Origin of the sequence: Desulfoluna sp. (genome assembly GCF_030145185.1) — a bacterium.
Lineage (GTDB): Bacteria > Desulfobacterota > Desulfobacteria > Desulfobacterales > Desulfolunaceae > Desulfoluna.
In genome coordinates this window covers 1-57,671 of record NZ_JAQYWB010000012.1, presented here as the reverse complement: position 1 = coordinate 57,671, position 57,671 = coordinate 1, and the positions used below count along the sequence as shown (strand labels likewise).

The 57,671-nt window shown below is 54.9% G+C and carries 48 protein-coding genes and 4 tRNA genes (1 of these 52 running past the window's edge); 38 read left to right on the top strand and 14 right to left on the bottom strand.

Annotated features, from left to right (window positions below; translation table 11 throughout):
* The 4 genes from Q1Q75_RS05570 to Q1Q75_RS05555 form a co-directional block, all read left to right on the top strand.
* Window positions 1-409: the 3' end of a DUF1329 domain-containing protein gene (locus Q1Q75_RS05570; RefSeq protein WP_300668185.1), read on the top strand. It extends 908 nt beyond the left edge of the window; 409 of the gene's 1,317 nt are visible here — the last part of the coding sequence; its start codon lies beyond the left edge, outside the window; it ends in the stop codon at window positions 407-409.
* A 98-nt stretch (window positions 410-507) separates the two neighbouring features.
* Window positions 508-750 (top strand): hypothetical protein, encoded by a 243-nt coding sequence (locus Q1Q75_RS05565; protein WP_300668184.1) that lies wholly within the window; start codon window positions 508-510, stop codon window positions 748-750.
* Window positions 747-944, top strand: coding sequence for a hypothetical protein (locus Q1Q75_RS05560; RefSeq protein WP_300668183.1), 198 nt, complete (start codon window positions 747-749; stop codon window positions 942-944). The genes Q1Q75_RS05565 and Q1Q75_RS05560 overlap by 4 nt, the downstream gene beginning before the upstream one ends.
* 107 nt (window positions 945-1,051) lie before the next feature.
* A complete protein-coding gene (locus Q1Q75_RS05555; protein WP_300668182.1) occupies window positions 1,052-1,252 on the top strand; it encodes a hypothetical protein in 201 nt (66 codons plus the stop codon).
* Between the two features lie 233 nt (window positions 1,253-1,485).
* On the opposite strand, the gene Q1Q75_RS05550 is transcribed toward Q1Q75_RS05555, so the two are convergent.
* Window positions 1,486-2,253 (bottom strand): HD domain-containing protein, encoded by a 768-nt coding sequence (locus Q1Q75_RS05550; RefSeq protein ID WP_300668181.1) that lies wholly within the window; start codon window positions 2,251-2,253, stop codon window positions 1,486-1,488.
* A 542-nt stretch (window positions 2,254-2,795) separates the two neighbouring features.
* Between Q1Q75_RS05550 and Q1Q75_RS05545 the strand changes: the two genes are divergently transcribed.
* Window positions 2,796-2,872 (top strand) — tRNA-Met (locus tag Q1Q75_RS05545).
* Window positions 2,873-3,271: 399 nt separating this feature from the next.
* On the opposite strand, the gene Q1Q75_RS05540 is transcribed toward Q1Q75_RS05545, so the two are convergent.
* The gene (locus Q1Q75_RS05540) at window positions 3,272-3,436 is read right to left on the bottom strand and encodes a hypothetical protein (RefSeq protein WP_300668179.1); all 165 of its coding nucleotides are present in this window, start codon (window positions 3,434-3,436) and stop codon (window positions 3,272-3,274) included.
* 17 nt (window positions 3,437-3,453) lie between these two features.
* Complete coding sequence (locus tag Q1Q75_RS05535; RefSeq protein WP_300668178.1) at window positions 3,454-3,633, bottom strand: hypothetical protein; 180 nt, start codon at window positions 3,631-3,633, stop codon at window positions 3,454-3,456.
* A 384-nt stretch (window positions 3,634-4,017) separates the two neighbouring features.
* On the opposite strand from Q1Q75_RS05535, the gene Q1Q75_RS05530 reads away from it, so the two are divergent.
* The 5 genes from Q1Q75_RS05530 (at window position 4,018) to ychF (ending at window position 8,571) form a co-directional block, all read left to right on the top strand.
* Window positions 4,018-4,359, top strand: a complete 342-nt coding sequence (locus tag Q1Q75_RS05530) for a rhodanese-like domain-containing protein (RefSeq protein WP_300668177.1) — start codon at window positions 4,018-4,020, stop codon at window positions 4,357-4,359.
* Between the two features lie 916 nt (window positions 4,360-5,275).
* Window positions 5,276-5,352, top strand: a tRNA-Met gene (locus Q1Q75_RS05525).
* A gap of 813 nt (window positions 5,353-6,165) precedes the next feature.
* Window positions 6,166-6,242, top strand: a tRNA-Met gene (locus Q1Q75_RS05520).
* A gap of 242 nt (window positions 6,243-6,484) precedes the next feature.
* Window positions 6,485-7,378, top strand: coding sequence for a glutamate--tRNA ligase family protein (locus Q1Q75_RS05515; protein WP_300668176.1), 894 nt, complete (start codon window positions 6,485-6,487; stop codon window positions 7,376-7,378).
* Between the two features lie 83 nt (window positions 7,379-7,461).
* Complete coding sequence (gene ychF, locus Q1Q75_RS05510) at window positions 7,462-8,571, top strand: redox-regulated ATPase YchF (protein ID WP_300668175.1); 1,110 nt, start codon at window positions 7,462-7,464, stop codon at window positions 8,569-8,571.
* A 99-nt stretch (window positions 8,572-8,670) separates the two neighbouring features.
* Here ychF and Q1Q75_RS05505 read toward each other — a convergent pair whose 3' ends face one another.
* A complete protein-coding gene (locus Q1Q75_RS05505; protein ID WP_300668174.1) occupies window positions 8,671-9,174 on the bottom strand; it encodes an SWIM zinc finger family protein in 504 nt (167 codons plus the stop codon).
* Between the two features lie 520 nt (window positions 9,175-9,694).
* On the opposite strand from Q1Q75_RS05505, the gene Q1Q75_RS05500 reads away from it, so the two are divergent.
* The 6 genes from Q1Q75_RS05500 to Q1Q75_RS05475 all read left to right on the top strand — a co-directional run bounded on the left by Q1Q75_RS05500 (window position 9,695) and on the right by Q1Q75_RS05475 (window position 19,617).
* Window positions 9,695-11,257, top strand: coding sequence for a hypothetical protein (locus Q1Q75_RS05500; protein ID WP_300668173.1), 1,563 nt, complete (start codon window positions 9,695-9,697; stop codon window positions 11,255-11,257).
* Window positions 11,258-11,592: 335 nt separating this feature from the next.
* Window positions 11,593-12,357 carry a hypothetical protein gene (locus tag Q1Q75_RS05495; protein ID WP_300668172.1) on the top strand — a complete coding sequence of 255 codons (765 nt, stop codon included), beginning with the start codon at window positions 11,593-11,595 and terminating at the stop codon, window positions 12,355-12,357.
* Between the two features lie 3 nt (window positions 12,358-12,360).
* Entirely contained in the window at window positions 12,361-16,740 is a 4,380-nt protein-coding gene (locus Q1Q75_RS05490; RefSeq protein ID WP_300668171.1) for a hypothetical protein, read from the top strand.
* Window positions 16,741-17,255: 515 nt separating this feature from the next.
* Window positions 17,256-18,389, top strand: coding sequence for a hypothetical protein (locus Q1Q75_RS05485; RefSeq protein ID WP_300668170.1), 1,134 nt, complete (start codon window positions 17,256-17,258; stop codon window positions 18,387-18,389).
* Window positions 18,390-18,709: 320 nt separating this feature from the next.
* A complete protein-coding gene (locus Q1Q75_RS05480; RefSeq protein ID WP_300668169.1) occupies window positions 18,710-18,886 on the top strand; it encodes a hypothetical protein in 177 nt (58 codons plus the stop codon).
* Window positions 18,887-19,080: 194 nt separating this feature from the next.
* Window positions 19,081-19,617, top strand: a complete 537-nt coding sequence (locus Q1Q75_RS05475) for a transposase (RefSeq protein WP_300668168.1) — start codon at window positions 19,081-19,083, stop codon at window positions 19,615-19,617.
* 386 nt (window positions 19,618-20,003) lie between these two features.
* On the opposite strand, the gene Q1Q75_RS05470 is transcribed toward Q1Q75_RS05475, so the two are convergent.
* The gene (locus tag Q1Q75_RS05470; RefSeq protein WP_300668167.1) at window positions 20,004-20,288 is read right to left on the bottom strand and encodes an antitoxin, Phd family protein; all 285 of its coding nucleotides are present in this window, start codon (window positions 20,286-20,288) and stop codon (window positions 20,004-20,006) included.
* 81 nt (window positions 20,289-20,369) lie between these two features.
* Between Q1Q75_RS05470 and Q1Q75_RS05465 the strand changes: the two genes are divergently transcribed.
* On the top strand, window positions 20,370-20,621 hold the full coding sequence (locus tag Q1Q75_RS05465) for a hypothetical protein (protein WP_300668166.1): 252 nt from the start codon (window positions 20,370-20,372) through the stop codon (window positions 20,619-20,621).
* Window positions 20,622-20,667: 46 nt separating this feature from the next.
* On the opposite strand, the gene Q1Q75_RS05460 is transcribed toward Q1Q75_RS05465, so the two are convergent.
* Together Q1Q75_RS05460 and recQ are read right to left on the bottom strand one after the other, a co-directional pair.
* Window positions 20,668-22,221 (bottom strand): ATP-binding protein, encoded by a 1,554-nt coding sequence (locus Q1Q75_RS05460; RefSeq protein ID WP_300668165.1) that lies wholly within the window; start codon window positions 22,219-22,221, stop codon window positions 20,668-20,670.
* Between the two features lie 426 nt (window positions 22,222-22,647).
* A complete protein-coding gene (gene recQ / locus Q1Q75_RS05455; protein ID WP_300668164.1) occupies window positions 22,648-24,483 on the bottom strand; it encodes a DNA helicase RecQ in 1,836 nt (611 codons plus the stop codon).
* A 290-nt stretch (window positions 24,484-24,773) separates the two neighbouring features.
* Here recQ and Q1Q75_RS05450 point away from each other — a divergent pair, with 290 nt between their 5' ends.
* On the top strand, window positions 24,774-25,766 hold the full coding sequence (locus Q1Q75_RS05450) for a hypothetical protein (RefSeq protein WP_300668163.1): 993 nt from the start codon (window positions 24,774-24,776) through the stop codon (window positions 25,764-25,766).
* Window positions 25,767-25,839: 73 nt separating this feature from the next.
* Here the strand turns inward: Q1Q75_RS05450 and Q1Q75_RS05445 are convergent.
* The 4 genes from Q1Q75_RS05445 to Q1Q75_RS05430 all read right to left on the bottom strand — a co-directional run bounded on the left by Q1Q75_RS05445 (window position 25,840) and on the right by Q1Q75_RS05430 (window position 28,328).
* Window positions 25,840-25,916, bottom strand: a tRNA-Met gene (locus tag Q1Q75_RS05445).
* A gap of 65 nt (window positions 25,917-25,981) precedes the next feature.
* Window positions 25,982-26,296 carry a DUF167 family protein gene (locus Q1Q75_RS05440; protein ID WP_300668162.1) on the bottom strand — a complete coding sequence of 105 codons (315 nt, stop codon included), beginning with the start codon at window positions 26,294-26,296 and terminating at the stop codon, window positions 25,982-25,984.
* A 2-nt stretch (window positions 26,297-26,298) separates the two neighbouring features.
* Complete coding sequence (gene thrH / locus Q1Q75_RS05435; protein WP_300668227.1) at window positions 26,299-26,916, bottom strand: bifunctional phosphoserine phosphatase/homoserine phosphotransferase ThrH; 618 nt, start codon at window positions 26,914-26,916, stop codon at window positions 26,299-26,301.
* Between the two features lie 107 nt (window positions 26,917-27,023).
* Window positions 27,024-28,328 (bottom strand): homoserine dehydrogenase, encoded by a 1,305-nt coding sequence (locus Q1Q75_RS05430; protein ID WP_300668161.1) that lies wholly within the window; start codon window positions 28,326-28,328, stop codon window positions 27,024-27,026.
* A 554-nt stretch (window positions 28,329-28,882) separates the two neighbouring features.
* Here Q1Q75_RS05430 and purM point away from each other — a divergent pair.
* The 3 genes from purM to Q1Q75_RS05415 all read left to right on the top strand — a co-directional run bounded on the left by purM (window position 28,883) and on the right by Q1Q75_RS05415 (window position 32,704).
* The gene (gene purM, locus Q1Q75_RS05425) at window positions 28,883-29,926 is read left to right on the top strand and encodes a phosphoribosylformylglycinamidine cyclo-ligase (RefSeq protein WP_300668160.1); all 1,044 of its coding nucleotides are present in this window, start codon (window positions 28,883-28,885) and stop codon (window positions 29,924-29,926) included.
* Between the two features lie 104 nt (window positions 29,927-30,030).
* Window positions 30,031-31,050 (top strand): tRNA (adenosine(37)-N6)-threonylcarbamoyltransferase complex transferase subunit TsaD, encoded by a 1,020-nt coding sequence (gene tsaD / locus Q1Q75_RS05420; RefSeq protein WP_300668159.1) that lies wholly within the window; start codon window positions 30,031-30,033, stop codon window positions 31,048-31,050.
* Window positions 31,051-31,369: 319 nt separating this feature from the next.
* Complete coding sequence (locus Q1Q75_RS05415) at window positions 31,370-32,704, top strand: sodium-dependent transporter (RefSeq protein ID WP_300668158.1); 1,335 nt, start codon at window positions 31,370-31,372, stop codon at window positions 32,702-32,704.
* A gap of 497 nt (window positions 32,705-33,201) precedes the next feature.
* On the opposite strand, the gene Q1Q75_RS05410 is transcribed toward Q1Q75_RS05415, so the two are convergent.
* Window positions 33,202-33,900, bottom strand: a complete 699-nt coding sequence (locus Q1Q75_RS05410) for a TetR/AcrR family transcriptional regulator (protein ID WP_300668157.1) — start codon at window positions 33,898-33,900, stop codon at window positions 33,202-33,204.
* A 246-nt stretch (window positions 33,901-34,146) separates the two neighbouring features.
* Here Q1Q75_RS05410 and Q1Q75_RS05405 point away from each other — a divergent pair, with 246 nt between their 5' ends.
* The 5 genes from Q1Q75_RS05405 (at window position 34,147) to Q1Q75_RS05385 (ending at window position 39,025) form a co-directional block, all read left to right on the top strand.
* Complete coding sequence (locus tag Q1Q75_RS05405; protein WP_300668156.1) at window positions 34,147-34,914, top strand: SCP2 sterol-binding domain-containing protein; 768 nt, start codon at window positions 34,147-34,149, stop codon at window positions 34,912-34,914.
* A gap of 28 nt (window positions 34,915-34,942) precedes the next feature.
* Complete coding sequence (locus Q1Q75_RS05400; RefSeq protein ID WP_300668155.1) at window positions 34,943-36,202, top strand: aminotransferase class III-fold pyridoxal phosphate-dependent enzyme; 1,260 nt, start codon at window positions 34,943-34,945, stop codon at window positions 36,200-36,202.
* A 174-nt stretch (window positions 36,203-36,376) separates the two neighbouring features.
* Window positions 36,377-37,219 (top strand): transketolase, encoded by an 843-nt coding sequence (locus Q1Q75_RS05395; RefSeq protein WP_300668154.1) that lies wholly within the window; start codon window positions 36,377-36,379, stop codon window positions 37,217-37,219.
* An 11-nt stretch (window positions 37,220-37,230) separates the two neighbouring features.
* Entirely contained in the window at window positions 37,231-38,247 is a 1,017-nt protein-coding gene (locus Q1Q75_RS05390) for a transketolase C-terminal domain-containing protein (RefSeq protein WP_300668153.1), read from the top strand.
* A 1-nt stretch (window position 38,248) separates the two neighbouring features.
* The gene (locus Q1Q75_RS05385; protein ID WP_300668152.1) at window positions 38,249-39,025 is read left to right on the top strand and encodes a hypothetical protein; all 777 of its coding nucleotides are present in this window, start codon (window positions 38,249-38,251) and stop codon (window positions 39,023-39,025) included.
* A gap of 661 nt (window positions 39,026-39,686) precedes the next feature.
* On the opposite strand, the gene Q1Q75_RS05380 is transcribed toward Q1Q75_RS05385, so the two are convergent.
* Window positions 39,687-40,721: a YeiH family protein gene (locus Q1Q75_RS05380; RefSeq protein WP_300668151.1), complete on the bottom strand. Its 1,035-nt coding sequence runs from the start codon at window positions 40,719-40,721 to the stop codon at window positions 39,687-39,689.
* A gap of 462 nt (window positions 40,722-41,183) precedes the next feature.
* On the opposite strand from Q1Q75_RS05380, the gene Q1Q75_RS05375 reads away from it, so the two are divergent.
* The 12 genes from Q1Q75_RS05375 to Q1Q75_RS05320 all read left to right on the top strand — a co-directional run bounded on the left by Q1Q75_RS05375 (window position 41,184) and on the right by Q1Q75_RS05320 (window position 56,385).
* Window positions 41,184-42,152, top strand: coding sequence for a LysR family transcriptional regulator (locus tag Q1Q75_RS05375; protein WP_300668150.1), 969 nt, complete (start codon window positions 41,184-41,186; stop codon window positions 42,150-42,152).
* A 404-nt stretch (window positions 42,153-42,556) separates the two neighbouring features.
* Entirely contained in the window at window positions 42,557-44,221 is a 1,665-nt protein-coding gene (locus Q1Q75_RS05370; protein ID WP_300668149.1) for an acetolactate synthase large subunit, read from the top strand.
* Between the two features lie 363 nt (window positions 44,222-44,584).
* Complete coding sequence (locus tag Q1Q75_RS05365) at window positions 44,585-45,967, top strand: aldehyde dehydrogenase family protein (RefSeq protein WP_300668147.1); 1,383 nt, start codon at window positions 44,585-44,587, stop codon at window positions 45,965-45,967.
* A gap of 338 nt (window positions 45,968-46,305) precedes the next feature.
* A complete protein-coding gene (locus Q1Q75_RS05360) occupies window positions 46,306-46,797 on the top strand; it encodes a cytochrome P460 family protein (protein ID WP_300668145.1) in 492 nt (163 codons plus the stop codon).
* 357 nt (window positions 46,798-47,154) lie between these two features.
* A complete protein-coding gene (locus tag Q1Q75_RS05355) occupies window positions 47,155-47,811 on the top strand; it encodes a hypothetical protein (RefSeq protein WP_300668144.1) in 657 nt (218 codons plus the stop codon).
* Between the two features lie 384 nt (window positions 47,812-48,195).
* Entirely contained in the window at window positions 48,196-49,170 is a 975-nt protein-coding gene (locus tag Q1Q75_RS05350; RefSeq protein ID WP_300668143.1) for a MoxR family ATPase, read from the top strand.
* Window position 49,171: 1 nt separating this feature from the next.
* Window positions 49,172-50,050, top strand: coding sequence for a DUF58 domain-containing protein (locus tag Q1Q75_RS05345; RefSeq protein WP_300668142.1), 879 nt, complete (start codon window positions 49,172-49,174; stop codon window positions 50,048-50,050).
* Window positions 50,047-50,706, top strand: coding sequence for a hypothetical protein (locus Q1Q75_RS05340; protein ID WP_300668141.1), 660 nt, complete (start codon window positions 50,047-50,049; stop codon window positions 50,704-50,706). The genes Q1Q75_RS05345 and Q1Q75_RS05340 overlap by 4 nt, the downstream gene beginning before the upstream one ends.
* Window positions 50,707-51,059: 353 nt before the next feature.
* Window positions 51,060-52,055 (top strand): VWA domain-containing protein, encoded by a 996-nt coding sequence (locus tag Q1Q75_RS05335; RefSeq protein WP_300668139.1) that lies wholly within the window; start codon window positions 51,060-51,062, stop codon window positions 52,053-52,055.
* Window positions 52,052-53,911, top strand: a complete 1,860-nt coding sequence (locus tag Q1Q75_RS05330) for a VWA domain-containing protein (protein ID WP_300668138.1) — start codon at window positions 52,052-52,054, stop codon at window positions 53,909-53,911. The genes Q1Q75_RS05335 and Q1Q75_RS05330 overlap by 4 nt, the downstream gene beginning before the upstream one ends.
* The gene (locus Q1Q75_RS05325) at window positions 53,912-55,651 is read left to right on the top strand and encodes a BatD family protein (protein ID WP_300668137.1); all 1,740 of its coding nucleotides are present in this window, start codon (window positions 53,912-53,914) and stop codon (window positions 55,649-55,651) included.
* Complete coding sequence (locus tag Q1Q75_RS05320) at window positions 55,648-56,385, top strand: hypothetical protein (protein ID WP_300668135.1); 738 nt, start codon at window positions 55,648-55,650, stop codon at window positions 56,383-56,385. Before Q1Q75_RS05325 ends, Q1Q75_RS05320 begins: the two co-directional genes overlap by 4 nt.
* Window positions 56,386-56,545: 160 nt before the next feature.
* Here the strand turns inward: Q1Q75_RS05320 and Q1Q75_RS05315 are convergent, their stop codons facing one another.
* Window positions 56,546-57,388 (bottom strand): MBL fold metallo-hydrolase, encoded by an 843-nt coding sequence (locus Q1Q75_RS05315; protein WP_300668133.1) that lies wholly within the window; start codon window positions 57,386-57,388, stop codon window positions 56,546-56,548.
* Window positions 57,389-57,671 lie beyond the last annotated feature (283 nt).

Genomic DNA, 57,671 nt, shown 5'->3' with positions numbered 1-57,671 from the left:
CGAGGGGTGGGCCGGTGCTCCCTGGGCCATGACCAATATCGTTTGGGTCAAACGCAAGGTCTATGAAATTGAGTATACGCCGCGTGATGATTCGGATTATCTTTTTGGCTCTGGCGTCGGATGGGTGGATGCCGAAACATTTAATCCCGTTTATAAATACACGACCCAGGCCAGTGACGGAAAGTTCAGCACGGAGACGGTCTTTGTCTCTCAGGGGTACCAGACTATCGACCATACGATTCGTTTGATGACCGTGCCCATGTTTTTGACGGTTAACCCTCAGCGGGACAGAGCCACGACCTACTCGCGATCCGCGCGTAAAGGGGAATTCCATAAAATGTTACTCTCCGACAAACAGGTCAAGAAACAAGAGTTCAGCAAGAGTGGATTTGTACGTTATTGCCGGTAGATGGCCGAGGCCCGGTTTTAAGGCTGGGCCTTTACGGCAGGAGGCCGCGCGACTGATGGTGGCGTGGCCTCAAAGCACTCAATAAAAAGGAGAGGATCGTGTCGACCCTGAACCGTGTTCTGTTTATTTTAGCTGGCGTGTCTTGGCTTTTCGACGTCTTGATCATGGTCAGTCGCAAGCCCAATCCGTTGTTTGGATGGCCATTGCCCAACCCGACAAGTTATCTGTTTTTGGCTGCCGCCGTTCTCCTGCTGGCGTTTTGTCAGCGTGAGTTGTTTTGGTCGTCCAAAGTGGGGTCGGATGCCAAGCCAGATGCCACTGTGGCGAGGAGGAAGAGATGATACGCGTCGCCAAATGGTTGCTTTTATTTGTTGCTCTGATCCTGATTGTTGACAACAGTCTGGTGCTTCTGGATGTGGGAACGCCCATCGCCTGGATGATTCTGGCCAGTATTGGCATGATGTTTTTTTTGGGCATTGGGCTGATACTTTTGGGTATCGGTGCCAAGCTGCCGGACGGTTGCCGTGAACCCTGACAGCCTTTGGATAAACAGTGCCTATGGGCAGAAACTGCCGCTGATTAAGGACGATGACGTCTGGCTCATGTTTATCCTCCGGTTGCCAGTTAACGAAGGATTTTTCGATGATGTTAAATGTATCCCGATTTTTTTTGATTGCGGCCTCCATCGGGCTTATTCTGACCGAGGTGCCGATTATGGCCAAGGTTCTTTTACCCCTGCCATGGGAGATGTACGGCCTTCCGATCATCATGCTGGTCATGGGCTTGGGGCTGGCTGGTTTTGTGTTGACGAGCCCCCTTTTTACAAGACGGCGCAAGCCCTGAGCATAAGGCGGGGCGTATAACGCCAAGAGCCCGGGATGCGTGTCCCGCTGAAGTGGTCCATATCCACTGGGGCTGTGATTCGTCGTGGGCTGCGGTCCCCAACAGCGTCCGTCCATTTGCACACGGGCGCTTTGGGAGTACCGTTATTCTCAGTAAAATGGGTTTTTGTTTTTTATTCAAACCGGCACTCGTGAAACGAGTTCATTGAACGAAGAACGCTTTCGTTTTCTCTTTTACCGCATTCTCTCGTGCATATAATCGGCGATGTTTTCGTAGATTTCATCGATTCGTGGGTCCATCGGCAGGGCTTTTTTGATCATGTCAAGGTAGCCTCTGGTTTCGAGACGGCGAAGGGCCGGGACAAAATTGAGGTCGAAGACCCAGCCTATCTGCAGGAGCTTGAAGTCGTTTAAATTCTGCATGTGCTCTTTGAGCACCACGGTTCGATTCATGAGGCTGGCGTGGATTTTATCGGAGATGCCTGGGGTATCAGGGAGGCCGAGTTCAATGGTGGGGTTTCGTTTTGTGGCCATTTCGGCGTAATACGAGGTGACCACATACCAGATATCCAGCTTGTCGGCATCGCGCAGGAGACGGGTATGAAAAAGGCACTCCTCAGACTCTTCTTCCGGCAGGAAGGCCCGGTTGTGATAGAGGACCACCCGTTCGATGAGATCTTTGTCGGCAGGGGCTATCCGGTCCAGGCAGCCCTTTTTTTTCAGGGTCGCGTGGCCAAGCCGGGCGTGGTCCACGGACCGGTCGTCTGCAAAGGTCTGGAATCTCCGGTACTGCTCAAAGCGGCCGATATCGTGGAGCAGGGCCGCGATTTCTGAGAGGTCGCGTTGTTTCGCGTCCAGGTTCAGCGCATCTGCCAGAAAAAGCGATTCCTGGCAGACCCGGTGGGTATGCTCCTGTTTCAGGCGGATGTTTCGGTCGTTGTCTTCCACGCCGGTGAGAAAGGAGGCGGTGTATTCGTCAAACCATTGCTTGAGATGATCCATGATCGCGTGATCCATAAGTAGGGGTGAGGTTAATTTTCTCACCTCGTGGCATAACAGCATTGGCGGGGGATTGAAAGGGTTGAAAGGATAGAAAAGCGTTCTTTGTTCTTCGTGCTTTGTGCGTTGTTGTGGGGGCGCTCCGCTTCGTCATTGAAAAAGCCGTACGGGAGTGCGGCGATTCAGAGGGTGGGACACATTGACATGAAATAGAGCGGGTAAAGGGAAACGATTCAGCCCCATTGGCCTCACTCGACCCGGGCGTGCGAAAACAACTCGCCATGCGACATCCCGTAGGGTCCGCTTGCGCACCATTTGTTTGGAAAACCGAGATCGTTCTCTATTCATATACGGTGTAAGGGCCCTCCACTCTCATCGGCTTCGATGATCGGTGCGGCGCTTCAGCTGTGCGCAAGAACACCCTTTTCTTGCCCTTTGCCCGGCAGTCCAGCCGGGGTTAAATTTTTTAAATAGAAATTAAGGCATATTTTTTGCTAATCGGGATTGACATCCATCCGGGGGGCGTGTAGTGTGCCCTTCATTGATGCGGGATGGAGCAGTCTGGTAGCTCGTCGGGCTCATAACCCGAAGGTCAGTGGTTCAAATCCACTTCCCGCTACCAATTAAAAATTACAAAGGCTCGGAAGATATTTCTTCCGGGCCTTTTTTGTTTTTTAAAAAACGTGCTTCGTGCCTGGTTCTTCGTGCTTCGTTCGAGGGGGCGCTGCGCTTCGCCATAATAAAAAAGCCGCACCGGAGTGCGGCGCTCCAGAATCGCCGTCCAGAACAAAATTTGATTCCCACCTTATTTCTTTCATTCCTTCGCTAGGGGCAGTCCGAAGCTGTTCAGTCCTAACCCGGATATTTCATGAGAAAACAACCAGAACTAAGGAGTAACATATAATTACAGTTCTTTACGGTAATATTTTCAGCCGTTTCAAAAATGTAAAATGTAATCCACGGTATTCTGTTTGATTTTCTCACCCCTCGGGCGAGCCGGGTGCACTCATCTGCCGCGTTATCAAAGCTTTGAGGTAAACCACTGCATCTTCAGCTCTGATGCCTTGCCTATGAGCGCACCCAACTCGTGAAATATCCGGGCTATGAGAAGGGGTTTAGGTATGAGAGCATGTTCCCAGATCTGCTCGAGGTAGAAGCGGGCGTGGACTCCCAGGGCCTCTTTCATGGCGGCCCCCGTCGGTTTCATGTGGGTATAAAGGTGAGGGTCGGCTGGCTCTGTCCGGCGTTGGTAGAGGGCTTGGGCGCGTCTGGGGTGTCATGGCTTTGATCCGGGGTGGCGTACCGGCCAAACCGGGGATCAAAGAGGTGTCCGGTGCGACTGTTTATCGTGATGCCGATAGATAGGCGGATTTCTCGGGTCAAATAACATCCGCATTTGGGTCTACGTAAATCTGAAATATGTATTTAAGACCCGTTTGTTAAACTTTTCAAAAGTTTAGCTCCCGGCAGGGCCGCCGGAGGCATAAGCTGAACAGGTACTGACATTTTTGCTTTTTATAGATATATTTTAACAGAAAACGACATAGATCATTCGTTGATAAAATATGAATGAATCGGTATGAGATTCTGAGAGAGTTTTTTTGCATGTCGGTGTTTTTGAATTTGAACATGTCGTGTGTGGCATTGTCTGCCATGATGCGACGGGATTTTCGCATGGACGCTCATGTTCTCCTTATTTGTGCGGTTCGCATCGGTGAGGGGGCTGATACTGATTTTGTAAATGTTAGAAAACCGAAAGGACAAACGATGAAATGGTTGAAGTTTTTTTCGCCGGTGAAATCCATCACGTCGCTCAGGGCCAAGGAGATGATGGGTGCCGAGGCAGGATGGATTCTCCTGGACGTGAGGGAACCCTCTGAATATGCCCAGGGGCATATCAAGGGCTCTGTTCATATACCCTTGCTTCAAACCGGTAAACGGTCCGGTGAATTGGGCAAGGGAAAAACCGTTCTGGTTTATTGCCGATGTGGCAACCGAAGCAAGCTGGCATCGCGCATCCTGGCGGCAAAGGGGTTTATTGATGTGTACAATGTTGAGGGGGGCATCGTGGGGTGGGAGGGGGAGGGGGAGGGGGAGGCTAAAGGCTAAAGGCAAGAGGCGATAGGCGATAGGCGATAGGCGATAGGCTAAAGGGTAAAGGCTAAAGGGGAATGGCAAGAGGCAAAAGGTTAAAAATTGTTCTTCGTGCTTGGTTCTTGGTTCTTCGTTCGAGGAGTCGCTACGCTTCATCATGACAAAAAAAGCCGCACTGGAGTGCGGCGCTTCAGAATTGCGGTATTGGACAAAAATCAAAAAACGAAGGGATGACCACGAACCACACGAAAAAGGGATAGGAGCCAAAAACCCACCCCTTGTCATCACGCTTCATCCGCTTTTTCCCCTCTGCGTTTATCTGCGGCGAATGAAGGGACACCCTTACATTTCGGGTTAGGTGCTTTGGCCTCTTTGGTCCCCCTTTTTTTTGCAGTTGTTCTCTGTTCGTGCCTTTCGTGGTTCATGTTTTTAGGCTTTTCATCTCTCGAACCAGGCACGAAGACCAAAGAACCACGAACGCCTTTGTTTCCCTTTCACGTGGCATGCGGTTCCACGCAATCCTTGAAGCCATGCGCCCCCCTCCCTTAATATCCGTCATACCGTCGGCAACGCATCGCCCCGGGTTTGCTTGCGTATCATTGGCTTGATAAACCAACGCTTGTGGTTATTTCTGGGCGATGCGGGGGAGAGCCGTGCATGGGTTTGCCTGGCCGATACGGTTAACCCGCGGTGCGCAAGCACACCCTACCCTCACGCCCCCCCACACTGTCGGTTACCCGTTACGCGTCACCCCTGCAAAGAGTGCTTGCGCACCTTTTTTGATTTAACAGAAGCTGAATCGTTACCACGGTTTTTTCTTTTCCAGCGGCAACGCCGCTCCACTCCCCACTCACTATTCACTAATAGCCACGAACGCTTTTGTTTTTCCATTGACATCCCTCAGCCCTCCATGTAGTGTGCCCTTCGTTGATGCGGGATGGAGCAGTCTGGTAGCTCGTCGGGCTCATAACCCGAAGGTCAGTGGTTCAAATCCACTTCCCGCTACCAATTAAAAAATACAAAGGCCCAGAAGAGAAATCTTCCGGGCCTTTTTTTGTTTATTAAAAACGTTCTTCGTGCTTGGTTCTTCGTTTCAGGCTTTTCATCCCTTGATTCAAGAACCACGAACGCCTTTGTTTTCCTTTCACGTGGCATGCGGTTCCACGCAATCCTTGAAGCCATGCGGCACCCTCCCTTAATATCCACCATAGCGTCGGCAACGCATCGCCCCGGGTTTGCTTGCGCATCATTGGCTTGATAAACCAACGTTTGTGGTTATTTCTGGGCGATGCAGGGGAGAACCGTGCATGGGTTTTCCTGACCGATACGGTTAACCCGCGGTGCGCAAGCACACCCTACCCGCACGTCCCCCACACCGTCGGTTACCCGTTACGCGTCACCCCCGTAGAGAGTGCTTGCATACCCTTGGCTTGAAAAACCAACACCGGTGGTTATTTCTGGGCGATGCGGGGGAGAGCTGTGCATGGGTTTTCCTGGCCGGTACGGTTAATCCGCGGTGCGCAAGCACACCCTACCCTCACGCCCACGCACCGTCGGTTGCCCGTTACGCGTCACCCCTGTAGAATATGCTTCGCACCATTTTTTCACACCTGTGGCCATCAAACCTCTTTTGATTTCACAGGAGCTGAATCGTTACCATGGTTTTTTCTTTTCCAGCGGCAACGCCGCCCCACTCACTACCCACTAATAGCCATGAGCGGAGCGAATTCCTTGAACCAAGCACGAAGAACAAAGAACCAAGAACGCTTTTGTTTTTCCATTGACATCCATCCGCCCCCCATGTAGTGTGCCCTTCGTTGATGCGGGATGGAGCAGTCTGGTAGCTCGTCGGGCTCATAACCCGAAGGTCAGTGGTTCAAATCCACTTCCCGCTACCAATCAAAAAATACAAAGGCCCAGAAGAGAAATCTTCCGGGCCTTTTTTATTGAGTGCCCGATCGTCTCGCCGGTTCTAATTTTCCAGCCCTGTTCTCTTCACGGTTCATTATTTGCCCTTCACGATCCATCCCCATTCAATCCTGCATTGGACATAGAATAAAAACAGTGATATGAAGGTGCGTTTTAATGAACTTCACTTTGACAGGTGGAATACGAAGGTCTTTTTTTGGATAGGGATGTCATGCCTTTGGATCGGACGGGAATACCTGAAAAACCGGTGTCGCGCATTGCGCCAACGCCCAGCGGTTACCTGCACATGGGTAACGCGGTGAATTTTCTCGTGACCTGGGCCCTGGTTCGAAGCCGGGGAGGCGCTTTGCACCTTCGAATCGATGACATGGACGGGATCCGTTTTCGAGATGAGGTCTTAGTCGATATTTTCGAATCTCTGGAGTGGTTGGGGTTGGACTGGGATACCGGACCCACGGGGCCGGATGCCTTTCACCGCCATTTTTCCCTCCAGAAAAGACGTGGTTTCTACCGCCGTGAGCTCGATCGCTTGAGGCAGAAGACGGGAAAACTTTTTGCCTGTGCGTGCTCCCGAAGTGAGATCAAAAAGAGGGCACCCGACGGGCTCTACCCCGGGACCTGTCGTAACCGTCATCATGCGCTGATTCCCGGGGAAACAGCCATGCGGGTTCAGGTGCCAGATGGCACGGTGATTCGTGTGGACGGCCATGCCGTGAATCTGTCGCAATCTTTTGGCGACTTTCTGGTCTGGCGCAAAGACGATCAACCGGCATACCAGTTTGCCAGCCTCCTGGAAGACGAAGCGATGCAGGTCAATTTCATCGTTCGGGGTGAGGACCTTTTGCCCTCGACGGCCGCCCAACTCTACCTGGCCGATCTTTTTGGGATGGAGACCTTCGGGCGTTGCACCTTTGTTCATCACGGTCTGGTCCTGGGTGAGGCTGGCGAAAAACTGTCGAAGTCCCGGGGGGCTTATGCCCTGAAGGATATGCGCGAGGCCGGGGTTGCTCCGGCCAAGGTCTGGAAAAGAGCCGCCCTGTTTCTGGGGTTGGACCCGGAGTCCGTGGATTCGCCCCAGGACCTGATCTGCAGAACATCCCTCTGAAGAGAGTGGTGAGGTATTGAATCGATGAGAAAGCCTGGTTGGTTGGGCTTTCTTTTTTTATTTTATAAGGAGTTTTGTGACCCATGCAATTGAACTGCGGTATTGTTGGCCTGCCCAACGTCGGTAAATCCACTCTTTTTTCTGCCCTGACCTCTGCACCTGCCGAGGCGGCCAACTACCCCTTTTGCACCATCGAGCCCAACGTGGGGATTGTGGCGGTGCCCGATGCGCGCATGAATCGCATTACGGAGTTGATCCCCCCCCAGAAGGTGATTCCGGCGGTGGTGGAGTTTGTCGACATCGCGGGGCTTGTGCGGGGCGCTTCCAAAGGGGAGGGGCTCGGTAACCAGTTTCTCGGGCACATCCGTCAGGTGGGGGCCATTATTCATGTGGTGCGATGCTTTGACGACGACGATGTGGTCCATGTGGAAGGCAGGGTGGACCCCCTCAGCGATATGGAGACCATCAGCATCGAATTGGCCCTTGCGGATCTGGAGTCGGTTCAAAAACGCCTGACCGGTCTGCCCAAGCTCCTCAAGTCCCAGGATAAGGTAATCTCCGGCAATGCCAAGGCGGTGGAGCCCCTGTTGACAAGGCTGGTGGCGGCCTTGGAGGAGGGTGAGCCCGCGCGGAGTCTTGGCTTCGATGAACGCGAAGAAGACCTCATCTCCGACCTTCACCTGATCACCCTGAAAAAGCAGCTTTACTGCTGCAACGTGGGCGAAGACGATTTTGGCGGGGAGAACGATTACGTCGCCCAGGTGCGAGAGTTTGCCAAAAAAGATGCTTCCGGTGTGGTGGTGATCTGCGGCAAGTTTGAATCCGAGATTTCCGAGATGGATGATGAGGAGGAGAAAAAGGCCTTTCTGGAGGACGCCGGCCTTGAGGAGTCAGGCCTTGACCGCCTTATCCGTGAAGGTTACACCATGCTGGGACTTCAGACCTATTTCACCGCAGGCGAGAAAGAGGTCCGAGCCTGGACCTTTCCCAAGGGGGCCAAGGCACCCCAGGCAGCAGGCGTGATTCACTCCGATTTTGAGCGTGGTTTTATTCGTGCGGAAGTCTATCACTGCGAAGAATTGTTCGAGTACAAGACCGAGGCCGCCCTCAAAGAGAAGGGCAAGCTGCGAGTGGAGGGCAAGGAGTACGAGGTGAAGGACGGAGAGGTCCTCCATTTCCGTTTCAACGTTTAAGTCATGCGCCTATCGCTGCTTCCGGCGTCTTTGCCGGAGGCAGCGCTTTTCCGTTTTATCCCTTCGGCTCTATTCGAGTCATTTCCCTTCTGCCTGCCTCTAAATCACTTCACTGTCAAATGATTCCTGGGAACGAAAGGCAAGCTCTTCGTCCACGTCCGGGAACTCGTCGGCCAGGTCAAGGATCAGGTCGAGGAGCTGGTCTCGAGACAGCTGCTGGAGATAGTCTTCGGCTCCCGACACCTCAAGGTTCATGTCATTGAGCAGGTTCAGTCGCTCGTCGTTCTCGGTGGCAATGGGGAGCTTTATTTTTTTTGAGTTCAGGCTGATATACTCGAACGCAGCGGCTGCGGCGTGCTCACAGGCTCCCCCTTTGGGGCATGAGCAGACCGAAGTGAGGGTTTGATCCTCAAAAAAGATCATGACGGCGTGACGCGGAGATCCTTCCACCCAGGCCAGGAGATCCCCATCTTCGGTGAGGGAAAGATCGATGACGTTTCCCTGGCGATGGATCTTTTTTCCTGCTTTGGCGGCGGGGTCTTCGATCCAGGCGTCAATATCATCCAAGGTGAGGTTGCGAAAAGGATTGGGGTGATGGGACATAAGGTGGAGCCCTCCAAAAAAGATCAATCAATGACGATGAACGCCCAAGGTGCTTCGCCTCAGGGGTGTTTGAGTCGTCTATGAAGCCAAATAAAATGTTCATATCCCAGGCCCGGAGAACAAAGCGTTCTTGACCGAGGGAGGGCGGTATGAAACGTCTGGGAAAGAATACTATGGCTGTTTGATTCCGGCAACAACCGTGTTTCGAGATCCATTAAAAAGAGGTTTTTCCCCTGTGGATCATTTTTGTGGGCCGGGGGCATGTGCGCACGATGCCGTCCCGATCTGCCCCTGATCTTAAGATTCCTCTAAAAAAAACAGCCCCCTTAAAAAAGTCCCGATAAGGGTCCTTTTTGTGTTATTTTTGATGGCCTCGCAAGGCGTTTGATGAATGGCAGCGGAGAGATGGCGGGGTGCCGTCTGTTTTTACTGATTCTCATGGCTTTTTGTGCGGCGTGTTGAACGATATTTTATGTGTTAAAAAAAATCTTTAATGGATCCATGGACCTTGGAGTGACACATGACAACAGAGGTGTTGTTTGAACATATGGATAAAACCCTGACACCGGAACCGGTTCCCGAGTCTTCCCGGATGCCGGAAGGCTTTCGGAGCCAGGCGACCGATGTGACGCGGGTGGTCCATTCCGGGTTGATCATGCGGCCCATTTATGAATTGGAGATGCGGCGGTTTCGATCCGACGAGGATAAAAACCGGGCCTGGGATGTCCTTGATCTTATGTGGATTGCCTTTGCGATTCTGGATTCCGTCTCGGAACTCTCCGAATACCATGTGGGTGCCAGCCGTACAGAGGTCCTTGAAAAGGTGTTTCCTGCCGTGGAAACACAGGGGAAAGCCAGCGGGATTGATCCTTCGGAAGCCGATCTTTATGAGGTGCTGAATAAGATTTTTGATCACCTGATCAATCGAAGCAACCGCTATCTCCCTTTCGAGTACCCTTATTTCGACGGCGCAAAGCAGCAGTTTGAAACCCGGAAATTCTGGTTGGTCAAGGCCGTGTATACCGGGCAGGGCAAGACCACCCTTTTTACCTTGACCGACGAGGGATATGCCGCTTATTTCGGCCTCCACGAAACCAGCGCCCTGGATGCCACGGCCATCGGCAACCTGAGGATCAAGATGTTCATTGAGCGGGGCAACGTGGACGACGCCATCGCCGTTGCCGAGCAGAATCAGAAGCAGTGCCTGAGAAAATCCCACGACATTCGCAACACGCGAAGGTCCATCCAGAGAAATATCCAGGCGGTGGATTTTGAACGGCTCAACGACATGGCCGACGAAGGGACCCACCAGGCCCTTCAGATTCAACAGGAGAGCCACCGGCTTCAGCATCTTGTTTCGGAGAATCTTCAAGAGACCGAAGATGAGGATCTGGAGGCCAAGCTTCTGCACCTGGGTGCCCAGCTGAAGACCTTGAACGGACGCCAGATGGAGCTCGTGGGAGAGCTGCAACGCCTCCCCGATGATTACCATGCCAACAGCCATAAGCTGTTTCGGCGCTCTTCCCTGGGTGTGATTCCACCGCCTGAAGAGATCCTGAAGCGAGTCTGTGGTATGGGCGAAGAGGACGCCGCGCAGCTCGGCCGTGAGTTTATCTCCCGTTTTGATCCGCCTGTCCGGCCTCTGCTTTTTGATCCGGCCTCCATTATCGATGCCATCGAGCGGGCCCTGGATCGACAAAACCCCGAAGGGGGAAAGGGTCAGGCTGTTCAAGAGATCGATGGGGTTCCCATCGAGACCTATCAGTCGGAGCTCACGGACGAACTCATGGCCTGCGCTTTTGAGCGTCTTGGCACCTCCGTGCACAAAGATGGGGTGGTACAGCTGTCCGAGTTGTTTACGGAGGCAGCGAAAGGGGCTGAGGAGGCGACGCTTCTCCCCGTGGCCATCGCCATGGGCGTGTTCCAGTGCCTGGTGGATCCGCGTATTGCAGAGCGGTTTGGTGTCCAGGTGCTTCTGGTCGATCCCGGCCAGAGTTTCACCATGGACCTGCCCGGTGGAAGGCGCTACAGGGGACACAACCTGACCCTGGTTCCCTACCGGAAGGTGGGGACAGCGAGGTGAGCGAGGTGAGCCACCTCGAAAGCAGGGTCGCGAATGCTCCGACCCTCGTTCCTCAGGTCGATCCCATTCGCTGACGGGCTGCGCCCGTGGTGAACGATACCGGGACCTTGATCCGTTTCGGCTCGTATTTTTCTGGCTTTTTTAAGGTCGCGGTTTAAACGACGACCCAGGCCGATATCAATAAAATGCGAGTGCCATTTGGCCCGAGGTACGAGGGATAAATGGCACTTGCTACCTGCTTTCAAGGTGGCTCACCTTGCCGCCGGAGGCACGCTTTTGGCCCTAACTGGCGTTTTAAATAAAATTCAGCTCAATGTTTTAAAGAGGGCGATGATATGGACATGGACGATATTTATCAGGTGAATCGGCTTATTTATCTGGGTGTGGCGCACAGCAATGGGCGAAAGAGCCTTGTGAGCCAGCACCAGCGTGAAGCCACGGAGTTGATCCAGAGGTTTCAGGCTGAAGAGTCCTTTCAATTGATGGTGATCGAGGGGCTTAAGGCCATGGATCTTCACCTTTTAGAAGTAGAGGAGAGCGGGTTGCGGCTTGCCGCCCGTCATTCAGGGAGCCTGTTTGCCCCGACCCTGACCGAGTACGGCAAGCTTCTGGCTCGTAACGAGCTGAAAGCGGCTGAGCTGCTTTGCGTGCATTGCGCCATAGCCACCGCTTTTTTTCCCACCGAGGCTGATCTGGACGCACCCGTAGAGGATCTGGGGGTGGTGATGGTGGAGGATGTGGTGGAGATTTTACGCCGGTTTGTCTGCGTTGAGAAGGATCTGCCCGCCGATGATGACATTGTGCATCCCCAGGTACGGACCGCCGCCCAGCGGTTTCGTGAATTGCCCGAGGCCAACCCGGACAGCAAGAGGGTGGGCGGGGGACACAGCTGGGTGGAGATGATCATTCGGGTCTTGGATCATATCGTGGAGACTGGGTATCTGTTGAAATTTGAAGAACACGAAGGGGAGTGGGAGTACCGTCCCACCCCCACCTATCAGACCGCCATGAAGCTGGCCACGGTGTACGCCTTTCATGCGTTTCGAGATGTGGTGTCAAGCTACAGCGATGAGCCCGTCGCAGAAGAGGGGGAGGCGTAAACGATGTATCGACTCAGTAGATTTTTTATCAGTGATGTGGTCGCCGGTGAGAACATTATCCAAAACGGCTATTTTCCCATCTGCAAAGAGGGCGAACGGGCCGATCATGGGGTGCTTTTTGCTCCCAACGGCTCCTGCAAAACCACGCTCCTCTCTTTTCTGCTAAGTGTCTTCAGCCCGGCCAAGCGACGATTTGTCCAGCATCTTCAGTCCGGCGGAGACAAAACCCTTGAGCAGTATTTGATTCCGGGACGGCCCGCCGTGGTGATGCTGGAGCTGGTAACGACCCTGGAACCCACCCTGTTCGAGGCCGAGCCTGAAGATCGGGTGGTGGTGGGGCAGCTGATGATGCGGGACAAGCATGACGCCGGGAAGGTGGAACGCTTGTTTTTTAGAGCCCATGACCATGCATTCTTCGACACCCTGCGAAAGCGGTGGGAGGGGCTGGTCAATGGCGACGAATCGCGCAAGGCGGTGCGGGATTTTATCGCCCCCCATGTGGACAGCACCTCCTCCCAGGTAGAGTGGGAGGGGCTTTTGACGCTTATGGGGTTAGACCCCTGGCTCATGGACCGTCAGGTCGATTTCGCCCGGACCGAAGGGGGGATTAAAGACGCCTTTAAGTTCAAGACCGAAGAGGAGTTTATGAGCTTCTTTCTGGGCTGCGTCACGGACATGGACGAGGCCGTGGGCCTTCGATCGGCCGTGGAGCAATCCATGGAGAAGATGGCGAGTCGGCCTGAAAAAAAAGCGCAGCTCAAGAGCCTCTGGTCCTTAAAGGAGCGCATCGCCTCCTTTGATACCATGGGGGGAAAGTGGCGCAGCGCACGGGACAAGGTCAAGGAGGTCCAGCGTCATCTGGGTGAGGCCCACCATCTGCTTCTGCTTTCCGGCAGGGCCAACAGGAAAAAAGTGGCCGAAGCCGAGGCCGCCCTGGAGGCGACGCACAACGACAAGGCAAAGACACTGCGCAGTCAGGATCTGGTCAAGGCGAATATCCTGCAGGTCGAGGCCCGGGTGATGGGCGACGAGGTGAAGGCCTGCCAGCAGCGGGTCGAAGAAAACGCTATTCTCCTGGAACGCGGGAAGGCAGAGCAGGCCGCGTTGAAGGCTGCCGAGTTTATGGCGGTGAAGCGCAAAACCGAGGCGGAGATCAAAGACGGAGAGAAGGTGCTCTCCACCAAGGGGGCCGAGCTTATCCCCATCCGTGAACAGATTGAGCTGCGGGCTGCCCAGTATCATGTGCGCCTTGAAGAGGAGCAACGAGTCCGGCGTCTGCAGTTAACGACCCTTGAGGAGCAGAAACGGGTTCTTTCGGCCGCGCAGGTCCGGGGGCGGGAAGAGGCCCAGACGCTGGAGGAGACACTGAAGGGCGTTCGCACCGAGATTACGCGCCATGCCACGATGATCGATAACGGCGAGGAGGCGCTTCGGTCCCTGGGGCTGGAGGGGCAGGAGACCCCGGTAGAGGCCAAAACGCGCTTGAATGAAAGTCTGGCTGAGATGGTCTCCCGCAAAGACGCCGCCTTGGCTCAACTCAACGAGCTGAAAGGCTCCCTTGATGCCCTTGAAACGCAGGCCCAGGGACATCAGCGCCTGCTGATTAAAGGCGAGATGGCCTGTGAACAGGCCGGGCGTGAGGTGCAGGCCGAGGCCGAGGCGAGAAAAACGCTTCAGGCAGACCCCGACCTGGCAACCCTGGCCGGTGCCATGGATTTTGATCCCACCCATCTCGATCTCGGGACCCGGGTTCGGGAAGCGGTCTCGCGTCAAGGTGAGAAGGTCCATGCAGGGGCCATGGCCCTGATGGGCCTTGAAGCGGAACGAGATCGACTGGAATCCATGGGGACCCTTGCCGTGGATGAAGAGACGCGAAGGCTTCTGGAGCACTATCTGGAGCTGGGGGTGACGCGCTCAGAGCTTAAAATATTTCCGGAATACCTCACGGCCCTGCATGAGGATCCATCGACCCTTGCTGCTTATTTGAACAAAGATCCCGGGCGATTTACCGGTCTTATGGCCGCCTCGGACGCGGTGATTGAAAAGGTGCTGGCCCTGGCCGTTCCGGAGTGGCTGTGCCGTCCGGTGGTGATCTCCACTCCGTGTGAGCTGAGTGAGGTCGAGGTGAGGGTTCCCCACGTCATCGCACCGGATGATCCGTCGGTCTACAGCGCAGAGCACCTTGCCAGGCGATTGGAGACGGTGAACGCAGAGATCCTTCAGCGGGTTGAGGTGGCAGAACAGGTGGGGCAACGCTTGAAAGTGCTTGAAGGGGTGCAGCGTTCCCTTGCAGATTACCAGCGCCTCTACCCGGATCCATCGGCCGTGGAGGCTTTATCCCGACGAGGGGAGGAGAGCCGGGAGCAGGTGGCCCGCCTTGAGGAAGAAAAGGCAAAGATGTCGGCAGAGCGAACCCGACTGCATGGATGCCAGGAACCGCTGGAAAAAGAATTGAGCACCCTGGTGGAGACGAGGGGGCGCTTTGTTGAGCAGTTGAAGCAGGTGACCGGGTGGCTGGGGCAGTATGGCGCCCTTGCCACATGGCGCGAGGCGCATCAGGCCAAAGAGCAGGAAGCGCTTACCTTAACCCGGACCCTGGCCGAGATGGCCGAGAGGCTCCAGGCGTTTGATGGTGAGGCCCAGGCGCTCTTGGAAGCCCTGGCCGAAAAACGATCGGAGCTTAAATCTCTGGATGAAAAAGGCGGTCATATTCCCCTCTCCGGTGAGACGCCTCTTGAAGAGGCAAAACGCGAAGAGGCTCTTACCTATGATCTGGAGAGCCTGGAATCCCTTTACCATGAAGCCTGCTCCCTGGAGCGTCAGATGGCCGGGGAGTTGGGGATCGCCACCCTGACCGAGACCCTTCAGCGGCAGCGCAACGAACTCCAGAAGGTGGCAAATGAGCTGGAACGCTGTCGGAAGGAGACCGCCTTTGATGTGAGCCAGGCCCTCAGCCTGTCGCGGAAGGGCAAGGGCGAAAGAGACGATCGCAGCGCCGAACTCCTGGCAAGTATCGAAGACGCCATGGAGAATAAAGGACGTTTTTCCGCAAAATTAGACGAAGGCTACCGCAAGCTTGAAAATCATCAGGAGAGGTTAAAACTCCTGATTAAGCGAGGCGTTCAGCCCACCGTGACAGAAGATGATCTGGCATCCCGAGAGGCCTCTGCCCTGCTGGATGGTTTCACCCTGGAGGTGAGCCAGCTTCGTGAGATGGTGGAGCGCCTGGATGCGAAAATTCCCGAGTTGAAAGCCCAGCTTGACGCCATGGCCGCCTGGGCCAGAGACCTTGCCGTGGGTACAGCCCAGGTGAAACTCCATGAGCCGCTCTGGGATGAGATCTCCCCGCGTCTCGGGTGGCCGGATCTGGTGGGATTTGAAGGGACCGCCCCCACGGGTTCTTTTTTGACCCTGGTTGATGAGTGCCTGGCAGAGGCCGCCAAGGCAGACAGTGATGTGAACACGCATCGCCGTACCATGGGCAGTGCCTTTGATCGGCTTCAGACCGAATTGCGTGATGAGATGCTCCAACAGCGCCTTCCCACCATTGTGGACGCGCTGCGGCGTCATGATGCCGAGACGTTAGGGAACCAAAGTGCTGATTTTATCGATCAGTGCAATCACCTCGCCAAAAATATTGAAAGCGATCTGGCCCGCTCCGAGAAGTTTGTGAAAAGTCTGATTGATAAGATGTTGGAGCATGCCAAAGAGTGCCACCAGAAGCTTCAGGCCGCAACCAAGGTGACCATGCCCGAGGAGGTCTATATCTATGGGGGCAACGCGATCCTGAAAAGCGGATCCCGCCTGGAGTTCATGCGCCATGACGAGATTTTTCGGTCCACCCTGGACCATTGGCTGCATGAACTCATCGCCCAGGGTCGCATGCCCGAAGTAAACCCCAAGGCAGGCAACGTTCTGGGGGCTGAGCTTCTCTATCGGCTTCTGCGTGCCGCCTCCGGCAAAGCCCACTTTGGCGTGCGCCTCCTTAAATGTGATGACAGCGGCCGCCACTACGAGCAGGTGGGCAAAGACCTGGGCTCCGGCGGAGAAGCACTCACCACAGCCGTTCTTCTCTATTCCCTTCTCACCTCCATGCGCCAGAGAAGACGAAATAAAAAAGAAGATCTTATCCCGGCCTTTCTGATTGCCGATAACCCCTTAGGCGTCTGCAACCGTTCTGATTTCCTCGACGCCCAGCTTAAAGTGGCCGAAGCCATGGGCATTCAATGTGTTTATTTCACCGGCATCAATGACCGGGAATCCCTGGGCCTCTTTGAACACCGCGTCGCCATTCGGAAAAGCGATCGGCGCCTGCGCATCGACAACACCCATTATACCTGCCTGGAAGTGGTGGAGCAGAACGTGGAGGCGGTGGATAATTAAGGGCAGAAAAGCAGCCTCCGGCGGCGAGGTGAGCCACCTCGAAAGCTGTTAGCCATTGCGATTTGCCCTTCGTTCCTCAGGGCAAACCGTAATGACACTTTAGGAAGACGAGGGTGTGGGACGGCGCGCCCGAAAACAAAACCGCCTGAGGCTTAAACCATGAGGGCGCCACGACGCCATCCCGGGCGCGCCGTGCTCCGCCGCGGCATTTACGCGATACCGGCGGGGAGATGACGCTCGTTGGGATGAATAGAATGGGTGTGTGGCATCATTCACTGGTTCTTTTTCTCGCTCCCAGGCTCCGCCTGAGTGTGGTGTGTGCAAGGCTCTGCCTTCCTGGTTTGTGATACGAAAGTGTGAGCATTGATTTACAGGTTGTCGCGTCATCCACCATGGAGGCGGAGCCTCCGAGGGGCATTCCCAAGCGGAGCTTAGGAACGAGGTCGGGTGCGACGATACAACGCGCGACGCGTGACACCCTCTCTCGCACCCAGCCTCCGCCAGTGCAGGAGACAATGATGGGAAAAGAAATTGAAACACAACTCCGCCGCGATGTGATGAGGCATCTGCTGGCGTCAGAGAGAAAAACAGTGGAGGTCAAAAAGCTCGAAGCGGTTGCCCGGCTGGCGTTGCCCCATGAAAGCGATTTTGGAGCGGCAAGCAGGCTTCATGAGCTTCTGGAATCGTTGGTGGCCGAAGGGGTTCTCAAGGCCTTTAGCAAGGTCGCTCGGGATAAGACGGGGCGGCCAACCAAGGTTGTGCGTTGTCCCACCGAAGAAGAGATGAAAAAGTTACGTGAAAATGAGGACCTTAAATCGCGGATAGAATCCACCGTGTGGGTGCCTCGCATGACGCCCGTGTCGGTTGATCCCAAGATCATCCATAATAAAAAGATCATGCAGAAAGCCATCGCAGTGAATGCCTGGCTCAAAGGGCGGCAAGGGAATGTCCCCGATATTCCTCACCGGGAAAGATCCCTTGAGATCTTTGGTGATGAAAAGGCCCTTGAGGGCGTGGCTCGTAAGCCCCTTTTTGGCGGTCGTATCTCTCTTGTAGATCTCTCCTGCTTCCATTGCCCGGAGCCTCTTCATTATGAAGCCTTTTCAAAAAATGGCGATGAGAATCAGGGGAAACCGCTGCTCGTGGTGGAGAACGCCAACACCTATTGGAGCTGCTGCCGAGCCAATGCAAAGGTGGGGCGCTTTGCCGCCGTGGTCTACGGCAAGGGCAATATGATCAATAGCCTGGAGGTTGGCTGCGAAGCGCTTTGGGCTGTTGAAGATGCCCTGGGGTCCGTTGGTGTTTACTATTTTGGAGATCTCGATCCCGAGGGGTTGACGATTCCAAAAGGATTGAGCGATAAGCGCGAAAAGGCGGGCTTGTCTACCGTCGAACCGGAGCGTTGTCTCTACGCCGCATTGATTCAGAAAAATCTCCTCACCCCCTGCAATGCCGGTCAGCTGAAACATCACGACCCGGCCTTTGCCGTCTCCTGGCTTGGGACTGAGCTGGCAGAAGCCTATCTGGTAAAAGCACCTCAGGAGCGATGGCCCCAGGAGGGACTTGGGGCGGGTGAGATTGAGATGGTTTTGCAGAGTATCGGCTTCCCGGTCAATGGTACGCAAGCATACCCTACGCGTGACGCCTGATCACCGGTGTGGGGGATATGAGGTAGGGTGCGCTTGCGCACCGCCGAAATACCGCACAGCTCATCAAGGCCGACGATTTTCTCTCGCACCCAGGCTCCGCCTGGGTGTGGGGTGTGCAAGGCTCTGCCTTGCCGGTGTGGGAGGAGAAGGTGTGTGAATTAATGCATAGGTTGTCGTGTCATCCAGCATGGAGGCGGAGCCTCCGAAGGGCATTCCCAAGCGGAGCTTAGGAACGAGAACCTGTGAGACGATGCAGCAGGTGACGCGCGACGCCCTCTCTCGTACCCAGGCTCTGCCTTGCCGGTTTGGGATGCGAAAGTGTGAGAATTAATTTACAGGTTGTCGCCTCATCCACCGTGGAGGCGGAGCCTCCGAAGGGCATTCCCAAGCGGAGCTTGGGAACGAGAACCTGTGAGATGATGCAGCAGGTGAAACGCGACACCCTCTCTCGCTCCCAGGCTCTGCCTGGGTGTGGAGTATGCACGGTTTTTTTATAATTGCCAGAGCGCAGCGACTCCTCGAACGAAGAACCAAGCACCAAGAACCAAGAACGCTTTTTCTCTTTCTGCCAGGCTCTGCCTTGCCGGTGTGAGTGAGGCTGTTTTATCTGTACATCATAACCAGTTGGAATTACTATGTGATACGAATATTACATGAGGTTACTTCGAAATGACTATCTGAGGAGGTCTCTATGGGACGCAGCAGGTACCATGTCGTTGAAGGCGGTCACACCTATTTTGTCACAAGCTCTCTCAATCGTTGGATTCCCCTTTTTTCCATTCCCGAATGCGCCCAAATTTTCATTGATTCATTAAATTGGTTGTCTCGACAGGAGCATGTAGATATCCATGCCTGGGTTCTCATGGAGAACCACACCCACCTCATCCTCTCGTCGCCCGTGTTGTCCTCTGATATGAAGCGGATGAAATCCTTTACGGCACGGCGTATCGTGGATCATTTGAAGACTCGCGGTCCGCAGTTCTGGCTGAAGGAGATGGGCGCCGGCAAGAAGGCCCATAAGGTGGATCAAAGCTACCAGGTCTGGCAGGAGGGGTTTCACCCGAAACAGATGACCTCTATGGAACAGTTGACTCAGAAAGCGACGTATATTCATAACAACCCGATGCAAAGATGGTATGTCGATGCACCGGAACACTGGCGATATTCAAGTTGCAGAGATTATCTTGGGGGTGAGGGGCTGGTTGCGATCAGTCGTACGATCTCCTGACGTGATGCGTTTTAATGCCTCAGACGTTGCGATCGCAAAAAAGAGGCCTGTCATGGTCTTCAGCATGGAGGCAGAGCCTCCGGGGGGCATTCCCAAGCGGGGCTTGGAAACGAGGACGTGTGAGGTGAGACAATGGCTGAAACGCGGCATTCTCTCTCGCTCCCAGGCTCCGCCTGGGTGTGGGGTGTGCAAGGCTCTGCCTTGCCGGTGCGGGAGGCGAGGGGCTATGAATGGGTTCACAGGTCGTCATGGTCTTCAGCATGGAGGCAGAGCCTCCGTCTGACATTCCCAAGCGGAGCTTGGGAACGAGGCCAAAGTTGCAGAGATTATCTTGGGGGTGAGGGGCTGGTTGCGATCAGTCGTACGATCTCATAACGAGATGATTTTCATTTATAATTCTCTTTGCCTGTCTTTTCGTAAAGTTCACGAAAAACGTCGGCTGCCGGCTGGACCCTTCCTTCTTCAATATCTTTTTCCCCCACGGCGATGATTTTCAGCATGGCAAGGCTCGTCTGGGTCTCCTCGTAAGAGCGAATCTCCTGGTCAATAGCTTTGGTCTCACCGTTTTGCGTAATGATCAGGGTGCCCCGGTTGCCATAAATTTCCTTGATGATATTGGCGGCATGGGCTTTAAAAGAGCTGAGGGATATTGTATTTCCAGTAAATTCCATACATGACCTCACTACATTATGACCTGTGACATGAGCTTGGCTTATAGTTGGCCCTGTGTCAACTCAGCACGGAGAGAACCCATGAAAATCCATGTCAGCTGTTATGCGGGCTACCGGGGAGAGGAGACGCCCCGGATGATTACGTTGGGTGAAAACGTAATTCAGGTGGAAGAGGTGCTGGACCAATGGCTGGCCCCCGACCATCGCTATTTCAAATGCAGGGGAGACGATGGGGGCGAGTATCTCATTCGCCACGATGTGGCCTCCGGCCAGTGGAAATTGACCTATTTCAGCCTGATAGAAAATCTATCTTCCGGCAAGACACCCCATTGAGAAGACAGAGGCACAGTAGGGGGACAGAGACTTGGAGCGCCGCACCCTACGCGCTGCTTTTTCCCCACGCATACCCCACAATATTGCGCTCCTCTTTGGAGAACTCGACGCCCACCAGGTAGGCCTCCCCGTATCCCGCGAATTTTTCGTGATACCGTTTGGCCTTGATCTGCTCCAGGGCTGAATTTGTCTCGTTTATCAGCTCCACCACCTTGAACTCAAAAACAAAGATGGTATCTTTCATCTTTAACGTCATGTCGATGCGGCCGTGGTTGGTTGTGTCTTCGGGGGTGACGTTAAGGCCGAGTGACGCAAAATAGCAGTAGAAGATGGAGGCGTAGTAGCCCTCGTAACGGGAGAGATTGTTTTTTCGGTACCAATCGTTGGGGATGGAGGCAAAAAAGCTGTGGAAGATGGCGTGCAGGGCGTCTAACTCCTTCCTGCACAGAGCCTCGTATAGGTTGCCCTTGATTCCCTGTTTTTCTTCCATGTTCTGTGAAAGATGCGAGAGTAGATAGCCTGTCAGGCTTTTTTTAACCTCTTTGTTCGGGTATTTCAGTAGATAAATGATGTCGTCGGCCACTTGCTTCTCACGGTCGATGGTGAGGTAGCCGGCCTGGAAGAGGAGGGTCGCCACGTTGATGCTTTCAATGTCAAAGCTTCCGATAAGCTCGTCGCTGGCCTGGATAGTTTCAATGGCCGGGATAAAGTATTTGCCCGTTTGGATAAGGTTGACAAGAAAGGTTGGGGTTCCTGTCTCAAACCAGTAGTTTTTGAATGCGTGGTCATTGGCGATGAAGAGGAGGATGTCAAAGGGGTTGTAAACGCTCTCACCCAGCCAGTTGAAGCCATTGTACCAGCTCTTGATCTGTTCCGGGTCACATCCAGTGAGATGGTTCTTGAAGTGGTGCTGCAGGTCAGCCTGGGTGTAGCCGCAGATGCTCCCGAATTTTTTTGAAAGGGTGATGTCTTGAAGGTTGTTCAACCCACTGAAAATGGACACCTTGCTGAACTTGGACACCCCCGTAAGAAAAACAAACCGAAGCTCTGCGTCCCGGGCCTTGATGACGGAGTACAGATCCTTTAAACCCTCACGCATCTGAACCGCTATCTCAGGGCTATCGAGATTGTCCAGAATGGGCTTGTCGTATTCGTCCACGAGCACAACGACCTTCTTACCGGATGCTTCATGGGTTTTTTCAATGAGCTCCTGAAGCCTTAAAGCGGGGTTGGTGTGGGTTGTTTTGACGCCCAGTTTTCGGCTGTTACGGTCCAGTTGATCGTGGATGGACTCCAGGAGCTGCTCTTCGGAGCGCAGGACTCCGGCGGCAAAGGTGAGGGTGATGACCGGAAACGATCTGCTCCAGTCCCAGTGATCTTCGATGGCAAGCCCATTGAACAGTTCTTTCTGGCCTTCAAAGAGGCACCGCAAGGTATCCACAAAGAGGCTCTTGCCGAATCGTCGGGGCCTTGAGAGGAAATAGTATTTCCCGTTTTCAATGAGAGTCAAGGCGATACCGGTCTTGTCGACATACACATAGTCGTCCTCTCGAATTTCACTGAACGTCTGAATCCCGATGGGGAGTTTTTTTAATGCCATGTGGGTCACCTTAGGTTGCCTGCAGGTTTTTGAACGGTAGGCTTGTCTCTCCATTGCCCCTTGCCTGTTTCTTGTTTTTATCAGATCTGAGCCAAGATTCAAATGGTTGTCCCGGTGAAAGGAAAATCAAGCAAGGACGGTGGGATATCAAATCGTGAAGGGGGCATGTTGCCGTCGGCAGCAGAGTTGTCGAGGCCGGTAGGATGCGGCTCCCGCACCTTTTAACGTTAGGCAAGCCACCGGCCACACATCCTGCCCATTTTCAATGACGCCCATCACAACATGAGCTGCAGTCGGTTTACGCAACGCTTGGCGGTGCGCACGCCGCACCCTGCAGAGGTGGGCGTTTACCGGAATTTTTGGGGTTGAATGTGATCGCAACCTGCTTTCAAGGTGGCTCACCTTGCCGCCGGAGGCTTTTTTCCCTTAAACAATATCTTTCAAATGCTCATCGATAATCGCTAAAATCTCATCCCCATACGATGACAATTTTTGCTGTCCGATGCCGGAGACGGCCAGCAACTCGATATCGTCTAAGGGCATTTTGTCGATGATGTCGGCCAGGGTGGCGTCGTTAAAAACGAGGTAGGGCGGGACGCCCGCTTCTTTGGCGGTCTCTTTGCGATAGCTTTTCAGTTTGTCCCAGAGGATGCGGGCGCCGGGGGCGACGCACACCTCTTCCATGAGGCGGGAGGCGCGACCCCGGGCCTGGGATTTTTTCCCCTTTCGTGCCGGGGAGGGGTCCTTCCGAAAGTGGATCTTCTCCTGGCCTTTTAAGACGGTCATGGATTTTTCATTGAGACGAAAGCCCCCTGTTTGGGGCTCCACGCTTAGGAGGGCGGCGGCCACCAGCTGTCGGTAGACCGATCGCCATTCGCTCTCGGAGAGCTCTTTGCCGATGCCGAAGGTGGAGACGTTCTCGTGGCCGCAGCCTTCCACTTTGTCCGTCATTTTCCCCAGCAGCACATGAATGAGGTGGCCGGAACCGAATCGCTGTCCGGTGCGGTAGACGCAGGAGAGGGCTTTCTGGGCTGCGGTGGTGCCTTCCCAGGTGTCGACGGGTGAAAGGCAGGTGTCGCAGTTGTCGCAGGGTTTTTCCAGGGTTTCTCCGAAGTAGGCCAGAAGGGCCTGGCGCCTGCACCCGGTGATTTCGCAGAAGCCCAGCATGGCGTTTAGTTTCTGGTGCTGGATGCGTTTGAACTGCTCGTTTCCATCCGAGGAGTCCAGCATCTGCCGTAAGAAGACGGCGTCGCCCAGGCTGTAGGCCATCCAGGCATCGGCAGGCAGGCCGTCGCGTCCGGCGCGGCCTGTTTCCTGGTAGTAGCTCTCCAGGTTTTTGGGGAGATCCAGGTGGGCCACGAATCGGACGTCGGGTTTGTCGATGCCCATGCCGAAGGCGATGGTGGCCACGATGATTACCTGCTCTTCGTTGATAAAGCGTCGTTGGTTTTCCGCCCGGACCTGCTGGGGCAACCCGGCGTGGTAGGGCAGGGCGGTGTAGCCCCGGTCCGCGAGCCAGGCGGCGGTGGATTCCACTTTTTTGCGGCTCAGGCAGTAGACGATGCCTGCGTCTCCGTGATGCTCCTGCTCGATAAAGTCAAGGAGCTGTTTTTTTGGGGCATTTTTTACCACGATGCGGTAGCGGATATTGGGGCGGTCAAAGCTGGAGACGAAGCGTTTGGCCTGGGTGAGGTGGAGCCGCTCGGCCATCTCTTCGCGCACGATGGGGTCAGCGGTGGCGGTTAGGGCGATCCTCGGAATTTGGGGGAATTGTTCCGCCAGGATGGCCAGCTGCATGTATTCGGGCCGGAAATCGTGGCCCCACTGGGAGACACAGTGGGCTTCGTCAATGGCAAAGAGCGAAAGGGGGGTTCGGGAGAGGAGCTCCTGGAACCGGGGTGTCATGAGTCGCTCGGGGGCCACGTAGATCAGATCCATGTCGCCCTGGACCATGGCGCGCTCCATCTGAAGGGCTTCCTGCTGGGAGAGAGAGGAGTTGAGATAGCCCGCCTTGACCCCGTTTTGCCGTAAAGACTCCACCTGATCCTGCATGAGCGCGATGAGCGGGGAGACCACCACGGCGGTTCCGGGCCTTAAAATTCCGGGGATCTGATAGCACAGGGATTTTCCCCCGCCCGTGGGCATAAGCACCAGGGCGTCACCCCCTTCAAGCAGGTTGTCGATGATCTCCCGTTGGTTGCCTCGGAAGGCTTCATAACCAAAGGTGTGTTGTAGGGTGGACTCGGGGGTTGGGTGGTGCATGAGCGGTATGCGTGCTCCTTGAAAAAAGGGGTGGGGCCCGATGGCCGTGGCTGTCTGTGTTGGTTTGAGTCTTATCAGAATCGTGGGGGGATGGCATCCTCTTTATCTCTGATATGGCCGGGGAGATGTCTGGACAGGGATTGAAGTTTGTGGAAATGTGGCGTAAAATAGCCTGTATAACCAACAATATGGGCGTTTGAGGCGGCCTCGCGGCTTTTCGCTGTGGGGTGTCGCCAATTTACGGGCTGGGTTCTGTCGACCGGCATCGATGCAAGGCGAGGGAGGCCAGGATGGGTGCATGGAAAGATATCTTTGCGATGTGGGTGGGTGTTCCTGTTGTTCTGGTTGGTCTGTCGATGGGGTGCGGGGACAGCGGCGGAAGCAGCGTCCCGGAACGGCCGCCCGGGTACAATGGGGCCACCACCCAGGCGGTAATTAGCCCGTCCAGTGCGGCGGCGATTTCTAAAACGCTCTTTGTTCAGACCCAGTCCCAGCAGAGCCTCTCGTCCGTTGAAGGGCTTTATCTGGGACAGGATCAGGGGCTTCCTCCCAGCGCGCTCCCTTTCCTGGAGCAGGGGATCTCCGCGACCAAAGGCGTCGCAGCCCCATCTCTGCCACTGACGAAGGCCCCTGTCACCAGCAGCAATACCATTGACGGTGCCTGCGGGGGAACGCTTACCCTTGCGACGACGATCGATGCAGCGGCAGGTGAGTATGACATCAAAGTCACCTATGACGCCTTCTGCTTCGAAGGGATTACTCTTAATGGCTTGTATACCCTGTCCGTTAACGCGGATGGGGACGGACTCTTCGCTGGTGCGATCGATGTGAGGTACACCCGTCATGTGGTGACGGAGCCCGAGGGGACCCAGCGCTATGAGGGGGCGCTGAAGGTGACCTGGAGCGGCGATCATATGTTGCAGACCTGGAATTATTCGGTCACCAACCTCACCACAGGTCTGGGGGCTCAGTACGCAAGCTTTGATATCAAAACAGAACTCACCGCCACCGAAGTCACCTGGACACAGACCGGACGGTTTTATCACCCTGTTTACGGGTACGTGGATGTGGCCACCGAGGTCCCTTTTGCGGCGGATGCCAGCCTGGAACTGCCCCACACGGGGTGTCTGAAAATGACCGGGGTAGCTGCCACCGGCGGGCCGGCATTCGGGTGGTTTGAGGTCTCTTCAGAGGGGTTTCAGGTGACGGTGGATGCCAATGGGGACGGAACCGTCGATGGGAACTCGGGGGTGTTGACCTGGAATTTTCTGGGGCTGCCTTAAGGGGACAGCGAATCGCTGCGCGGAAAACAAAAAAGCCTTGAAGGTGTGCACCTTCAAGGCTTTCAAAATCAAATGGTAGCGGGGAGTGGATTTGAACCACTGACCTTCGGGTTATGAGCCCGACGAGCTACCAGACTGCTCCACCCCGCAACAATGAGACGGAATATACATGGGCATTGAGCGCTTGTCAAGCAGGCGATGTGAAAAAAATGCCGTCAGATATATTCGTTAAGTAATGACTTGATTTTGCCTCTTTTTTCCTTGTCAACGGCGGTATCGTCAAGGATGATTCGAACCCGCTTGTTTCGCCCAGTCTGCCCGGACACAATCTCGATGGAGGACTTGGAAACCCCGAGAAATTTTGAAAAGAATTTAATGCACATGGCATTGGCCGCCCCGTCCACGGGCGGAGCGGTGATCTTTACCTTTAAGGCGTCGCCATGGATACCGGCCACCGTGTTTTTGGAGGATTTCGGCTGCACAAAGATGCGGAAGTAAAGGTCCCCCTGTTTCTCTTCAATGGCAAACATGGCTATCGATCAGCCCCTGTTTGAAGGGAAGCCGCGATCAGGGGCTTCAGGTCTTCGTAGCAGGTGGTTACGGGAAACTGGGGAAACTCTTCGATGACGTTGGCAGGGGGCCGGAAGAGAAATCCCTGGTCGGCTTCCTTGAGCATGGAGACGTCGTTGTACGAATCTCCGAAGGCTGTCACGTGGTAGTTGAGGCTTTTAAGGGCGATCACGGCTTTTTTCTTCTGGTCCTGCTGGCGAAGGCAGTAGTCGGTGATTCGTCCTTCGGTGTCGATTTTCAGCTGGTGGCAGAAGAGGGTGGGCATGCCGAGTTTTCGCATGAAGGGGCCGGCAAACTGCTCAAAGGTGTCGGAGAGGATGATGAGCTGCGACTGATCGCGCATCCAGGCCACGAAGTCGGCGGCGCCTTCCATGGGGTCCATGGTATCGATGACCTCGGTGATGTCGTCAAGCTTCAGGCCGTGGGCGTCTAAAATGCCCAGCCGCTTTTTCATCAGCACATTGTAATCGGTGATGTCTCGGGTGGTGAGTTTCAACTCTTCAATCCCGGTTTTTTCGGCTACGTTGATCCAGATCTCCGGGATGAAGACCCCTTCTAAGTCGGAGCAGATGATGTTCATCATGGTGTGCGGTTTCCATTTTGTGAAGGTGCCCGGCGGGGCGGTGCCTGTTAAGAAAGATCGGACCCACCCCAGGAAAAGATTCCGGGTGGACCCGATGGTAAAAACTACTCTTCGATGCGGATCAGGGCCGCCTTGCCCTGAATGATATCCAAAGCTTCGATGTCGGCCAGGGCTTGCCTCATGTCCTTTTCACGGGATACGCTGGTGAGCATCACCAGGGGCACGCTGTTTTCGTCCTTGCTCCCTTCACGTTGATGAACGGAGCGGATGCTGATGTTGTACTCTCCCAGAATACCCGAGATGCGGGAGAGGACTCCGGGTTTGTCCAGGGCCATGAAGCGAACGTAGTATCGGCAGGTGACTTCATCCATGGGAAGGATGGAGAGATCGTTCATGCGGTCGCTGTAGAAGGCAAGATAGGGAAGCCTTCGACCGGTTCCGCTGATGAGGTTGCGTGCGATGTCCACCAGATCGCTTACCACGGCGCTTGCCGTGGGCAGCATGCCCGCTCCCTGGCCGACCAGAAACATGTCGCCGGTGGCACTGCCGCAGACATTGACAGCGTTCACGGCGTGATTGACGCTGGCAAAGAGGTTGTCCTTGGGGATCATGGTGGGGTGGACGCGTGCTTCAATGGCCCCATTCGTTCGTTTGCCGATGGCCAGGAGTTTGATGCGGTACCCGAATTCATCGGCGAATTGGATATCTTCCAGGGTGACCCGGGTGATGCCTTCCACATAGATGTCGTCCAGGTTGATCTCCATGCCGTAGGCAAGGGAGTTCAAGATGGCCAGTTTGTGGGCCGTATCGTACCCTTCGATATCCAGGGTGGGGTCGGCTTCGGCAAATCCACTCTCCTGGGCCTGGGCGAGGGCATCCTCAAAGCGGGTCCCTTCGTTGGTGATCTTGGTCAGGATATAGTTGCAGGTGCCATTGAGGATACCAGCCAGGCTGTGGACGGTGTTGCCGGCCAGGGTCTCCCTCATGGTTTTAATGATGGGAATACAGCCGGCCACGCTCGCTTCAAAGGCGACGTCTACCCCGTTTTCTGCGGCCTGGCTGAAGAGTGCGTTTCCGTGGGAGGCGATGAGGGCCTTGTTGGCAGTGACGATGTGTTTGCCTTTGGCAATGGCCCGCTCAAAGCACTCCTTGGCAAAGGTTTCTCCCCCGATGAGCTCTACGATGATATCAATGTCCGGATTATCAATGACGGAGAAGGCATCGGTGGTCAGGCGGTCGCGGGAAATGGCGAGGCCTCGATCGGTCTCGATGTCAAGGTCGGCAATTCCGGCAATCTCGAGTTCAGCACCCAGTCTGGAGGAGATGAGGTCTTTTTCCTTCTCCAGCATGCGTGCGACACCCGTTCCCACGGTTCCCAGTCCAAGGATACCGATTTTGATCGTTTTCATAAGTGGGAGCTCCTTTGAGGCAGCGGCAAAACGTGATAATCTAAAAAAACAGGCCGAGGAGAAAGGAAGGGCAACTATTTGAAATTGTTTCAGTATTCCTTTTCGACGCGTTTGGCGGAAAACCATGTAAAATACAGGCATTAACTACAATATAAAGGCCTATGATGTCAAAAAAAAATGTTTCAGGGAGCTGGCGGGCCATCGGGCGATAAGGAAAAGGTTACGAAACAGGGGGATGGGTGATCGATTCCGGTTTGCTTTCACCGGAAGTCTGTGTGATGGGGGCACCTGCTTTTTGACAGACCCTCAAGAATCAGGCCGTCTTACAGCGATATTCGCCCGATCAGGTCGGGCTGGGGGGTGCCGTTTTGGTTTGACTTTTTAAAGGAATCTGTTTAGGTATGAATTTTCAAAATTACAGCCGCAAATGCGGATTTTACAGGGGATCGGCCTGTACAGGAAGGGCCACGGCGGACGCAGTGGTTTGAGCCTTACGACGGGCCATCCGATGAACCGATTTGGGAATGATCAATCTTTGGAGGAATCCCCAGAACATGAGTGAGTCGTTAACATATGTGGATGCAGGGGTCGATGTCGCCAAGGCCAAGACCCTTGTTGAATCGATCAAGAAGATTGCCAAAAAAACCAACCGACCCGGTGTGATGGGGAGTATCGGGGGGTTTGGCGGGCTTTTTTCTCCCAACTTTTCCAGTATGGAAAAGCCTGTTCTGGTGAGCTCCACCGATGGGGTGGGCACCAAGCTCAAGATCGCTTTTTTGATGGGCAAGCACGACACCGTGGGCATTGACCTGGTGGGTATGTGTGTTAACGACATCGCGGTTCAGGGGGCAGAGCCCCTTTTTTTTCTGGATTACATCTCCATGGGACAGTTGGACACTGAGATCGCCAAAGCCATTATCGAGGGGGTCGCTGAAGGCTGCCGCCAGGCACGGTGTGCTCTGATCGGCGGAGAGACCGCTGAGATGCCCGGCATGTACCGTGTCGGAGAATACGACCTGGCCGGTTTTTCGGTCGGCGCCGTGGATGATCATAAAATCGTGGACGGCTCTGAAATTCATGTGGGCCATAAGATCATCGGCATCGCCTCCACCGGCCTTCACAGCAACGGTTTTTCCCTGGTGCGAAAGATTTGCTTCGAGAAGATGAAGCTGACCGTGGAGACCCATGTGCCCGAATTCGGGCAGACCCTCGGCGAGGAGCTGCTGACCCCCACCCGAATCTATTCCGATCTGATGCAGGGGATGCTTCGCAGTAACAAGGTGGATGGTTTTGCTCATATTACCGGCGGAGGGATCGACGAGAACATTATTCGGGTGATCCCCAACGCATGCAAGGCCGTTCTTAAACGGGGCAGCTGGGATGTTTTGCCCGTTTTTTCATGGCTGCAGGCCGCGGGAAATGTGGAAGATCGCGAGATGATGCGGACCTTCAACAACGGCATCGGATTGGCTGCTGTGGTTCCCGAAGAGTCTGCCGAGGCGCTGCTGGATATGCTGGATGCCATGAATGAGAAAGCCTGGGTTATCGGTGAGATCGACAAGCGTGAAGAAGGGGCACCCCAGGTGGAATGGGTGTAGCCCTCTTGAGTGTTTAAAAAAATACGATGATGCGGCCATTTTCACCGGTTTTTTATCTGATGAAAATGGCCTTTTGTTTTTTGTAATTTGGAGAGTTGTGACCCATGAAAATACTTGCCATCGAATCGTCCTGTGATGAGACCGCCGCCGCTGTGGTGGAGGACGGGACTCGTGTTCTCTCATCTGTGGTGGCGTCCCAGATCGCGGTGCACCACGTTTACGGTGGGGTGGTGCCTGAACTGGCCTCGCGCAAACATGTCGAAGCCATCGTCCCCGTCGTGCGGGAAGCCCTTGCCGATGCGGGGATTGACCGGTCTGAACTGGACGCGGTGGCGGTGACCCAGGGACCGGGACTGGTGGGGGCGCTTCTTGTGGGGTTCTCCTATGCCAAGGCGTATGCCTGGGGCCTGGGGATCCCTTGCGTGGGGGTGAACCACCTCGAAGGGCATATGTCTTCGATTTTTTTGGGGGACAACCCCCCTGCCTTTCCCTATGTGGCCCTGTTGGTGTCCGGTGGGCACACGAGCCTTTATTATGTGACCGGACCCACCGACTATGAGTTGATGGGTCAGACCCGGGATGATGCCGTGGGCGAGGCCTATGATAAGGTGAGCAAGATGTTGGGGCTTGGGTATCCAGGCGGGGTCGTGATTGACGGGCTGGCACAGAAGGGCAACCCCAAGGCCATCGCTTTTCCGCGGCCCTATCTGGACAAGAAAGCCTTTGATTTCAGCTTCAGCGGCTTGAAGAGCGCCGTGGGGCGTTATCTGAAAGATTTCCCCGATCCTGACGAGACCCGTCTTTATGATATCGCCGCCAGCTTTCAGGAGTCGGTGGCCGTGGTGCTCTGCCACAAGCTGATTTATGCGGCCAAGGTGAAAAATTGTCGTCATATCGCTGTGGTCGGTGGCGTGGCCGCCAACTCACGCGTGCGGGCCATCGTGGCCGAGGCGGCGTCTCGGAACCACCTCTCCTTTCACACCCCGGAGCTTCAGTATTGCGGTGACAATGCCGCCATGATCGGTGCCATCGGGTACCACCGAAGGGTGGAAGGATGCGCGTTGGGGCTCAATGAAGATGCCTATTCCCGCGCCAGGCTTCCGTCCAACAGCAAACATAAATAATCGGGCTTGATTTTGTACAATCCTATAAGACGAGGGGATCTTTTTTAAAGGATCACCGGATCGCATGGGGTTGTACTTTATTCTTGACCAGACAGCCTCCCGTCACGTAGAGATGTGCCGGGTATTTTGAGACTGTTTGTTTTGCGACGTATCTTCCATCAGTGTTTTTTCATGCGATGTATGCTTTCTTTCAGAGTTGTTCCCAAGTCGTACACACACTTGCATTTCAGGCGAATAGCACAAAATAGCCATGCTTTAAGGGGCGCAGGATCATCACGCCCATTTTTTTAACCGGATCAATCAGGGGTAGGGAAACGCAGTGTCTGACGTAGAGAGCAGAGATCAATTCGGAAGCCGGATCGGCTTCATTCTGGCATCGGCCGGATCGGCCGTGGGCCTTGGAAATATCTGGAGGTTTCCCTTTGTGGCCGGGGAAAACGGCGGCGCGGCCTTTGTGTTTATCTATCTGTTGCTGGTCTTTTGCATTGGCATGCCGGTGATGCTCGCGGAGTTCGTGGTGGGGCGTCGCGGCCAGGGAGACCCCGTGGGGTCGCTTCGTCGGGTGGCCGGAAAGCTCTTTACCCCTTTGGGTGGCATGGGCATCGTGGCGTCTATGATTATTTTGAGCTTTTATGCCGTGGTCGGCGGGTGGACCATCAAGTACACCTTCGACGCATTGATCGGCGCCCTGGGAACCGATGTTGAATCGGCTGGTGCCGTCTTCGGTGCCTTTGTGGAAAACCCATCCTCGGTTATTTTCTACCAGGCCATTTTTATGCTGGGGACCTATGGGGTGGTGGCTCGTGGGATTGGCAACGGCATTGAAAAGTTCTGCACCATTTTTATGCCAATTCTTTTTTTGCTTCTCATTGTCCTGGCTGTTCGCTCCGTGACCCTCCCCGGGGCATCGGAAGGGCTTGCATTCTATTTGAAACCTGATTTTTCCAAAGTGAACGGTGCCACGATTCTCGCCGCCCTGGGTCAGGCCTTCTTCTCTCTGTCCATCGGGATCGGGGTCATGCTGACCTATGGCTCGTATTTCAAAAAATCGGAACCCCTCGTGAGCCCCGCCTTTCAGATCTGTTTTCTGGACAGCTTCGTGGCTTTGATCGCGGGTCTGGTCATCTTTCCCGCCGTGTTCGCCTTTGGCTTTGAGCCCGGTGCAGGCCCTGGCCTCACCTTCGTGACCCTGCCTGCGGTCTTTACCAAAATGCCCGGTGGCTCCTTGTTTGCGGTGCTGTTCTTTTTTCTTCTGGTGATCGCTTCCCTGACCTCTTCCATGAGTCTCTTGGAGGTGATCAGCGCCTATTTTGTGGATGAGCGCAAGTGGAGCCGCCGCAAGGCCACGCTCGTGGTGGCCTGTTTTACTTTTCTTCTGGGAATCCCTTCAGCCATCAGCCTGGGCGGCGGCCTGAACATTGGCGGCAAGTCCTTCCTGGATGCCATGGATTTTGTGGCCTCTAACGTGATCATGCCCTTGGGGGGCATGGGGTTTGCCCTTTTAACGGGCTGGGTGCTTCACACCATGGCCCGAGAGGAACTCTCCGGCCCGGATGGTCAGCCCTCGGCTATTTATAAGCCATGGCGCGTGATCTGCTGTGTGGTGGCCCCGGTGGCTATCGGGTGGATCTTTGTGACGGGGCTTAAGTGGTAGGAAGGCGTTAAAAAAGCGTTCTTCGTGCTTGGTTCTTCGTTCTTGGTTCGAGGAGTCGCTGCGCTCTGGCAATTATAAAAAAGCCATGCACACGCCACACCGGCAAGGCAGAGCCATGCACACGCCACACCCAGGCAGAGCCTGGGAGCGAGAGAGGGGGGCGCGCGTCACCTGCGGCACTATCTCACAGGTCCTCGTTCCCAAGCTCCGCTTGGGAATGCCCCTCGGAGGCTCTGCCTCCATGGTGGATGCCGCGACAACCTGTAAATTAATCCACACCCTTTCGCATCCCGCACCGGCAAGGCAGAGCCTTGCACACCCCACACCCAGGCGGAGCCTGGGAGCGAGAGGAGGAGTCGCGTGTCGCGGGTTGTATCGTCTCACACTTCCTCGTTCCCAAGCTCCGCTTGGGAATGCCTCCCGGAGGCTCTGCCTCCATGATGGATACAGCCACAACCCGTTCCCAAACCGGCAAACAAAGCCTTGCACACACCTTTTTATGCCTCCTGATGGCCCAGGGCTCTGCGGATAAAGGTCATGATTCCCTGGATCATTTTTTCGTCGTTTTCAAGGGCGTCTTCTCCTGCAAAAATTTTCATCCGCTGTGAATAGTACTCGGAGGAGTAGGCGTATTGGAGCATCACGAGGATGTTGTCCATGCAGAAGGCGGCGGTGAATTCATCCACATCAGAGGCGATGAGGCCCGTATCCCGTGCTTCTCGAAGAAGAGAGCGGTAGTAATGTGCCGTGACGGTTTCGAGCTTGCCGGAGAGCTGGCAGGAGAGGTGGGACAGCCCCTCTGATGTGAGCTCCTGGTAGATCTGGTTGAACTCAGGGTAGAGGCGGGCGTAGACCTGCACGGCTCTGAGCAGCCGCTCAAACTTGTCGAAGAGGGTTCCCTCCTCAAGATCTGTGGCGTCCAGAATGGCTTCGATGAGATGGTAGCTGAGGTCGTTTAAGGTGAGAAACAGGGTCTCTTTGGAGGCAAAATAGTTGTACATGGAGCCGATGCTGATGCCGGCGGTTTTTGCGATGACGTTGATGTTGGCCGATGAGAATCCCCGCTTTGCAAACTCTTTGGCGGCGGTCCTCAAGATGCGTTCCCGTTTTTCAACGGGGATTTTTCCGAAGGCCGTTTTGAAATGGGTCTCTTCGAGTTTTTCTATGATGTCGGATGCCGGAAACGCTGGCTTCATGATGGGGTCTCCTTGCGTATGGCCTCGGTGCTCTGGTCTGCCTTAAAATGGGAATGGGTGTTGACAACCTCTCAAATTTATTCAATGATTGCTCAGTGAGTGATTGCTCACTCTATAGCGTAGCACGGCCCGGTATCCACGTAAAGGCGGGCAGGCGAAAGCCTCTCTGCCAAGACGATGTTGAGATGGGAGATGTGTCTGGGTGGAGCCATGGGTGATGACAACCTTTTTTGAAAAAGGAGGGGTATGTCCATGGAGTACCAGCGCGTGAAAGCCAATCTCAACCTCCATGCCGTCTTGCGAAATCTCGAAACCCTTGTGGCGTGTGATGACAAGGCGGCGGAGCTGATTAAATCGTGGGAGGTGACCCTCCAGTTTTCTGTGCTTCGGGGGCCGGCGCTCTACCTTGAATTTCAAAACGGACGATGCCGGGCCGGGGAAGGCGTCCACCACGCACCGGATGTACGCCTTTTTTTCCTTTCGGCCAGACATCTCAATCGCATGATGGACGGAAAAGCCTCTCCAATCCCCTTGAAAGGGTTCACCCGTCTCTCCTTTCTCACCAAAGAATTCCCCAAGCTGACCGATCGCCTCGAATATTTTTTGAAACCTGATGAAGCCCTCCTTGCTGATGACGCCTTTTGCGAAATCAACACCCGCCTTAACCTGGGCGTGGCCGCCTATGCCGTGCGTGAGTTGGCCACCACGGATTCCATGGGCCGGCTTAACGCCGCCTCCATGCCGGAGGGGACCCTTTCCATTCGCGTGCTTCCCAACGGACCGTCTGTGTCCATTGTCAAAGAGAACGGAGGGTACGCTGTGGGCAAGCCAAACCCGGAAAACCCCATGGCAGTCATGAGTTTTCGGGACATGGGCGTGGCCAATGACCTGATGAATGGTAAATGCGATGCCTTCGCCGCCCTGGCGAAAGGGGATGTCTCCATGAAAGGCAAAATCCCCATGATCGAAGCGGTCAACCTCCTGATGGACCGCATCCCCCATTATTTAGGGTGAAAATATCACATCAAAATGTGAGGTGACCATGGACACATACCGTTATGCGCAGTCGCAGGCTCTATTTGACCGGGCCGTTAAGGTGATCCCCTGTGGTGTTCCGGGCCATATGAGCCCGGCGGTGAACATTCCTCCTTCGGCGTATCCCATTTATGCAGCCCGGTCGGAAGGGGCCCGGTTTTGGGATGTGGATGGCAATGAGTTCATTGATTACATGTGCGGGTATGGCCCTATGATTCTGGGGTATGGAAATCCGGTGGTGGATGAAGCGGCGCAGCGTCAGAGCTGGGAAGCGGATCTGACCATGTGCGCTTCTCCGAAGATGGTGGAATTGGCTGAGTTTCTGGTGGACATGGTGGGCTCCATGGCCTGGGCTTTTTTTGCCAAGAACGGTGGGGATGTGACGAACTATGCCACCATGGTGGCCCGAAGCGCCACGGGGCGAAAGAAGATGGTGGCCATTAAGGGCGGTTATCATGGGGTGGCTCCCTGGATGCAGGCCCTGGGGCACCCTGGGGTTCTGGCGGAGGATCACGCCCACACCCTTCGTATTCCCTGGAATGATGTGGGGGCCTTTGAACAGGTGATCGCGGAACATCCCGGGGATGTGGCCGGATTTATCGCCACCCCCTACCATGTCCCCACCTTTTACGACAGCGAGTTGCCCGAGGCCGGGTATTGGCAGAAGATCGAGGCCCTCTGCAGAAAAGAGGGGATCGTTTTGATTTTAGATGACATCCGCCATGGTTTTCGCCTCAACATGCAGGGGTCCCACGTGCATTACGGGTTTACCCCGGATCTGGTCTGCTATTGCAAGGCTCTGGCCAACGGGTACCCCATCTCCGCCCTGATGGGCACCGATACCATGAAAAATGAGGCCGCCAAGGTTTTTTATACAGGCAGTTACTGGTATCAGGCCATGCCCATGGCCGCGGCCCTGGCTTGTCTGGGGGAGCTTAAGCGGCTGGAGGCCCCTGAATGGTTGCTGAAGCAGGGGGGGAACCTGTTCGGGAAGATGGAGACCCTGGCCGCCGGGTACGGCTTTCATCTTAAGGTGACCGGTGAACTCTCCATGCCCAACGTGCGCCTCACCGACGATCCCAGTGGGATGCTCCATCAGGCCTGGTGCGCGGAGTGCACAAAAAGGGGTGTTTTTCTTGCCTCCCACCACAACTGGTTTGTTTCCACCGCCCACGACGAGGAGGTGGTGGCCCGGACCCTTGAAATCTGTGACGAGGCGTTTCAGGTCATCAAAGAGGCCGCAGCCCAGGGGCGGCAGGCTTCATGAATGCGGGCTGCACCCCAGGTTCACGGGATGGGTTATTCTCGCTTTTTCAGGGTTAAAAAAATACCGCTGTGATTTGACCCGAGGCACGAGGGGCAAAGCGCTGCGGCACAACGCTTTCAAGGTGGCTCACCTTGCCGCCGGAGGCATGTTTTTCTAATGATAAGGAGAGAATCGATGGCATTGACCGATGCGGAAATCGGGGCGCTTCAAGAGCAGGCCTGGCAGCTCAGGCACGACATCATCGACGTGACGGTGTGGGCGGGAGGTGCCCATATCGGCGGGGCACTCAGCATGCTGGATATTCTGGTGCTTCTTTATTTTAATTATTTGAACATCGACGCGGACCGGCCGGAGATGGCGGATCGGGATCGGGTGGTGGTGAGCAAGGGGCACGGGGGCGTGGGGATTGCTCCGGTCCTTGCCCGCCGGGGGTATTTTGATTTTGATACGTTGAAATCCTTCAATCAGTTCGGGTCGCCTTTCGGGATGCACCTGGACGCGTCCAAGGTGACCGGTGTGGATACCTCCACCGGGTCTTTGGGGCACGGTTTGCCCATGGCCGTGGGGCTGGCTTTGGGGGCACGGGCACAGAAGAAGACGTGGAAGACTTACTGCATTCTGGGGGACGGGGAGTGCAACGAGGGGGCGGTGTGGGAAGCGGCCATGTCGGCGTCTCATTTCGGGCTGACCAACCTGGTGACCTTTGTGGATCGAAACGGCTACATGATCGACGGGGCCACGGAAGAGGTGATGTCGCTGGAGCCTTTCAGCGATAAATGGCGGGCCTTTGGGTTTCATGTTCTGGAGGTCGACGGCCATGACTTTGCCGCGCTGGCCGAGGCCATCGACGTCTCGCTCTCCGGCGAAAAGGGGCTCTGTGTGATCATCGCCCATACGAAAAAAGGACGGGGGATCGATTACATGGAAGGCAACGTGAAGTGGCATTACGGCAGTATCGACTCGACCCTGGCTGAGAAGGCCCGGGCATCTGTGGACCGCATGTACGGTAAGGCCTAAAGGAGGACGCGATGAGTGAAGTGACCGGAACCACCTGGACCGTGTACGATGCCAATTCCATGACCCAGGCAGAAATTTATGGCCACGTGCTGTGTGAAATTGGCGAGGAGCGGGCCGATGTGGTTGGGTTGACGGCGGATCTGGCGAAGTCCACCAAGATCGGGATTTTCGGCGAGAAATTTCCGGAGCGGTTTTTTAATGTGGGCATTGCCGAGCAGAATCTCTTTGGTGTGGCTGCGGGCATGGCGCTTTCCGGGTTGACCCCCTTTGTCTCCACCATGGCGGCTTTTGCCTCCATGCGGGCCTGTGAGCAGGTGCGGACGGACATCTGTTATCAGAACCTGAACTGCAAGATTATCGCCACCCATGGCGGCATCTCCTTCGGCACAGCGGGCAGTACCCACAACGCCCAGGAAGATGTGGCGATCATGCGTTCTTTTCCGAACATGACGGTGATTATTCCGGCCGACGGCATTGAAACGGCCAATGCGGTCCGCGCTTGTGTGGATTGGGACGGGCCGGTTTATATTCGGGTCGGAAGGGGCTTTGAGCCCACCTGGTACGACACGGAGGCGTATGGATTTCAGATCGGCCGGGCCGTCACCGTGAGTGAGGGCACCGACATCACCCTGATTTGCTGCGGGGTTACGGTGCTTCAGGCGGCGGAAGCGGCCAGGGTCTTGAAGGAAGAGGATGGCTTGAGCGTGCGCGTGCTGAATCTTCATACGATCAAACCCCTGGATGAGGCGGCTGTCATGAAGGCGGTTCTTGAGACCCGTCGTATTATCACCTTTGAAGAACACAACATTTACGGTGGGATGGGCAGCGCGGTGGCGGATGTGATTGCCGCGAGCGGCACGGGCTGCGCCTTTGAAAAAGTGGGTTTGCCAGATGCCTTCTCGCTGGTGGGGTATCCCGAAGATCTTTACGCCCATTACAAACTCGACACCAACGGGATGATTGAAAAGGTGCGGGAGGTCATGGGGCGGGATTTTGAAGAGGACGAAGATTGGGAAGATGAGGTGTGATATGGGCGAAAAAAGAACACTGCTTGCAACGCGTATCTTATTGAAAGCCCTGTTTCCCGTGATGAAGGTGGTGGTGACGGATGACCCGAAGATGCAGGCTCGCTTTGACGGGGTGACGGCCAGGGTCCGTTTTTCTGTGGCGGGTGAGGAGGCTCCCCTGGGGACCGACGTGGTCTTTGAGGCGGGTGCACTTTCTGTGGATGCAGCCATGGGCGGGACTCCGGATGCGGTGTTCCGTTTTAAGAGCGCCGATAAATTCAACGCCTTTATGGCCGGGAAACCCGTTATTCCAGGCATCAGTGGATGGAAACGACCCGGATTGATCCTGAAGATCGTCACTCTGCTTCTGGCCATGAAGATTCTGATGCCCGATGCCCGCCCCAAGCAGGAGGAGAGGCAGCGCCTGAAGGTCAAGATGATCCTTTATATGATCACCACCGCCTTGAGCCAGTACAACAAAGGGGGGGATCCGGAGATGTCTCGATGGACGGGCAAGCAGCCTGACCGCATTTATCAGATGTCTGTGGAGGGCGAAGAGATCGCCGCTTACGTCCGGGTGAAGGCTGGTAAGACCAAGGCCGGCCGGGGGATGTACACCCGAAGGCGTCCCTTTGTTCATATTTGTTTTAATGGGATTGCGGGGGCGCTTCCGGTGCTCATGGGGGATGTGGAGTTTGTTGAGGCATTGGGGAGACAGATGGTGACGGTGGAGGGCTCTCCCGAGTACGCCGCAAATTTAAATGATTACATGCAGAGAATTCAGGCCCTGATTGTCTGACCCTGTGGATGAGGTAAAAAAGTGGGGGTGCAGTGAGGGTGTGTTCTGTGTCTGATGGGGGCGTGGTTTGACAATAAGAGGAGGAGTGTATTAGTATCAAATGTTACCGGAAAGACAATTCCCCCGAGGGGGTGGCCATTTTCATCCGCACTTTTTTTAAGCCTTTACGTCCAGGGCTGTCTTCGAAAAGAAGTCTGCTCCCGGCTGGTCGGGATTAAAAAAGGACAAAATAAGGGACGTTGTGTGGATGAAAATGTCCAAGAAAAGAGGTAAAAAGGCCCGTAGGAAGAATTTGGGAAGTTAGATCCGGGCCTTTTTATTGGATGATGATTTTCAGGGAGGTATAGCATTTTTGAATCATCAACCCTTTTGTCTTTCCCCTTCGATTCCCCAACGCGGATGGGGACCGAGGTTGCTTGCAGGTGATGACTGGCTTGAAGGAGATGAAGAAGGGACGAACAACTTCATCAAAGGCCAATCAATACTGTGATACATGAATTATAAGATATTTTAGAGCAAGTCAAATTCAACGTATTTAACAAGTTTATCAATAGGATTGATAAGCCCTCCCGGGCTTTACGAGTCTTTGCAAAACCGGGAGGGACTGATTATTCGGGGCGTGCCGGGAAGGCCTTTTTGAGTCTTTTTGCGTGTTGTTTGATCAGGCAAAAAGGGCAGACATCAGGCAGGTGACGCCGTAGCCGCCAATGGTCAGCCAGCAGAAGAGGATAAGGGCCAGCCACACGGGTTTCATGCCCACACCTCTGATTCGGTTGAAGTTGGTCTCAATGCCCAGGGCGCACATGGCCATGGTCAGGATAAAAAGGTCCAGTCGGTTCCAGAAGGCCACCACCGGGGTTGGCACAACATTCAAGGAGTTGATGCCCGCGACGATAATGAAGAGAATGGCAAACCAGGGGATGGTGATTTTACCTCGTTTTCCGTCGATGGCACCTTTTTTACGTCCCAGCCAGATGCTGATGGCGATGAGAAAAGGGGCGATCAGCATGACGCGGAGCATTTTGACGATGATGGCAGACGAGGCGGCCTCAGCGGAGATGGCATTTCCTGCGGCCACGGCGTGTGCGACTTCATGGATGGTCCCACCGATATAGATCCCGAAGAGTTTCTCGCTGATGTCGTAGAAGCCTGCCTTATACAAAGCCGGGTAGAGGAACATGGTCAGGGTTCCGAAGAGGACAACTGTGGAGACGGCCATGGCACTTTTGTGCGCGTCGGACTTGAGCACCGGCTCGGTGGCGAGAACTGCTGCCGCACCGCAGATGGAACTGCCTATGGAGGTGAGGATGGCGGTCTCATAATCCAGTTTGAAGAACTTGATGCCGATGAAGCTGCCAAAAAGAAAGGTGGAGGTTGCCATGGTGATGCTCACGGCGAATCCGGCGGTGCCCACAGCGGCAATATCTTGAAAGGTGACGCGGAACCCATAAAGAATGATCCCGAGTTTCAGCAGCGTTCGTGTGGCAAAAACAATGCCGGGGACCCAGCGGGCCGGCAGGGCAATGCGAAGGGTGTTGCCGTAGATCATGCCGAGGACGATTCCGATGATCAGCGGGCTGACCCCCATTCTTTTGATGGGGGGAAACTCAGAACAGTAGATGGCTGTTGTGGCGAAGAGGGTGACGAAAAGGAGTCCGTTCATGGCTTCTTTGCGACTATCTGTTGGAAAAAACATCGGTTACCGCTCCTTTGTGTCCTGCCGGTGGCAGTCCGTTTTTAAAGCCTGAATCGTTGACGATTCGTTTTTCAGTCTCTCGCCAAAGTGAGAATACAGCTCTCCTGTCCCTGATATGACGCAGGATTAGAGTTCTTTCTCCATTTGTGGGAGGCCTTCTTGAGTCTGGTTTTTTTTATATGCCTTTCACACGAAGTTCCAGGCCGGAATTTGTGTCCTCAAATGGGGTGAAACAACATCCTGTGTCTCGTGTATCGAGCGGTTCGGACCGTTTATGGGTCGCGCTGCCCGGTGCAGAGGAGAGATAGACTGCATTTTTTTGTTCCACTCCGTGAAGGAGATGCGCTTGTTTTATGAATAGGGCTATGATAAGTCAAATTCATTGTATTTTAAAAGCTCATAAGAAAATTTGATTCAAAATGGCTATTGAGTTAAAATCCAACGTGTTGCCATGAATTGCTTGTGGACAGCACCGCAAAGAATAGAGAAAATACCGGTTTTTTTGCCGGTTTTATAGACGGAGGCAACGTTACCATGCACATGCGCATGACATTAAGGCAGCTGGAGCTCTTTTTGGCTCTGTCCAAAAGACCTCACATCGGTGAAGTGGGCAAAGAGGTCGGACTGACTCAGTCGGCTGTATCCATGGCCATCAAGTCTCTGGAAGAGATTCTGGAGACCCGGCTTTTTGATCGCATCAACAAAAAAATTGTGTTGAACGAAAACGGACGTCTTTTCCTTGGCCGGGTGGAACATTTCGTTCTGGGCCTGAAAGAGGCGGAGTCCATTTTCAGGGATGAGCATCTGCATGGGGAGATTCGTGTGGGGGTGAGCTCTTCCATTGCCAACTACATTATACCGAAGATCTTCTACAGCTTCATGCAGTCCCATGACGGGGTGAGTTTCAAGATGGATACAGGCAACACCCATGAGGTGGTGTCCCTGATTGAAAACGGTCGTGTGGATATGGGATTCATTGAAGGGGAGTACGACGGTCTGGACGTTCAGCACGAGGTTCTGGGCAAGGATGAACTCTATGTTGTCACCGGCGATGCGTCCCTGGTTCGTGAAGAGCCTTATCGCATGGAGGAACTCCTCAGTAAGCGTTGGGTTCTGCGTGAAAAGGGGTCCGGCACCCGGGAGACCTTCATGAACCATTTGGGCGATTTGTCAAAGTCCTTGAATGTCTTCATGGAGCTGGATCATACCGGGGCGGTGAAGTCTATCCTTTCTAACAGGGACACGGTCTCCTGCCTCTCCCGCTACAGCGTACAGAAAGAGTTGAAGTACGGCTTGCTGTTTCGGTTGCCGGTGGAAGGCTATTGCTTTTCGCGGTCGTTTTACACCGTCTGGCATAAAAACAAATTTATGAGCTCCCTGATCACGACCTTTATCGAGTTTACCCGAAGCTGGGACGGCATGTCCCGCTGATAGGGGGGGGGGAAGAACCTCTGTAAATTTATTTCCCTTGAAATATAGCCTGTTATCCTGTCGGAACCTTGCTTGTTCTGACAGGATAACTATGGTAATTTAACGAAAGGTGGCGGATCATCCGCTCCTTCTCCTTCTCCTTCTCCTTCCGCCCACGCGCCATCGCCGCTTAGGATCGAAAATTAAATAAAACAGCTAAGATTGCCGCCGGAGGCTTTTTATCGAGCTGAATAGTTACAATTTATTTTGTATTCGTTTCTTCGTTTTTTTCTATGTCAGACCTTGAGTCCTTTCTATTCCCTCCATTTTGTGATGCCCGGATTGTGTCAGTGGCTGTTTGTTTTCACCTGGAGCCTTTTTTTATTGTCTCCGGAGGCCCTGATGGATTTTCTGTGGAGAGTCCCATGTCCCCTTCCCATCCCCCCGTGAAGACGTCGGATCTTTTGGTGAAAGCCCTCGAAGAAGAGGGGGTACGGCATGTGTTTGGCGTGCCCGGTGAGGAAAATCTTGATTTTCTGGAGTCCCTCCGTACCTCATCCATTGCGTTGGTGTTGACCCGTCATGAGCAGGCCGCCGCCTTTATGGCTGCGACGTATGGTCGGCTCACCGGTCGGGCGGGGGTGTGCCTTGCCACCCTGGGACCCGGCGCGACGAATCTGGTGACCGGCGCCGCCTATGCCCGTCTCGGCGCCATGCCCATGGTGATGATTACCGGTCAGAAGCCCATCACTCGAAGCAAGCAGGGGCGCTTTCAGATGGTGGATGTGGTGAGCATGATGCGGCCTCTGACCAAATTTACCCGTCAGATTGTCCACGGCAACACCGTTCCAGCGCTGGTGCGGGAAGCCTTCCGGCTGGCCGAAGAGGAGCGTCCCGGACCGGTGCATCTGGAACTTCCCGAGGATATCGCGTCCGAAATGATCGAAGACTGGCATCTTATCCCGCGGCGGGAGCCCTGCCTGAATTGTGCCTCCGAGTCTTCGGTGACCCGGGCGGCAGAGATGATTCAGGAGGCGGTCTCACCGCTTCTTCTGATTGGGGCGGGGACCAACCGGAAGCAGGTGATCGAACCCCTGAAAGCTTTTGTGGAGAAGACCGGTATTCCATTTTTTAACACCCAGATGGGCAAGGGGGTCATCGGGGGTGCCCACCCTTTATATCTTGGCACCGCGGCTCTTTCCGACAATGATTATCTGCATTGCGCCATCGATCGAGCGGATCTGGTGATCAACGCCGGTCACGATGTGGTGGAAAAACCTCCATTTTTCATGCGGCACGGGGGCAAGAGGGTGATCCATGTCAACTACAGCCCGGCAGAGGTGGACACCGTTTATTTTCCCCAACACGATGTGGTGGGGGACATCGGCCATACCTTTCGGCGGTTGATCGAACAACTTGTGGTCTCGGAACATCATGACTTCTCCTATTTTATGAAAATCCGCCAGGAGGTCCTCAAGCATATCACCATGGATGTAGACTCTCCGCGTTATCCGTTGCTGCCGCAGCGCGTGGTGGCAGATGTTCGTAAGGTGCTTCCCGCCGACGGTATCGTCGCCCTTGATAACGGCATTTACAAGTTATGGTTTGCCCGAAATTACCGAACCAACAAAGACAACACCATTCTTCTGGATAATGCCCTGGCCACCATGGGGGCGGGGCTCCCGTCGGCCATGGCGGCGGCCATGCTCAATCCCACGCGGCGGGTGATGGCTGTGTGCGGGGACGGAGGTTTTATGATGAACTCCCAGGAGATGGAGACCGCTGTGCGGCTGGGACTCAATCTGGTGGTGCTGGTTTTAAGAGACAATGCCTACGGGATGATTCGCTGGAAGCAGGCCATGCTGGGGTTTGCCGACTGGGGGCTGGAGTATGGGAACCCTGATTTTGTCCTTTACGGGAGGGCCTATGGGGCGGGTGGACACCGTGTGGAGAGCGCGGAGGGGTTTCTTCCCCTCATGGAGCGGTGTTTTCAGGAGGGGGGCGTTCATCTGATTGAGGTGCCGGTGGATTATTCCGAGAATCAGCGGGTGCTCATTGATGAGTTGGCGGCCAGGGTGTGCCTGTTATAGGGACGGGGATAGAGGATAGGGCGGGCGTCGTGGCACCTTCATCGTTTAATCCTCAGGCGGTGCTGGTTTTTGGTGTGCCCCACCTTCCTACAAATTATCAACGGTGTTGTTTTCCGGGCGCGCCGTGCTCCGCCGCGGCAGTTAGGCGATACCGGTGATAGAAAATCATTGGTTGGGATGAGAGAACGTGTGTGTGGCGAGTTCTTTTTAGAGAGGGTGGTTCAAGCCAGGGCATGGCCCCGGCCAAAAAGCCGCACCGGAGTGCGGCGCTCCGTTTGAGTAACGTCTTGAGTCCACGTTGCGGGTCTATTTAATTGGCTGTGCCATGAACCGAACACCCAACATTACCGTAAGGAGGATGTTATGAGAGTGGAAGTGCGATCCCCGTGGGATGGCGGTATTTTGGAAACACTTCATCTGGGGGGTGCCGAGGTCGTGGACGATGTATTGAAACGAGCCACGGGTGTCTTTAAGAATGGAAAGGCCTGGCTGCCTGTATGGGAACGCAAGGAGATTCTGCTGAAAACCGCAGCGGACCTCAGGCTCAATCAGGAAGCGTTTGCCCTCACCATCGCAAAGGAGGGGGGAAAGCCCTTGCTGGATGCCAGGGTTGAGGTGACCCGGGCCATCGGCGGTATTGAGCTGGCCGCTGAGGAGATGGGCAGGATGGGGGGACAGGAAATTCCCATGGGGTTGAACCCGGCCTCGTCCAAGCGCCTTGCCGTCACAACACGGGAACCCATCGGCGTGGTGGCAGCCATCAGCGCGTTCAATCATCCGTTAAATCTTATTGTACACCAGGTGATTCCGGCCGTGGCGGTCGGCTGCCCTGTCATCGTGAAACCCGCCACAAAGACCCCTCTCTCCTGTCTCGCGTTGGTGGAGCTGCTGCACAAAAATGGCCTTCCCGACGCCTGGTGTCAGGTGGTGCTCCTTGGTCGATCCGATGCCGAGGCCCTGGCCACGGATGCGCGTGTGGCTTATTTCAGCTTTATCGGTTCGGCCGGGGTGGGGTGGGATTTGAGGCGCAAGCTCGCTCCCGGAACCCGATGCGGCTTGGAACATGGGGGTGTGGCCCCGGTGATCGTGGGGGAGGACGCCGATCTGGATCTTATGGTACCTCCTTTGATGAAAGGGGGGTTTTATCACGCAGGTCAGGTGTGCGTCTCGGTTCAGCGTGTCTTTGCAGCGAAGGGCATCGCCGATGAGCTGGCGGCAAAGATGGCCCAGGCCGCTTCGACCCTTACCGTGGGAGATCCCACCGACGCCAGCACCGATGTGGGCCCTTTGATTCGTTCCGGGGAGGCGGATCGGGTGCATGGATGGGTGCATGAAGCCGTGAAAGCTGGCGGGCTGGTGCTCTGTGGTGGTGTCAAGGTGGCGGAATCTGCCTATGCCCCCACGATTCTGATGAACCCTCCCGACACGGTGCGGGTCTCTACCGATGAGATCTTCGGACCGGTGATCTGCGTCTACCCCTGCGAGTCCATGGACGAAGCGGTTCAACGGGCCAATCATGTGGAGATGGCCTTTCAGGCGTCGGTCTTTACCCAGGATATCGATACCGCCCTGGGGGTGGCCCGTCACTTGGACGCCTCCGCCGTCATGATCAACGATCACACGGCCTTCCGGGTGGACTGGATGCCCTTCGGCGGCAGGCGGCAGAGTGGATTGGGGGTGGGAGGGATCGGTTACACCATGAGGGAGATGACCCAGGAAAAGATGATTGTGATTCATCACCGATAAGTGGCGTCTGAATGGGGTAAATCGTGCTTGATAGAGGCCGAAATAACACGCCTGAAACCTGCCATTTTACAGGTGGGTTATCCTTGCCTGATAAGGACTGCGGGGCTGTTCAAACAAGCGACGGTATTGTATAGTCTTTTAAATGGATTGTCATGAATGCTCAACGGATTGTGTACCGATCTTAATCCGGATCCATCCGTACCTGTATTTTATCTCGTCGTGATTATTCACAGGCGACTCATGTCCCATGATCTCAGGTGTTCATGGATACGTCATGGAAACCGGGCTTAAGGCGCGTGTAGGTGGGATGGAAACCACATCATAAAAGGAGAGACATCATGAAGAATCGATGGATCCTGGCCGCTGTGGCCGTGTTGATTTTAACAGGGGTTGGCGTGGCCCATGCCATGATGCCCGAACCCAACCCCGATAAACTCTGGCGTTACATCACCCACTCGTCCGCCTATGATACCTGGGGCTTCTGGGGAGACCACGAGGGGCTTCAACCGGGAGGCGCGCCCCACGGTCCCTATCATAAGGTCTATGTGAACAAACGGGGTCTTTATTCCATGAACGCACCGGTCCAGTACGGCACCCTGATCGTCAAGGAGAATTACGGCGATGCGATGGGAAAGGACTTGAAAGCCGTCACGGTCATGTACAAGGTGAAGGGCTACAATCCGGAGGCTGGAGACTGGTACTGGGTAAAATACAGCCCCAAGGGGGTCGCAGAGAAATACGGAAGGCCGCAGGGGTGTATCAATTGCCACGCATCTCTCGTAGACAACGATTATGTCATGGTTCATGACTTTGGGGGAGAAGACGAATAGGGTGTTGGTGACTTACCACGATAAAAAGCCGAATCGGTAGATGGCTATGGATTGGATGACTGAGGCGATGTGGCCCGGCTTATGGGCTGTATCGCCTTTTTTGTGCTTCCGGGAGCTGAGGGTTTGAGTCTGGGCAAAATATACCCTTGCAGGGAAACGGAGGGGATCTGTCTTATCGCTTAGTATGTCTAATTGATGTGAGTTGCCGGCGACGTAAATACTTGACTTTATTTTTTTGGGTATAGATATTGATCTCTGTAAAGAATGACGGGAAATCCTTTATTGAAAGACTGTTGATGGGAAGGCTCATCAGCAGGCCCGTTATGGCTATTAGGATGCAGGGAAGGAAAATCTGTTATGCGTGTCATTCGTTTTGCAGTAGCAATTGCCATTGTGATGATGATGTCTGGAACAAGCGTCGCCGAACCTCTTCGTATGGGAATTGGTCTCAGCGTGGATGACGACAAAGGGACAATCTATTTTCCCATCGAGAAGGGGCGGTATGTGGTGGAGCCCATGATTCGTGTGTCATGGGACGAGAAGGATATGGACGGCGTTTCGAGTAGCGTTAGGGGCACGTCCACAGATATTTTCACGGAAGATGAATCCTTAGACAGCCGGATGTACAAAGCCGGGGTTGGGTTCTTCAGGTCTGTTGACCTTGTGGAGAAGACGCGCATGCTTGTGGGCATGCGCGTCGGTTATCAATACATGAAACGTGAGGCGGATGTTATGCGTGAGTATTCGTCCGGTAAGCAGTCCAGTCGCGTTTTTAATGAGGACCTTGATGGTGCATTCATCGAGCCTCTTGTCTCCTTGGAGTATGCTTTGACCGGCCATGTTTTTTTGGGCGGGACCGTTTCGGTATCGTATGCGCGATTGACCGGAAGTCATGATGAGATAATGCGAGACAAGTCTGACTCCGGTGATGTCTCTGTGTTGCGAGTTGACGAGGACATCACCCAGTCGACCTCCTCAACCGAGACCGTGTTATATGTGAAATACTATTTTTAATTTTTATTACCGTTAAGGTAACATTACAGAGAAGTCATTTGTTCTGTTGTGGCATGTCGGTATAAAGTGACCGCATATTCGCCCTTGGGTGGAGATGCGGTTTTTTTATGGGCGCTTTTGAGTGAACAATGTGGTTTACTCGCAGACGCAGTTTTGTTCCGCTTGAAATCTGTACTTAAAATGATTATATATTTTTTGCTTGTAGCCTGCTTTCGTTACAGTAGCCCTGCCGCCGCATGCATTAGATTCCAAAGATAAAACCTGTTTGGCAACCTTTTCAAAAGGTTGGCCCCCGGCAGGACCGCTGGAGGCACCCTTTTTTTATACATTGATTATGACATGTTCGGGTTGAACATTACGTCTGAATAGACTGGAGAGACTCATATGGAAGAACTCAAAGCAAAAGTGGAAGAGGCCCACGAGCGGATCAACGCCGTTCGGCAGGAGATCGGCAAGGTGCTTGTGGGGCAGACGAAGCTGGTGGACGGGCTGCTCATGGGGCTCTTTACCCGCGGCCATATCCTCATCGAAGGGGTTCCGGGGCTTGCCAAGACCAGCGCCGTGAAAGCCGTGGCCGACGTCGTGGACGCCGCTTTCAAGCGGATTCAGTTCACCCCGGATCTCTTGCCTGCCGACCTGGTGGGGACTGAGATCTATCGCCCACAATCGGCTGATTTCGTTACGCGAAAGGGGCCTTTGTTCCACAATATTATTCTGGCCGATGAGATCAACCGGGCACCCTCCAAGGTGCAGTCGGCTCTTTTGGAAGCGATGCAGGAGCGTCAGGTGACCATCGGGGACCAGACCTTTCCCCTGCCCGAACCTTTTTTGGTCCTGGCCACCCAGAACCCCATCGAGCAGGAGGGGACCTATTCGCTTCCCGAGGCCCAGGTGGACCGCTTCATGTTCAAGCTCCTCGTGGACTACCCCAGCAAGTCTGAAGAGAAGGAGATCATGCGCCGGGTGGGGTTTCAAACCCCGGAAGTGATTTCTCCGGTCATTAAGCCCTCGGAGCTCTCAGAGATTTTTGATTTGATTCACACCATTTATATGGATGAGAAGCTCAGAGATTATATTGTGGAGCTGGTGTGCGCCACCCGCGAGCCGGCAACCGTGGACGGCGACCTGGCCCAGTGGATTCGCTTCGGGGCCTCTCCTCGCGCCACCATTTTTCTGAGCCTTGCCGCAAGGGCATGGGCCTTCCTCCAGGGTCGCACCTACGTGACGCCCCAAGATGTGAAGCAGATCGCCCCGGCCGTGCTTCGTCACCGGATTATTCCTTCCTATGAGGCGGAAGCCGAAGATATCACCACGGACACCATCATCGAGCGGCTCTTTGAGAGGGTGGAGGTGCCCTGATATGCTTGCCGCCGAGGTTTTGAAAAAGATCAAACGGATCCATATTCGAAGCAGCCGCATGGCCGACACCATGATGGCGGGGCACTACCGCTCCGTCTTCAAGGGGGCGGGCATGGAGTTTGAAGAGGTGCGGGAGTACTCTCCCGGAGATGAGATCCGCAGCATCGACTGGAAGGTCTCCGCCCGGATGGGGCGCCCTTTTATCAAACAATTTCGCGAAGAGCGCGAAATGGTGGTGATGCTTCTCATCGACATGAGCCGCTCGGGCTTCTTTGGCACCGGTGAAAACCTCAAAGTGGACAAAGCCGCAGAAGTGGCTTCGGTGCTGGCTTTCAACGCCATCAAGAACGGGGACAAGGTGGGGGCGATCTTTTTTACCGATAAGGTGGAGCAGTACATTCCGCCCAAAAACGGGACGGCCCACATCTGGCGCGTGATTCGGGAAATTTTTACCTTCAAACCCGAATCCCGGGGGACCGACATCGACGAAGCCGTGGCCTTTCTGGGCCGGGTCTGTCGAAAGCGGACGGTGAGTTTTGTGATCTCCGATTTTCTCGCGGAGTCCTGCACCCGCACCTTGCGGCTTGTGGGCAAGAAACACGAGCTTATCTCCATTCTTCTTTCAGACCCCGGTGATTTTCTCCTGCCTGGGGCCGGCCTTCTCACCGCGCGGGATTTCGAAACCGGCCAGACCGTGCTCCTTGATCTTTCGGATCGGCGGTGCCGGGAAAAAATTCGCGAGATTAAACTGGCGGAGAAGGCGGAGATCATGGATGAGATGAAACGCGCGGGGGTGGACCTGATCGATCTCTCCACCGAAGCCTCCACCACCGATGCCCTCACCCGCTACTTTACCTGGCGGGAAGGGAGGCGAAGATGATGAAACGTCTGATTCCTGTGACCACTTTGTTCGTTTTCTTGTTTCTTTTTATGTTGGCGCCTTTTCTCTATGCTGACGAGGTCTCCCAGGCCCCTTTGTCACCTTCTGTTCCACCGCAAGCCGTGGAAAAAGCCCCCATGACCGATATTCACGATATTGCTTCGCCGTTGTTCACCGGGCTCTCCTCGGGTGCGAAAAAGGCGATGATTTATGGTGGGATAGCGGCTGGGTTGGTGCTTTTGGCCCTGGTTGGCCTCTGGCTCTGGTTTCGACGGAAACAAGGGGCTAAAAAAGCGGCTGAGATCTTTCAGCCCCCCGATGCCCTGGCCCATATGGCCTTTGATCGTATCGAGCCCCTTTTGAGCCGAGACGGAAAAGCCTTTTACTTTGAACTCTCTGAAGCCACCAAGCACTACCTCAAAGGGCGTTTTGGGTTTAACGCCCCGGAGATGACCGCCGAAGAGCTGTTGCCGAAATTTTTGGATCTTGCGGTCAGTCCGGCTCAGAAAAACAGGGTCTCCACCCTCTTCGCCCATGCCGAGCCCGTCAAGTTCGCAGGGGTCGCCCCGGATTCTACGGACATGGCCGAGGATTTGTCAGAGATCCGTTGCTTTGTCACGGAAACGTCACGGCAATCTGAGGAAGAGGAGGCGTAAGGAGAGGTAGCCCAAGGCTTCGACGGTGTGCTTTTCCGGGCGCGCCGCGCTCCGTCGCGGCATGGATGGGATACCGGTGGAGGCATGCCATTCGTTGGGATAAAAGAACGGGTGTGTGGCGAGTTTTTGCTGTGTAGGTGGTTCATGTCGGGACAAGCCCCCGACAAAAAGAGCCGCGGCGGAGCACGGCGCGCCCAGATCATGGTGACGTGGCCGTCAGGCTGCAGGAAAAAATAAATGTACGATTTTGCCATAATCCTGCTTTCAAGGTGGCTCACCTTGCCGCCGGAGGCATTTTTTGCTTTTTTTTGAAGCCCTTAATCGAAATCGTTTAATCATAAAAAGGCATTCATATGTTCGAGTTCGGAACGCCGTGGGCGTTTATTTTAATCGTTGTTTTTCCGCTCCTCTGGTGGGTGCGGCGGCGAGGGGTTGCCCCTGCGCTTCGGGTCTCCACCACGGTTCCGTATTCCCTTGCGGGGCGCTCCTGGGCTGTCTCGGGGGCCAAGCTGGTTCCGCTTTGTGCGGTTCTGGCCCTTCTTTTGATGATTGTGGCGCTGGCGAGGCCACGGCAGGGGGTTGAACACAGCCTGGTGAAGACCGCCGGAGTGAATATTGTCATCGCCCTGGATACCTCGGGCAGCATGGCGGCGCTGGATTTTAAGAACGAGGGCAAGGTGGTGGACCGTCTTGAGGCCGTGAAACAGGTGGTGGATCGCTTTGTGGCGGGCCGAAGCGGGGACCGCATCGGCCTGGTGGTCTTCGGTACTGAAGCCTTTACCCAGATTCCGTTGACCCGGGATTACAACACCATCTCGTCGATCCTCGAAGAGATTGAGATCGGCGCAGCGGGCGAGCAGACGGCCATTGGAGATGCCTTGGGTATTTCTCTCAAACGTCTGGAGGATATTGAGAGCAAATCAAACATCATCGTGCTCTTGACCGACGGGGAGAACAACGCGGGGGAGCTCTCTCCCGACCTCTCTGCGGAGCTCGCGGCAAAGCGGGGCGTCAAGGTGTATACCATCGGTGTGGGCACCGAGGGCAAGGTGCCGTTCCTGGTGGATCATCCGCTTTTTGGAAAACGCTATGTCTATCAGGAAGTCTCTATGGATGAGGGAACCCTGAAATCCATCGCAAAAAAGACTGGCGGGTTCTATTTCCGAGCCGAGGACGCCGAGGCTTTGGAAAAGATCTGGGCCACCATCGATCGCATGGAGAAGAGCGAGGTGGAGGTGACCTCCTGGACAGAGTATCGGGAGTATTACCGTCTTCCGCTTCTTATCGCGCTGGCTTTTCTTTTAACCTCCGTAACTCTGGGTAACACACGATTTTTGAGGGTGCCATGACCTTTGCTGAACTTCATATGCTTTATCTGATCTGGTTGGTGCCTGCCGTGGCGGCTTTGTTTGCCTGGGGGGGTGCCCGTCGCAAGCGGATTCTTACTTCTTTTGTCTCCGAAAAAAGTCGGGGCTCCGTGCTTCCTGAAAAGACAGCGGGCAGGCGTCGCGTGAAAGCCGTGCTGATGGTCTGCTCGGTGCTTTTTATGATTCTCGCATTGGCCGGTCCACGCTACGGGTATGTCTGGCAGGACGTGGAGAGAAAAGGGGTGGACATCGTGGTGGCCCTGGACTGCTCCCGAAGCATGCTGGCCGAGGATGTGAATCCTTCTCGCCTGGAGAGGGCCAAACGGGAAATTATCGACCTGCTGGCCATGCTGGAGGGGGATCGCATCGGCTTGGTGGCCTTTGCCGGGGAAGCCTTTCTTCAGTGTCCTCTTACTCTGGACTACGGCTCCTTTAATATCTTTCTGGAGGCGTTGTCCCCGGATTATCTTCCCGTGGGAGGGACAGATCTCGCCGGGGCGCTCACCGTCTCCATGAAGGCTTTTAAGGCTGAGGACGCCACCGACAAAGCGGTGATTCTCATCACCGACGGGGAGAGTACCGGGGGCAACCCCGAAGAGGTGGCCAAAAAAGCAGCTGAGATGGGGGTTAAAGTCTTCACCATCGGCGTGGGAAGCAAAGAGGGCGTGCCGGTTCCCGATCCGTCCGGTGGCTTTAAGAAAAACAGGGACGGCAGTATCCTTCTCTCCAAGCTGGACGCCGGAACCCTGAAACGCATGGCCGCGGTGACCGGCGGCAGTTTTGTGCGTTCGGTTGCAGGCGACATGGACTTAGAGGCCATTTATACCCAGGGGATCCGCAAGACCATGGAGGCCAGGTCCCTTGAGAGTTCCCGCAAGAAAGTGTGGGAAAATCGTTACCAGTGGCTTCTGGGGCTGTCTATCCTCTGTCTTTTATTCTATCTGGGGCTTGGGGATGCCCGGAGAAACGGGGCGACTGTTTTGCTGCTGGCGCTTTGTCTTTTCCTCCCGCAGCCCGCCCGTGCCTTTGATTTGGCATCTTCTATGGAGAAAGGGGTGACGGCTTATGAATCGGGGGATTACGAAGCCGCTTTGACCCACTTCATCGAAGGACAACTCGATGACCCCGACAACCCGGAGATTGATTTTAACATCGGCACCGCTTACTATCGCCTGGGGAAATTTGAGGAGGCGGCCCGGAGTTTTGAGCGCGCCGCTGCTGCTCCGGGGAAGGGCCTGCAAAATAAAGGGATCTACAATCTGGGCAACAGTCAATTTAAAAAGGGGGAGGTGAAGCAGGCCATTGAAAGCTGGGAACGTCTTCTTAAAGAGACCCCTGCCGATAAAAAGCTTACGGAGAACCTCGCTTTTGCAAAGAAAAAGCTCGAAGAGATGAAAAAGCAGCAGGAGCAGAACAAGGATCAGAAAGGCGACGGAGAGCAGAAAGACTCGAAGGACAAGGGTCAGAAAAAAGAAGGGGCTCAGAATAAGGACGGAGATCAGCCGCAGAGTCAGGATTCGAAGAATGATCCGGGTGAGCAGGACAAGCAAGACCCGCAGAGCCCACAGGATCAGCAGAAATCTTCCGGAGGGGATGACGCTCAAGATGAAAAGAGTGGACAGCAGCCTCCCCCACCGTCACCCGAAGCGGGAGAAGAGGCCGGGGGGCAACCCGATGATGCGAAGCAATCCCAGGCTGCCCAGGGCGAACCCATGGACAAGAAACCCGGAGATGAGGAGATGCAGCAGGCCGCCTCTGCCCTCAATCGATTGAAAGACAAACCCGGCGGCGTCATGATGCGACGCACCGAAAAAAGACGTGTGGAAAAGGACTGGTAGATGAAGCGCATGTTATCCATTCTTGGGATGGTCCTTCTCTGTGGACTGAGCGCCTCAGCTGTGTGTGCTGAGGGCGCAAGGGCAGTGGTGGACACCACCCGCTTGAGGCTTGGGGAATCCCTGACCCTGAGGGTGATGGCCGATTTCGATGATCCGAGGGTTGAGATGCCGGAGATGGCGAACTTTCGTGTGTCACCCCGGGGGACCAGCTCCCGGATGCAGATCATCAACGGGAGAACCACCCGGGAGGTGGAGAGTCTTTATCTGTTGGTCCCTCTCCAGGCCGGTGAGTTTGTTATCCCAGCCATTGCCGTTATGGATGGCAGGAAGGCTTACCATACCCAGCCTGTAAGCATTCGGGTGGACGAACGGAGCGCCTCGTCCTCCGTGGATCAGCCCTGGCGGGTCACCGCGGACATATCCAATCCGTCTCCTTATGTGGGGGAACAGGTGGTGTGGACCTTTCGGTTTCAAACGGCGGCCCGTTTTCAGAATGCCCGCCTTGGAAAGCCCGCCTTTGATGGGTTCTCCGCCGAAGAACTCGGCGAAGGCCGGGCCTTTGAGCAGGTGATCAACGGACGACGCTACGCCATTCACGAAGTGAACGAGCTGTTGATTCCCCAGAAACCGGGTCCCCTTGCCATCGCGCCGGCGAGCCTCTCCGTGGCCATTGTCACGGGTCGTTCCCGTCGTTCGTCGGATCCTGTGTTTGACGATTTTTTCGGAAGCCGCAACGTGATGGAGCAGAAACAGCTCACCACAGAGGGGGTGGCCATGGAGGTCAAACCCCTGCCGGTTTACTCCGGTGATGCCCCTTTTTCAGGGCTTGTGGGAACGTTTTCTCTCACCGCCTCTATCGAAAAAGAGAGTGTCAAGGCCGGGGACCCTGTCACCTTGACCCTGACCCTCGAAGGCCGGGGAAATATCCGGGACGCCGCGGCCCCACAGATCTCTCTGCCTGAGGGAATGAAGCATTACGGCGACACCCCCGTGGAGGAGATTGCCCTGGGGCCGGAAGGCTGGCAGGGGAAAAAGACCTTTAAAACAGCCATCGTACCCCTTAAAGCCGGAACGGTGGAGATTCCTCCTGTGACCCTGGTGTGGTTCGATCCGTCCACGAAAACGTATCGCTCCCAGCGCTCCGCCCCCCTTCGTGTTGAGGTCCTGGAAAACAAGGCCGCCGAGCAGGTGGAGGTATTTCAATCCAGTGGGCCGGGAACGACTTTTGGACTGGCCAAAAAAGAGGTGCGCCTGAAGGGGCAGGATATTCTGCCTTTGAAAATGGACGCCGACGCCGTCCGCCATGAGGCGCCCATGGGGATGTCTCGTTTTCTGGCCTGGTTGGGCGGCCCTCTGGGGCTGTTTCTCGTGATCGCCTTTGCTCTGAAACGGTTGACCCGGGATTTAAGCGTGGGGCAAAAACTTGCCCGGAAAGCGATCCTGCAGGTGAAAGAGGCGGAGAAGGCCGTGGGAGAGGGTGAGTTGTTTTATGCGAAACTCCACAGCGCCCTTGCCGCTGTGATGGGCGCTCTTGCCGGCCGGCCCGTGGAGGGCATGACGGGTGAGGACATTCGCAGGATTGTCGCAGGGGTGGGGGGCACCGCCGAAGCCGCAGAGCGTTGTGTGGCGATTTTAGACAGCGTGGAGGCTGCACGATACGGCGGTGGAGCCGAGAGTGAAGGACGCCGGAAAGAAAAGGTGCAGACCCTGATACAGATGATGAAAGAGGTGAAAGCATGAAACGTATCCTGCTGGTCTTAATGTTACTGCTGCCTGCGGTCGCCTTCGGAAGTGATCTCTCCAAGGCTTTTTATGACGGGGTTTCCCAGTACGAAGCCGGGCATTACGATGAGGCCCTTGACAGTTTTCTTACCCTTTCCGGGCAGGGCATTGAAAACGGAAAACTGGCCTACAACATCGGCAACACCTTTATGCAGAAAGGGGACCTGGGACATGCCCTCCTCTGGTACGATCGGGCCCATCGCCTGATGCCAAAAGACCCAGACCTTATCTTCAACCGGAATGTCGCCCTTTCTGAGGTTAAAGATCGGCAGGAGGACCTGGAGAATCCCGTCCTCTCCGTGCTCTTTTTCTGGAAGAAAGGCCTTCCCTTGAAAACCCTGCAGTGGCTGGCCATCGGATCTGGGGGACTCTTCTGGGTTTTGCTCGCCCTGACGATCTTCTGGCGCCGGCCACCCTTGAAAAACGCAACCCTCCTGTGCGGAGCATTTTTTGCCCTTTTTGCTGCCACCGCCCTCTGGGATACCGCCGTGGCAACCCGCGTTCAAAAGGGCGTGGTTCTTCCCGCAGCCGTCTCTGTCCGTTCCGGCCTCTCTGATACCGCCACCGAGCTGTTTACCCTCCACGCCGGAAGCCGGGTCATCGTCGAGCAGGCACGCAGCGGATGGGTCCGCATCGCCTTTTCCGAAGGCAAAATCGGCTGGGTGAAAAAAGAAACGGTCGGGGTGATTTAACAAGGTGGCGTCACCTTGAAAGCGGGTTTGTGAATGCGCTTGGAGAGAACGGCCCCTCCAAAAAAGCCGCACTTCCGTGCGGCTTTTTTTTATACGGATGGAGCGCAGCGACTCCACAACGAAGAACCAGGAACAAAGCACGAAGAACGTTTTTACCCATTTATTGAAATGAAACCACGGATCCTGTGTGTATCGGGCGATACGCGTCTCCCAATTGTGAAATCAACTCTTTCAGGTGGTCCGGCGTTCCGCTGCAGTGGCAGATCATCACGTGGGGAATTTTTTCTTTCAGCAGGTAGTCGGTTGTGACTTGAATCCGCTTTGCGTCTGCTTCCACCCGGTGGGTGCCCCCGATGACGGCATGAATGGGTTCTTTAAAAACGGTTTTTACTTTCTCCAGAATGTTGATCATCCCGGGGTGTGAGCATCCCAGCACCACCACCAGGCCCTGGGTGGTTTTCATGACGAGAATCTGTTCGTCGGAAAAGGTGTCGACCTGACGTTCTCCGTTGCGGTCAACCACAAATCGCGGGTTGACGGTTTCAAGGGGCGTGTTTCTTTCAAAGCCAGTCACCGAATACACACCGGGACGGATCTCGCTTACCTCCTCTTCGATTTCATGGATCACAACCCCTGCCTGCTCAATCTCGCCTTTTGAAAATGGGTTTCCCAGAAAGGCCATGCCCCCGGCCTTAAATCCATATTTTCCATCAAAAAATCCCGGCCTGACAAACAGATGCGTTTCCTGGCCCCCGGTGCACTCCAAAAAGGCCGTGTATCCCCCGGAATGGTCATAATGGCCATGGCTGATGATGACGGATTTGAAGGTTTCCGGGTGGAGCCCGAGTGTTTCTGCATTTTTTAGAAAAAGGTTTGTAGAACCCGTATCAAATAAAAACGATTCTTCACCTGCTTCTATATAAAAAGAGAGCCCATGCTCTGCGTTTAACTGTCTGTTCTCTCCGAGTGAGTCTTCTACCAGGGTCGTGATTGATACTTTCATGGCTGGAGTCCTTATTTTTAGCGAGTACAAAAAGACGATGCGTGGTGAGACACGCGTCTTCGAAAAGGTGAAAGCAGTATGATCGCAGCCTGACAGAGAAGTCAATATTTCATGGAAACCACTATCCCGGATATTTCACGAGTTGGGTGCGCTCATATGCAAGGCATCAGAGCTGAAGATGTAGTGGTTTACCTCAAAGCTCTGATAACGCGGCAGATGAGTGCACCCGGCTCGCCCGAAGGGTGAGAAAATCAAACAGAATACCGTGGATTACATTTTGCAT

Coding starts and splice junctions, on each gene's coding strand:
- Q1Q75_RS05560 (WP_300668183.1), top strand. CDS start 747: ATGATACGCGTCGCCAAATGGTTGCTTTTATTTGTTGCTCTGATCCTG.
- Q1Q75_RS05555 (WP_300668182.1), top strand. CDS start 1,052: ATGATGTTAAATGTATCCCGATTTTTTTTGATTGCGGCCTCCATCGGG.
- Q1Q75_RS05550 (WP_300668181.1), bottom strand. CDS start 2,253: ATGGATCATCTCAAGCAATGGTTTGACGAATACACCGCCTCCTTTCTC.
- Q1Q75_RS05540 (WP_300668179.1), bottom strand. CDS start 3,436: ATGAAAGAGGCCCTGGGAGTCCACGCCCGCTTCTACCTCGAGCAGATC.
- Q1Q75_RS05530 (WP_300668177.1), top strand. CDS start 4,018: ATGAAATGGTTGAAGTTTTTTTCGCCGGTGAAATCCATCACGTCGCTC.
- Q1Q75_RS05515 (WP_300668176.1), top strand. CDS start 6,485: ATGCCTTTGGATCGGACGGGAATACCTGAAAAACCGGTGTCGCGCATT.
- ychF (WP_300668175.1), top strand. CDS start 7,462: ATGCAATTGAACTGCGGTATTGTTGGCCTGCCCAACGTCGGTAAATCC.
- Q1Q75_RS05505 (WP_300668174.1), bottom strand. CDS start 9,174: ATGTCCCATCACCCCAATCCTTTTCGCAACCTCACCTTGGATGATATT.
- Q1Q75_RS05500 (WP_300668173.1), top strand. CDS start 9,695: ATGACAACAGAGGTGTTGTTTGAACATATGGATAAAACCCTGACACCG.
- Q1Q75_RS05495 (WP_300668172.1), top strand. CDS start 11,593: ATGGACATGGACGATATTTATCAGGTGAATCGGCTTATTTATCTGGGT.
- Q1Q75_RS05490 (WP_300668171.1), top strand. CDS start 12,361: ATGTATCGACTCAGTAGATTTTTTATCAGTGATGTGGTCGCCGGTGAG.
- Q1Q75_RS05485 (WP_300668170.1), top strand. CDS start 17,256: ATGATGGGAAAAGAAATTGAAACACAACTCCGCCGCGATGTGATGAGG.
- Q1Q75_RS05475 (WP_300668168.1), top strand. CDS start 19,081: ATGGGACGCAGCAGGTACCATGTCGTTGAAGGCGGTCACACCTATTTT.
- Q1Q75_RS05470 (WP_300668167.1), bottom strand. CDS start 20,288: ATGGAATTTACTGGAAATACAATATCCCTCAGCTCTTTTAAAGCCCAT.
- Q1Q75_RS05465 (WP_300668166.1), top strand. CDS start 20,370: ATGAAAATCCATGTCAGCTGTTATGCGGGCTACCGGGGAGAGGAGACG.
- Q1Q75_RS05460 (WP_300668165.1), bottom strand. CDS start 22,221: ATGGCATTAAAAAAACTCCCCATCGGGATTCAGACGTTCAGTGAAATT.
- recQ (WP_300668164.1), bottom strand. CDS start 24,483: ATGCACCACCCAACCCCCGAGTCCACCCTACAACACACCTTTGGTTAT.
- Q1Q75_RS05450 (WP_300668163.1), top strand. CDS start 24,774: ATGGGTGCATGGAAAGATATCTTTGCGATGTGGGTGGGTGTTCCTGTT.
- Q1Q75_RS05440 (WP_300668162.1), bottom strand. CDS start 26,296: ATGTTTGCCATTGAAGAGAAACAGGGGGACCTTTACTTCCGCATCTTT.
- thrH (WP_300668227.1), bottom strand. CDS start 26,916: ATGAACATCATCTGCTCCGACTTAGAAGGGGTCTTCATCCCGGAGATC.
- Q1Q75_RS05430 (WP_300668161.1), bottom strand. CDS start 28,328: ATGAAAACGATCAAAATCGGTATCCTTGGACTGGGAACCGTGGGAACG.
- purM (WP_300668160.1), top strand. CDS start 28,883: ATGAGTGAGTCGTTAACATATGTGGATGCAGGGGTCGATGTCGCCAAG.
- tsaD (WP_300668159.1), top strand. CDS start 30,031: ATGAAAATACTTGCCATCGAATCGTCCTGTGATGAGACCGCCGCCGCT.
- Q1Q75_RS05410 (WP_300668157.1), bottom strand. CDS start 33,900: ATGAAGCCAGCGTTTCCGGCATCCGACATCATAGAAAAACTCGAAGAG.
- Q1Q75_RS05405 (WP_300668156.1), top strand. CDS start 34,147: ATGTCCATGGAGTACCAGCGCGTGAAAGCCAATCTCAACCTCCATGCC.
- Q1Q75_RS05400 (WP_300668155.1), top strand. CDS start 34,943: ATGGACACATACCGTTATGCGCAGTCGCAGGCTCTATTTGACCGGGCC.
- Q1Q75_RS05395 (WP_300668154.1), top strand. CDS start 36,377: ATGGCATTGACCGATGCGGAAATCGGGGCGCTTCAAGAGCAGGCCTGG.
- Q1Q75_RS05390 (WP_300668153.1), top strand. CDS start 37,231: ATGAGTGAAGTGACCGGAACCACCTGGACCGTGTACGATGCCAATTCC.
- Q1Q75_RS05385 (WP_300668152.1), top strand. CDS start 38,249: ATGGGCGAAAAAAGAACACTGCTTGCAACGCGTATCTTATTGAAAGCC.
- Q1Q75_RS05380 (WP_300668151.1), bottom strand. CDS start 40,721: ATGTTTTTTCCAACAGATAGTCGCAAAGAAGCCATGAACGGACTCCTT.
- Q1Q75_RS05370 (WP_300668149.1), top strand. CDS start 42,557: ATGTCCCCTTCCCATCCCCCCGTGAAGACGTCGGATCTTTTGGTGAAA.
- Q1Q75_RS05365 (WP_300668147.1), top strand. CDS start 44,585: ATGAGAGTGGAAGTGCGATCCCCGTGGGATGGCGGTATTTTGGAAACA.
- Q1Q75_RS05360 (WP_300668145.1), top strand. CDS start 46,306: ATGAAGAATCGATGGATCCTGGCCGCTGTGGCCGTGTTGATTTTAACA.
- Q1Q75_RS05355 (WP_300668144.1), top strand. CDS start 47,155: ATGCGTGTCATTCGTTTTGCAGTAGCAATTGCCATTGTGATGATGATG.
- Q1Q75_RS05350 (WP_300668143.1), top strand. CDS start 48,196: ATGGAAGAACTCAAAGCAAAAGTGGAAGAGGCCCACGAGCGGATCAAC.
- Q1Q75_RS05345 (WP_300668142.1), top strand. CDS start 49,172: ATGCTTGCCGCCGAGGTTTTGAAAAAGATCAAACGGATCCATATTCGA.
- Q1Q75_RS05340 (WP_300668141.1), top strand. CDS start 50,047: ATGATGAAACGTCTGATTCCTGTGACCACTTTGTTCGTTTTCTTGTTT.
- Q1Q75_RS05335 (WP_300668139.1), top strand. CDS start 51,060: ATGTTCGAGTTCGGAACGCCGTGGGCGTTTATTTTAATCGTTGTTTTT.
- Q1Q75_RS05330 (WP_300668138.1), top strand. CDS start 52,052: ATGACCTTTGCTGAACTTCATATGCTTTATCTGATCTGGTTGGTGCCT.
- Q1Q75_RS05325 (WP_300668137.1), top strand. CDS start 53,912: ATGAAGCGCATGTTATCCATTCTTGGGATGGTCCTTCTCTGTGGACTG.
- Q1Q75_RS05320 (WP_300668135.1), top strand. CDS start 55,648: ATGAAACGTATCCTGCTGGTCTTAATGTTACTGCTGCCTGCGGTCGCC.
- Q1Q75_RS05315 (WP_300668133.1), bottom strand. CDS start 57,388: ATGAAAGTATCAATCACGACCCTGGTAGAAGACTCACTCGGAGAGAAC.